The organism is Rubinisphaera italica, from assembly GCF_007859715.1.
Lineage (GTDB): Bacteria > Planctomycetota > Planctomycetia > Planctomycetales > Planctomycetaceae > Rubinisphaera > Rubinisphaera italica.
Genome location: NZ_SJPG01000001.1, coordinates 5968556 through 6025026, shown reverse-complemented (window position 1 = coordinate 6025026; position 56471 = coordinate 5968556). Strand labels below are relative to the sequence as shown.

55 protein-coding genes (1 of these 55 cut by a window edge) are annotated in these 56471 nt (G+C 49.6%); 44 read left to right on the top strand and 11 right to left on the bottom strand.

Features of this window, described 5'->3' with window-relative positions:
* Window positions 1-28 precede the first annotated feature (28 nt).
* A complete protein-coding gene (locus Pan54_RS23035; RefSeq protein ID WP_207310209.1) occupies window positions 29-424 on the top strand; it encodes a hypothetical protein in 396 nt (131 codons plus the stop codon).
* Here Pan54_RS23035 and Pan54_RS23030 read toward each other — a convergent pair.
* Window positions 415-1401: an IS30 family transposase gene (locus tag Pan54_RS23030; protein ID WP_165441826.1), complete on the bottom strand. Its 987-nt coding sequence runs from the start codon at window positions 1399-1401 to the stop codon at window positions 415-417. The two genes, Pan54_RS23035 and Pan54_RS23030, sit on opposite strands and share 10 nt — an antisense overlap.
* Before the next feature lie 354 nt (window positions 1402-1755).
* On the opposite strand from Pan54_RS23030, the gene cas1 reads away from it, so the two are divergent.
* The 12 genes from cas1 (at window position 1756) to Pan54_RS22970 (ending at window position 14888) form a co-directional block, all read left to right on the top strand.
* Window positions 1756-2658, top strand: a complete 903-nt coding sequence (gene cas1, locus Pan54_RS23025; protein ID WP_146505788.1) for a type II CRISPR-associated endonuclease Cas1 — start codon at window positions 1756-1758, stop codon at window positions 2656-2658.
* Window positions 2659-2683: 25 nt separating this feature from the next.
* On the top strand, window positions 2684-2989 hold the full coding sequence (cas2, locus tag Pan54_RS23020) for a CRISPR-associated endonuclease Cas2 (RefSeq protein WP_207310208.1): 306 nt from the start codon (window positions 2684-2686) through the stop codon (window positions 2987-2989).
* Between the two features lie 356 nt (window positions 2990-3345).
* Window positions 3346-4200, top strand: coding sequence for a DUF547 domain-containing protein (locus Pan54_RS23015; RefSeq protein ID WP_207310207.1), 855 nt, complete (start codon window positions 3346-3348; stop codon window positions 4198-4200).
* A gap of 1055 nt (window positions 4201-5255) precedes the next feature.
* Window positions 5256-6020 carry a glycosyltransferase family 2 protein gene (locus Pan54_RS23010; protein ID WP_146505786.1) on the top strand — a complete coding sequence of 255 codons (765 nt, stop codon included), beginning with the start codon at window positions 5256-5258 and terminating at the stop codon, window positions 6018-6020.
* Window positions 6021-6247: 227 nt separating this feature from the next.
* Complete coding sequence (locus Pan54_RS23005) at window positions 6248-7795, top strand: hypothetical protein (protein WP_146505785.1); 1548 nt, start codon at window positions 6248-6250, stop codon at window positions 7793-7795.
* A gap of 73 nt (window positions 7796-7868) precedes the next feature.
* Complete coding sequence (locus Pan54_RS23000; protein WP_146505784.1) at window positions 7869-9050, top strand: methyltransferase domain-containing protein; 1182 nt, start codon at window positions 7869-7871, stop codon at window positions 9048-9050.
* 38 nt (window positions 9051-9088) lie between these two features.
* A complete protein-coding gene (locus Pan54_RS22995) occupies window positions 9089-9298 on the top strand; it encodes a carbon storage regulator (protein ID WP_146505783.1) in 210 nt (69 codons plus the stop codon).
* Window positions 9299-9306: 8 nt separating this feature from the next.
* Window positions 9307-10374, top strand: coding sequence for an arsenosugar biosynthesis radical SAM (seleno)protein ArsS (gene arsS, locus Pan54_RS22990; protein WP_146505782.1), 1068 nt, complete (start codon window positions 9307-9309; stop codon window positions 10372-10374).
* Window positions 10358-11203 carry a TVP38/TMEM64 family protein gene (locus Pan54_RS22985; protein WP_207310206.1) on the top strand — a complete coding sequence of 282 codons (846 nt, stop codon included), beginning with the start codon at window positions 10358-10360 and terminating at the stop codon, window positions 11201-11203. Before arsS ends, Pan54_RS22985 begins: the two co-directional genes overlap by 17 nt.
* Window positions 11204-11262: 59 nt before the next feature.
* Complete coding sequence (locus Pan54_RS22980; protein WP_146505781.1) at window positions 11263-12783, top strand: mercuric reductase; 1521 nt, start codon at window positions 11263-11265, stop codon at window positions 12781-12783.
* A gap of 60 nt (window positions 12784-12843) precedes the next feature.
* Entirely contained in the window at window positions 12844-13485 is a 642-nt protein-coding gene (locus tag Pan54_RS22975; protein WP_165441934.1) for a peroxiredoxin-like family protein, read from the top strand.
* Complete coding sequence (locus Pan54_RS22970) at window positions 13485-14888, top strand: TIGR04283 family arsenosugar biosynthesis glycosyltransferase (protein WP_146505779.1); 1404 nt, start codon at window positions 13485-13487, stop codon at window positions 14886-14888. The genes Pan54_RS22975 and Pan54_RS22970 overlap by 1 nt, the downstream gene beginning before the upstream one ends.
* Here Pan54_RS22970 and Pan54_RS22965 read toward each other — a convergent pair.
* A complete protein-coding gene (locus Pan54_RS22965; protein WP_146505778.1) occupies window positions 14885-15940 on the bottom strand; it encodes a DUF3179 domain-containing protein in 1056 nt (351 codons plus the stop codon). The two genes, Pan54_RS22970 and Pan54_RS22965, sit on opposite strands and share 4 nt — an antisense overlap.
* Window positions 15941-16148: 208 nt before the next feature.
* On the opposite strand from Pan54_RS22965, the gene Pan54_RS22960 reads away from it, so the two are divergent.
* Together Pan54_RS22960 and Pan54_RS22955 are read left to right on the top strand one after the other, a co-directional pair.
* On the top strand, window positions 16149-16709 hold the full coding sequence (locus Pan54_RS22960; protein WP_146505777.1) for a cytochrome P460 family protein: 561 nt from the start codon (window positions 16149-16151) through the stop codon (window positions 16707-16709).
* A gap of 389 nt (window positions 16710-17098) precedes the next feature.
* Complete coding sequence (locus Pan54_RS22955) at window positions 17099-17431, top strand: hypothetical protein (protein ID WP_146505776.1); 333 nt, start codon at window positions 17099-17101, stop codon at window positions 17429-17431.
* Here the strand turns inward: Pan54_RS22955 and Pan54_RS22950 are convergent.
* The 4 genes from Pan54_RS22950 to Pan54_RS22940 all read right to left on the bottom strand — a co-directional run bounded on the left by Pan54_RS22950 (window position 17428) and on the right by Pan54_RS22940 (window position 19407).
* Window positions 17428-17919, bottom strand: coding sequence for a thioredoxin family protein (locus tag Pan54_RS22950; protein ID WP_146505775.1), 492 nt, complete (start codon window positions 17917-17919; stop codon window positions 17428-17430). The genes Pan54_RS22955 and Pan54_RS22950 overlap by 4 nt on opposite strands.
* 123 nt (window positions 17920-18042) lie before the next feature.
* Window positions 18043-18507 carry a zf-HC2 domain-containing protein gene (locus tag Pan54_RS22945; RefSeq protein ID WP_165441933.1) on the bottom strand — a complete coding sequence of 155 codons (465 nt, stop codon included), beginning with the start codon at window positions 18505-18507 and terminating at the stop codon, window positions 18043-18045.
* A complete protein-coding gene (locus Pan54_RS26625) occupies window positions 18500-18631 on the bottom strand; it encodes a hypothetical protein (RefSeq protein ID WP_261343188.1) in 132 nt (43 codons plus the stop codon). Before Pan54_RS26625 ends, Pan54_RS22945 begins: the two co-directional genes overlap by 8 nt.
* The gene (locus tag Pan54_RS22940) at window positions 18628-19407 is read right to left on the bottom strand and encodes a Crp/Fnr family transcriptional regulator (protein ID WP_146505773.1); all 780 of its coding nucleotides are present in this window, start codon (window positions 19405-19407) and stop codon (window positions 18628-18630) included. Before Pan54_RS22940 ends, Pan54_RS26625 begins: the two co-directional genes overlap by 4 nt.
* Before the next feature lie 344 nt (window positions 19408-19751).
* Here Pan54_RS22940 and Pan54_RS22935 point away from each other — a divergent pair, with 344 nt between their 5' ends.
* The 16 genes from Pan54_RS22935 to Pan54_RS22865 all read left to right on the top strand — a co-directional run bounded on the left by Pan54_RS22935 (window position 19752) and on the right by Pan54_RS22865 (window position 32686).
* Window positions 19752-20663, top strand: coding sequence for an SRPBCC family protein (locus Pan54_RS22935; RefSeq protein WP_146505772.1), 912 nt, complete (start codon window positions 19752-19754; stop codon window positions 20661-20663).
* On the top strand, window positions 20663-21262 hold the full coding sequence (locus Pan54_RS22930) for a TetR/AcrR family transcriptional regulator (protein ID WP_146505771.1): 600 nt from the start codon (window positions 20663-20665) through the stop codon (window positions 21260-21262). Before Pan54_RS22935 ends, Pan54_RS22930 begins: the two co-directional genes overlap by 1 nt.
* A gap of 77 nt (window positions 21263-21339) precedes the next feature.
* On the top strand, window positions 21340-22128 hold the full coding sequence (locus Pan54_RS22925; protein ID WP_146505770.1) for an alpha/beta hydrolase: 789 nt from the start codon (window positions 21340-21342) through the stop codon (window positions 22126-22128).
* 152 nt (window positions 22129-22280) lie between these two features.
* Complete coding sequence (locus Pan54_RS22920) at window positions 22281-22484, top strand: hypothetical protein (RefSeq protein WP_146505769.1); 204 nt, start codon at window positions 22281-22283, stop codon at window positions 22482-22484.
* Between the two features lie 871 nt (window positions 22485-23355).
* The gene (locus tag Pan54_RS22915; protein WP_146505768.1) at window positions 23356-23664 is read left to right on the top strand and encodes a hypothetical protein; all 309 of its coding nucleotides are present in this window, start codon (window positions 23356-23358) and stop codon (window positions 23662-23664) included.
* A gap of 182 nt (window positions 23665-23846) precedes the next feature.
* Window positions 23847-24152 (top strand): hypothetical protein, encoded by a 306-nt coding sequence (locus Pan54_RS22910; RefSeq protein ID WP_146505767.1) that lies wholly within the window; start codon window positions 23847-23849, stop codon window positions 24150-24152.
* Window positions 24131-24319 carry a hypothetical protein gene (locus Pan54_RS22905; protein ID WP_146505766.1) on the top strand — a complete coding sequence of 63 codons (189 nt, stop codon included), beginning with the start codon at window positions 24131-24133 and terminating at the stop codon, window positions 24317-24319. Before Pan54_RS22910 ends, Pan54_RS22905 begins: the two co-directional genes overlap by 22 nt.
* Window positions 24320-24361: 42 nt before the next feature.
* Complete coding sequence (locus Pan54_RS22900; RefSeq protein ID WP_207310205.1) at window positions 24362-24649, top strand: molybdopterin converting factor; 288 nt, start codon at window positions 24362-24364, stop codon at window positions 24647-24649.
* A 116-nt stretch (window positions 24650-24765) separates the two neighbouring features.
* Window positions 24766-25803 carry a hypothetical protein gene (locus Pan54_RS22895; protein ID WP_146505765.1) on the top strand — a complete coding sequence of 346 codons (1038 nt, stop codon included), beginning with the start codon at window positions 24766-24768 and terminating at the stop codon, window positions 25801-25803.
* Window positions 25739-26410 (top strand): hypothetical protein, encoded by a 672-nt coding sequence (locus Pan54_RS22890; protein WP_146505764.1) that lies wholly within the window; start codon window positions 25739-25741, stop codon window positions 26408-26410. The genes Pan54_RS22895 and Pan54_RS22890 overlap by 65 nt, the downstream gene beginning before the upstream one ends.
* The gene (locus Pan54_RS22885; protein ID WP_146505763.1) at window positions 26407-27081 is read left to right on the top strand and encodes a ThiF family adenylyltransferase; all 675 of its coding nucleotides are present in this window, start codon (window positions 26407-26409) and stop codon (window positions 27079-27081) included. Before Pan54_RS22890 ends, Pan54_RS22885 begins: the two co-directional genes overlap by 4 nt.
* Window positions 27082-27542: 461 nt before the next feature.
* Entirely contained in the window at window positions 27543-27704 is a 162-nt protein-coding gene (locus Pan54_RS25985; protein ID WP_165441493.1) for a hypothetical protein, read from the top strand.
* 71 nt (window positions 27705-27775) lie between these two features.
* Complete coding sequence (locus tag Pan54_RS22880) at window positions 27776-28939, top strand: hypothetical protein (protein WP_146505762.1); 1164 nt, start codon at window positions 27776-27778, stop codon at window positions 28937-28939.
* 847 nt (window positions 28940-29786) lie between these two features.
* Window positions 29787-30053: a helix-turn-helix domain-containing protein gene (locus Pan54_RS25980; protein WP_165441932.1), complete on the top strand. Its 267-nt coding sequence runs from the start codon at window positions 29787-29789 to the stop codon at window positions 30051-30053.
* A gap of 2 nt (window positions 30054-30055) precedes the next feature.
* Window positions 30056-31174 (top strand): tyrosine-type recombinase/integrase, encoded by a 1119-nt coding sequence (locus Pan54_RS22870; protein ID WP_165441931.1) that lies wholly within the window; start codon window positions 30056-30058, stop codon window positions 31172-31174.
* A gap of 1002 nt (window positions 31175-32176) precedes the next feature.
* Entirely contained in the window at window positions 32177-32686 is a 510-nt protein-coding gene (locus tag Pan54_RS22865) for a hypothetical protein (protein ID WP_146505759.1), read from the top strand.
* Window positions 32687-33365: 679 nt separating this feature from the next.
* Here Pan54_RS22865 and Pan54_RS22860 read toward each other — a convergent pair.
* Window positions 33366-33791, bottom strand: coding sequence for a hypothetical protein (locus Pan54_RS22860; RefSeq protein ID WP_146505758.1), 426 nt, complete (start codon window positions 33789-33791; stop codon window positions 33366-33368).
* Between the two features lie 547 nt (window positions 33792-34338).
* A complete protein-coding gene (locus tag Pan54_RS22855; RefSeq protein ID WP_146505757.1) occupies window positions 34339-35766 on the bottom strand; it encodes a transporter in 1428 nt (475 codons plus the stop codon).
* A gap of 671 nt (window positions 35767-36437) precedes the next feature.
* Between Pan54_RS22855 and tssK the strand changes: the two genes are divergently transcribed.
* The 3 genes from tssK to Pan54_RS22840 are packed head-to-tail and all read left to right on the top strand — an operon-like array spanning window position 36438 to window position 40167.
* Entirely contained in the window at window positions 36438-37877 is a 1440-nt protein-coding gene (gene tssK, locus Pan54_RS22850; protein ID WP_146505756.1) for a type VI secretion system baseplate subunit TssK, read from the top strand.
* Complete coding sequence (locus Pan54_RS22845) at window positions 37874-38515, top strand: DotU family type IV/VI secretion system protein (RefSeq protein WP_146505755.1); 642 nt, start codon at window positions 37874-37876, stop codon at window positions 38513-38515. Before tssK ends, Pan54_RS22845 begins: the two co-directional genes overlap by 4 nt.
* Before the next feature lie 14 nt (window positions 38516-38529).
* Window positions 38530-40167 carry a type VI secretion protein IcmF/TssM N-terminal domain-containing protein gene (locus Pan54_RS22840; protein WP_146505754.1) on the top strand — a complete coding sequence of 546 codons (1638 nt, stop codon included), beginning with the start codon at window positions 38530-38532 and terminating at the stop codon, window positions 40165-40167.
* Window positions 40168-40745: 578 nt separating this feature from the next.
* Here Pan54_RS22840 and Pan54_RS22835 read toward each other — a convergent pair.
* A complete protein-coding gene (locus Pan54_RS22835) occupies window positions 40746-42020 on the bottom strand; it encodes a PP2C family protein-serine/threonine phosphatase (protein WP_146505753.1) in 1275 nt (424 codons plus the stop codon).
* A gap of 242 nt (window positions 42021-42262) precedes the next feature.
* Window positions 42263-43009, bottom strand: coding sequence for a DUF1559 family PulG-like putative transporter (locus Pan54_RS22830; protein ID WP_146505752.1), 747 nt, complete (start codon window positions 43007-43009; stop codon window positions 42263-42265).
* A gap of 259 nt (window positions 43010-43268) precedes the next feature.
* Between Pan54_RS22830 and Pan54_RS22825 the strand changes: the two genes are divergently transcribed.
* From Pan54_RS22825 to Pan54_RS22780, 10 genes are all read left to right on the top strand, one after another.
* Window positions 43269-43688, top strand: a complete 420-nt coding sequence (locus Pan54_RS22825) for a ribonuclease E inhibitor RraB (protein ID WP_146505751.1) — start codon at window positions 43269-43271, stop codon at window positions 43686-43688.
* Between the two features lie 200 nt (window positions 43689-43888).
* On the top strand, window positions 43889-44596 hold the full coding sequence (gene metW / locus Pan54_RS22820) for a methionine biosynthesis protein MetW (protein WP_242631409.1): 708 nt from the start codon (window positions 43889-43891) through the stop codon (window positions 44594-44596).
* A 102-nt stretch (window positions 44597-44698) separates the two neighbouring features.
* Window positions 44699-45343 carry a MotA/TolQ/ExbB proton channel family protein gene (locus Pan54_RS22815; protein WP_146505750.1) on the top strand — a complete coding sequence of 215 codons (645 nt, stop codon included), beginning with the start codon at window positions 44699-44701 and terminating at the stop codon, window positions 45341-45343.
* 321 nt (window positions 45344-45664) lie between these two features.
* Window positions 45665-46522, top strand: a complete 858-nt coding sequence (locus tag Pan54_RS22810) for a hypothetical protein (RefSeq protein ID WP_146505749.1) — start codon at window positions 45665-45667, stop codon at window positions 46520-46522.
* A 24-nt stretch (window positions 46523-46546) separates the two neighbouring features.
* Window positions 46547-47062, top strand: a complete 516-nt coding sequence (locus Pan54_RS22805; protein ID WP_146505748.1) for a hypothetical protein — start codon at window positions 46547-46549, stop codon at window positions 47060-47062.
* On the top strand, window positions 47059-48516 hold the full coding sequence (gene hpnE / locus Pan54_RS22800; RefSeq protein ID WP_146505747.1) for a hydroxysqualene dehydroxylase HpnE: 1458 nt from the start codon (window positions 47059-47061) through the stop codon (window positions 48514-48516). The genes Pan54_RS22805 and hpnE overlap by 4 nt, the downstream gene beginning before the upstream one ends.
* Window positions 48517-49013: 497 nt before the next feature.
* Entirely contained in the window at window positions 49014-50561 is a 1548-nt protein-coding gene (locus Pan54_RS22795; RefSeq protein WP_242631408.1) for an AAA family ATPase, read from the top strand.
* A gap of 465 nt (window positions 50562-51026) precedes the next feature.
* Entirely contained in the window at window positions 51027-51596 is a 570-nt protein-coding gene (locus Pan54_RS22790; protein WP_146505746.1) for a hypothetical protein, read from the top strand.
* A 68-nt stretch (window positions 51597-51664) separates the two neighbouring features.
* Window positions 51665-52447 carry a hypothetical protein gene (locus Pan54_RS22785; protein ID WP_146505745.1) on the top strand — a complete coding sequence of 261 codons (783 nt, stop codon included), beginning with the start codon at window positions 51665-51667 and terminating at the stop codon, window positions 52445-52447.
* 122 nt (window positions 52448-52569) lie between these two features.
* Window positions 52570-53385 carry a hypothetical protein gene (locus Pan54_RS22780; RefSeq protein WP_146505744.1) on the top strand — a complete coding sequence of 272 codons (816 nt, stop codon included), beginning with the start codon at window positions 52570-52572 and terminating at the stop codon, window positions 53383-53385.
* 79 nt (window positions 53386-53464) lie between these two features.
* On the opposite strand, the gene Pan54_RS22775 is transcribed toward Pan54_RS22780, so the two are convergent.
* Window positions 53465-56471: the 3' portion of an ABC transporter permease gene (locus Pan54_RS22775; RefSeq protein ID WP_146505743.1), read on the bottom strand. Its footprint extends 569 nt past the window's final position; only the last 3007 of its 3576 coding nucleotides appear in the window; the start codon falls outside the window, past its right edge — the gene reads right to left on this strand; it ends in the stop codon at window positions 53465-53467.

Below are 56471 nucleotides of genomic sequence, written 5' to 3'. Positions count from 1 at the left end.
TTTGCCTTAAAAGTTGGAGTAAGTAATTATGAAGAGTGATGATTTAAAATATAGAAATCTAAAAGAGCTATTGTCACGTTACGAAGAGAAAGGACGAGGTGAGTCAATCGCTTTCCTCAATTGGTTTCTGGAAAACATATTTAGACTTGATGGCATCGAGGCAGATGACGCAATTTGTGATCGACCCAATGATCGTGGAATTGATGGTCTTTTTGTTGATCACAATCAAGAGATGATTTATGTATTGCAAGGGAAGATTAAACAAAAAGAATCAACTCTTGGGGATGCATCTCTTAGAGAACTCGCAGGTACGATAACCCAATTAGATAATGAAGAATCAGTCCAATCCTTGCTGGATGGAGGAGCCAATGAAGAACTTAAACGAGTGTTACGTAGAAACAGTGTTAGGTGGATTCAATTTTGAAATGCACGGGTTTTGGGTTCGAACAGTTCGTGTGGTGATTTGAATTGGTACTTTTTGCGAGGCCGGTTGTTCAACTCCATCACAGCCGCTTGAATATCCTCGGCTTTCAGTTTACGGAAATCGCTCCCCTTCAGGAAGTATTGCCGCAGAAGCCCGTTGGTGTTCTCATTCTGGCCGCGTTGCCACGGCTGGCGAGCCGGAGCAAAATAGATCGCACAATGCAGGGCTTGCTCCAACTCTCGATGACCCGAAAACTCACTCCCGTTGTCCGTCGTCAAAGTTCGAATCAATGACGATGGCAACCCCTCAAACGCAAACACCGAAGCCGCGTTCAACGTCGATGCTTTCTTGTCCGGCAGATAGCTCGCCACAAGATAGCCGGTCTTGCGTTCGACATGCGTGACAATGTAGCCGGTCCCCTTTTGACCCTCGATGGTATCCGATTCCCAGTGCCCGATCCGCGAACGATTGCGTGCAGAAACCGGTCGCTGATCCATTGGCTTTTTGGTCGGGTCGCATCGTCTGGAGATCCCTGTGCCGTAGCGTTTGCGGCGTTTCTTTCTCGATTGACGCAGCTGCCTGTAGATGTTGCCGCCCTGCTTTTTGTTTGCTTTGATCCAGGCGTAAATCGTCTCAATGGATATTCGCATTCTGGCCTCCCGAGGATGCAGTCGCAAGAGTTGACCTGCAATCTGTTCCGGCGACCACTTGAGAGACAACTTATCGAGCAGGAATTCTTTGAGCGGAGCGTGGTTGAGTTTCCAGGGGAGTTTGCAGAGTTGTCGACGCCGTCGCGCTTTGCGGTCGGCTTTCCCGGCGAAATACTTCCCGGTCGCATCCGAATTCCGCCGCAGTTCTCGGGAGATCGTGCTGGGGTCTCGGGATAACTCGCGCGCAATTTCTATTCGAGAGTGTCCCAGGGCGTGCATGTGCGCTATGGAATCACGTTCCTCAGCAGTAAGATGCGTGTGTGACATTCGTGATTTCTTCTTAGTAGGATTGATGGTCGTTTGGTCAAAACAAACCATCTCACGAATGTCACTCTTTTTCCATCAACCCGTGCATTTCAAAATTGAATCCACCCCGTATCAGAACAATGGAGTCTTTGAGAAAAAGAAAAAGCAGAAGATTTGAAATAACACCAATTGGGGAATTGCATGAAAATAAAGACTTCACTTGAACTGATATATTGTGAAGACTGGCGTACAATTACTGAATATCTATGGCAAGAAGTTTATTATTGCATTTGGTAGCCCCCTGAGTTCACAATTGTTGTAGGAATCAAATTAACGACACGGACGGTCGGGTTCTCCATTGAGGAATCCCGGACCATGCGAAATCGTATTCTGGAAATTTCGGAAGTACCGGCTCGTCTACGGATTGAACGGCGACAGCTGGTAATTGAATCCGAACCGAGATCCGAACGGATCCCTCTGGAAGATGTGGCTGTGCTGGTCGTCGCTCATCCTCAGGTCAGTTATACCCAGGCCGTGCTTGCGGAACTGGCGGCTTCGGGCGGAACCTTCGTCACCTGCGATCGCTCCCGCATGCCGATCGGAATTTTACTGCCACTCGATGGAAACTCGATCCAGAACGAACGCTTTCGGCATCAATTGGAACTTTCCAAACCCAGGCAGAAGCAAGCCTGGAAACAGATCATCAAAGCCAAAGTGCATATGCAGGCCACCTTACTGGAAATTCGCCTGCAAACGGATGCCGGCTTGCGACCTTTGATTTCTCAAATCCGCTCGGGCGATCCCTCCAATATCGAAGGTCGAGCCGCCCGCAAATATTGGACAGCTCTTTTCGGCAGCGATTTCCGACGGGATCGTGATGCAGCCGATCATAATCGACTCCTCAACTATGGCTACGCAATCCTGCGGGCAGCCACCGCTCGAGCCATTGTCGCAGCCGGCCTGCACCCATCTCTGGGATTGCATCACCACAATAAATACAACGCTTATTGTCTGGCCGACGATTTGATGGAGCCATACCGCCCTATTGTCGATCGTGCAGTTGCCGAACTGGTCGATGATTATGACGAGACGCCGGAAATGAATCAGGAAGTGCGGGCCTGCTTATTACGTTCTTTGTTGAGTTCGTTTCTGATCAGCCAGCAGCAACGCAGCCTGTTCAATGCTCTGAGCCGGACCGCGTCTTCGCTCGTGTCGATCATTCAGGGAAATTCTGATCAACTCGAATTGCCGGAGGACTTCGCCCATGCCCCGGCGTGAAATCACATTTTCAGGATACAAATCCATGTGGCTCTTCACCATGTTTGACCTGCCTGTGAAAACGAAAAAGGAACGTCGCAATTACACTCGTTTCCGCAATTTATTACTTGATAATGGCTTCACTCAAATGCAATACTCTGTGTATGCAAGATTTTGCGTGAGCGAAGAAATAGCCGATACGCACAAATCCCGCTTGGAGCGAGCCTTGCCGCCCAAAGGATACGTGCGTCTGCTGGCAGTGACAGATCGACAATTTGCCAAAATGCAAAGTTTTTACGGTAAAAATGCAACCGAAATCGAATCTAAACCTGATCAACTCTCCCTTTTCTGAGTTTATAAATGGCCATAAATCATTGTGGTGTCAGGTTTTGCACTTGAAGTAGTGTATCCAAGCAGTGCCTCCCTGCGAACCACAGCGTTTCGGCCAAGCGAATAGCATCGCTATCGGGCTGAGCAAGAAATTCAGAATAGTGATTTGAACACCCAAATCTTCAAAGTGTCGACTCACGAATTGTGGAATCGGCACAATTCCAATTTGCCAGATTTTAATGAGTTGTCGCTCTGTGGGCAGATTCACAGACGCCAATCGACTCTCTGTCAATACTTCGCGAAGTTGCCCACATGCTGCGAATCAGATCGGGCTAATAGTACACCATCTCACTAGAATCACACAAAGGAATGTTCAAAATGAAACGTAGTGCCATCGGAGTCATCACAATCGGAATCGCCCTTGCTGGATGGTGGGCCACGACCACACTGGCTGGTCCCACCATCACTGTGGGGCGGAATGTTCCTGCCAACCAGCAGGTGCCGGTTGACAAAATCGATCATTCAATATGGAATTCTTTGCTCTCCAAGTATGTCGATAACAATGGATATGTGGACTACTCGACCTGGAAAGCTTCATCGGCCGACCAGCAGTTGCTGGATACGTACATTCAGCAACTTTCAGCGGCTTCTTTCTCAACAAATTCGACCCGGGAAGCCAAGCTCGCATTCTGGATTAATGCTTACAATGCAGTGAGTGTCAAGGGGATACTGCGGGAGTATCCCACGACAAGTATTCGTAATCACACGGCAAAGGTCTATGGCTATAACATTTGGAAGGACTTGCAGTTACTCGTTGGGAGTCAACCGTATTCTCTAGAAGCCATCGAACACGAAGTATTGCGAAAAATGGGAGAGCCAAGAATTCACTTTGCCATCGTCTGTGCCTCCATTGGATGTCCGAGACTTTATAATGAAGCTTATACAGCCAGTAAACTCGATGAACAACTCACGCTGAACACTCAGGCATTTTTTGCCGATCCAACAAAGTTTACAGCGGATACCGCAAGCGGCACGATTCAGGTCTCTCCGATTATGAAGTGGTTTGCAGAGGATTTTGGGAGTAACACTGCGGCTCAGATGAAAACGATCGCTCCGTATGTTCCCGATCAAGCGCAAGCGTTGACTGCCAGCGGCCAGGCGCGAGTCAATTATCTGGATTATGACTGGGGTCTGAATGATCAGGCAAAGGTTCGTGGTTCAAGTCGTCGTTAATTGTGTTCACTCACAGAGCGAGTAAAAATTGTCTTTACTTAAACTCAATGTGAATCGCTTCACACACAATGACATGTGGTCTGGCCGATACAGAATTATAGCGATCGCGGTATTGGATTTCCGCGATGATAAATAGAACGAACGAAAGGATGCGTTATGAATCGTTTACGCTGGATTTCCGTGTGTGGGCTTCTCGTCAGTGCGATGATCGCAGGTTGTCATACGTCCCGTGGATGCGGAGGGAGTTGTTCTAGTGGCAACTGCCCTTTGCCGGGAGGTACCGTCACTCCTCACGGTGGCACTTCTTACGGAGCACCACAGGGGTCTGGGACATATTCTCAACCTGCGTCTCCTCCTTCTATGATTCAAGGCTCCGGGTCACGCTGATCAGTACCGCTGGGAAGCGATGTGAGGGAAAGGATATTGAACCTGTTTCGAGAATGTTCCGGTATTTGTTAACGCGATGTGGCTCTGTGAATCTAATCACAGAACCACATCGCGATTGTATTTAACATTATTGTACTTTGCTGAAGATTGCCGAAACGATTCCCTTCCGTCTTAACCATGTTTGGAGCATTCGATGTTGATTTCAGTAAGAATTGGACTTGTTCTGTTGGTCGTTGGTTGTGCGACTTCCGTTGCTTACAGCCAATGCGGAAGTGCCTATCGTAACTATGGTTATCACCAGCCATCTAATGGCTATTGGTTTCCACGTTCAGCAATGATGCCCCAATCCTATTACTATCAACCCCGCTACTTTGGGCAACCACAGTTTCCAGTTAGTAGCCCATGTCATGGCGTGAGACCGGGGAATGCACCCCAACAAGGGTCAGCCATGAGAAGTTATAATGGGCCGCAAACGATCGGACAACAGCCTGCACCCTCAATCAATCCAACCTCTCCCACACCAGAACCATCCTATTCTGCACCGCAAGGATCTGGTTCTCGCAGCACACCCTCACAGGGTTCCGGTTCAAGATAAACCTGTCGGGGAATTTCTGCTCTAACAGGAGGCATGGAAGTCTCTCCTGTGCTTTGTCGTAGAGAGAAGTATCATGATCACTACTGTTGACCATAGTTCATGTTCTCCAGAGCTTCTGGAAGACAATCTGGCAAATGTATGGGTGATCATACCGGTTTACAATGAAGAAGCCTCCCTGCCACTTGTGTTAAAGGATCTGCCCAAAGTCGGACAGATCCTGGTTGTAGACAATGGTTCGACTGATCGCTCAGCATCAATCGCCGTGCAACACGGAGCCACTGTCGTTACCGAACCCCGACGTGGATATGGCTCTGCATGTCTGGCAGGAATACAAGCAATCCGTGAACTGATAACGGAGGATTCACGTCCCGAAATCGTCGTTTTCATTGATGGCGACTATAGCGATCATTCAGATTTGCTGCCTTTACTGGTGAGACCAATTTTACAGGGGCAGGTCGACTTTGTAGCTGGTTCTCGAATGTTGGGTGAACGTGAACCAGGAGCGATGCCTCCTGCTGCGGTGTTTGGAAACTGGTTGGCTCCTTTGCTGATGTGGCTGTGCTGGGGGGCTAAATTTACGGATCTGGGCCCATTCCGCGCAATTACGTGGCAAGCACTAGAGAAACTCGGGATGTCTGATCGAAATTTTGGTTGGACGGTGGAAATGCAGATCAAAGCGACAGTCGCCCGACTCAGATGCCATGAGATTCCCGTGCCGTATCGCCGCCGCGTTGGAAAGAGCAAAATCAGTGGCACGATTAGCGGATCAGTCAAAGCGGGTTACAAGATTCTGTACACAATTGCTCGATATCGCTGGCTGACATGGTGGCAACGGTGACAGCTACAGCATCAAAAGTGCCAATTAACACTTCCAATCGGGCTGGGATCACGATGGCAATCAAGTCCATTCAATGGGGATTACTGATCGCCCTAGCTTTCATTTATTTTGTGATTGCATGTTTGAGTTCTCGCTTTGAGTTTAACTCCGAATTCTCACAACGACCGATCCTCCTGGTGTTAGGGCTACTGTCCACAGCTTTTGTTTTGCATATCGTAAGTCTGCGAATGGCTCTGCGAGGAAACAATTATCTGGCAATATCGAGATTTGTGTTTCTGGGCGGGGCAATATTTCGATTGATTCTTCTTCCTTCCTACCCAATTCAGGAAGTTGATATTTATCGTTATCTGTGGGACGGTGCCGTGGTCTCACACGGGGACAATCCCTATCGCCTGAGCCCTCAACAGGTTCTTCATTCGCAACGGGAAGAGTCAAGCAGTGCAGAGCTGACATCACTAGCGAACTTGAAGGATTCATCACGATCATTGTCCGAAACACTCAACAGGATTCATTTTGGTGAGTTGATCACTGTCTACCCACCGGTGTCGCAAGCCGTCTTTGGGACTGCGTCCCTCGTGGTTCCAGACAATGCTTCCCTCTACCAGCGAGTCATCACGATGAAGACAGTGCTGACAGCTTTCGACCTTGGTACGTTATTACTGGTTCTCCTTCTTCTAAGACGAATGAATCGACATCCTGGCTGGGCGATCCTTTATGGCTGGTGTCCGCTTGTGCTTAAAGAATTCGCGAACAGCGGTCATCTTGACTCTATTGCGGTTTTTCTAACGACTGCAGCAATATTGGCATTGATTATCGGTATTGCAGCATCGCAAATAAAATGGCAACTGCTCTGGTTGGCATGCTCGTCACTATTTCTGGGATTGGGAGTCGGTGCCAAGCTTTATCCTGTCATTCTTATCCCTGTGTTGACATTGTGGGTAAGTTGCACGTTGAGTCGGAGAATCGCTGTTGGATACTTTGCCAGTCTGCTAGTGATCGCGGGATTCAGTCTGGTACCTATGCTGGCGACCGCTCCTGCGGCGACCACCAGAATTATCGCTCCTGTTGAAGCTGATAAAATAAGTGAATTAATGCCAACAGATGAGGATTCGGCGATAATTGCTGAGAGTGGCTTAGTGACATTTCTGTCTCGCTGGGAAATCAATGATCTGTTTTTTATGGTCATTGTTGAGAATCTACGACCGGACATCGATTTTTCTACTTTGACCGACTCAACTTCCCGATCACATTGGTTTGTAATCATTCCTCAATCGCTTCGCCTGCAAATCGCAAGTCAGCTTTCCGCGATTTTACAGTGTCCGATACCGGAGGCTACGTTTCTTGCAGCGCGAGCGATCACTCTCATTATTTTCATGTCCATAGTCGCAATCTTGCTCAGACGAGCGGTGCAAAATAACAATCGCATGTATTGGTTGAGAGTTTCTTTTCTCACAATTGCATGGTTCTGGGCGTTGTCGCCGACTTTGAATCCGTGGTACTGGACATGGGCGATTCCGCTTCTCCCATTTGCAGGTCGTCGTGCCTGGACGGCAGTTTCGCTGTTGATTTTCGCCTATTACATAAGATTCTGGATACTATATCACGTTACAGAATCGAACGTTTTGGGAACGGGTTATCACGGGGAGGAATTCTTTCACTTTGTAATCGCTCCACTGGAACATTTGCTCTGGCTGGCTTTGTTGGGAGCCGAATCATTTTTTTATCGAAATGTATGTGTGGTCACAGAAGCAGACACCACTTGCGACATACATTAAGAGAAGTGAGCGAGTGCACCATTTGCATCGTAATTATTGATCAAGTTGCTATCTCAGGAAGGACCAGAACGAGATGTCAAAGGCTTTTCATCCGAATGCTAACAATACAGCGGAAGCCTCAGTTTATAATCGCTATGCGGCAGCAGCTCAGGCACGAGAAGAATTGTTATGCTGTCCAGTCGAGTATGCCGGCGACTTTCTTGCTGTGATTCCTCAGGAGATTCTTGAGCGTGACTATGGCTGCGGCGATCCGACCCGTCATGTGCATGAAGGCGAAACGGTTGTCGACCTGGGTTCTGGTGGAGGCAAATTATGCTACATCTTGTCTCAAGTTGTGGGAAAGCGAGGCCGTGTTATTGGGGTCGATTGCAATCTGGAGATGCTTGCTCTGGCACGTAAGCATCAGGGGCAGGTTGCGGAACGTCTCGGCTACGATAATGTCGATTTTCGCTACGGGATGATCCAAGATCTGCAATTGGATCTGGATCTGTTGGGACGAGAGTTGGGCCAACATCCCATTGCCGACCCATCAAGCTGGTTAAAGCTTCGAAATATTGAGGAACGTCTGCGACATGACCAGCCGATGATTGCGTCCAATACCGTCGACTGTGTTGTCTCTAACTGTGTGCTCAATCTCGTCCGGCAGCAGGATCGAAAACAACTCTTTGCAGAGATCTTCCGAGTGCTCAAAAAAGGAGGGCGAGCGGCAATCAGCGACATTGTCTCCGATGAAGACGTCCCTCAGGAATTGCAGGAAAATCCCGAACTCTGGTCCGGATGCATTTCCGGGGCTTTTCGGGAGGAGCAATTTCTCCAAGCCTTTGAAGAGGTTGGATTTCATGGCATAGAACTCGTCAAACGGCAGTCAGAGCCGTGGCGAACTGTCGATGGAATTGAATTTCGATCTGTAACAGTCGTTGCCAATAAAGGTAAACAAGGGCCATGTCTGGAACGGAATCAGGCGGTAATCTACCGCGGACCTTTCAAAAAGGTTGAGGACGATGACGGTCACGCCTACAACCGGGGCATGAGAATGGCAGTGTGCGACAAGACATTCCATCTGCTACAGCAATCGCCTTATGCAGGCTTGTTCGAAGCCGTTGAACCACTCACTCCAATCCCACTCAACGATGCAGTCCCCTTTGATTGTCGACGCAGCAAAATACGTTCAACCAGAGAATCCAAAGGTGAAGATTACGATGTGACAACAGAATCTATTGGGCCATGTTGTGAACCTGACGGCGAGTGCTGCTAATCACTTCGATGCATTAACAAACCAGGGAGGGCAATAAGATGTTAGTTTTAGCACGCAAGTCTGGAGAATCTCTCATGATTGATGAAGTGACAGAGACACGAGTTCTGGAGATCCGCGGTGACCGTGTTCGTCTGGGAATCAGGGCTCCATGGAATGTCAATATCCGCCGCACGGAATTGCAGTTTTCGATTTCTATGGAAAAAGATTCGTTACTTGGATCTTCTATGGAACCTTTGAATACGAAATAGAGGGAACGATGGTGAATTTAACATTGGTACGAGAAGGCCATCGGCTGGCCAGTCCAGAATATCAGCGAAAACTACTCGAAAGTTCAAATGAGTTGCCAAGGTTTCAGGAAACCCTGACCAGCTTGGGCACTCATGCACTTACAGCCAGCGGAATTGAAACATTGCAGGTGAATGTCGGGCGCGTCTGCAATCAGACGTGCTCACATTGTCATGTGGATGCCGGGCCGGATCGCAAGGAGAATATGTCTGCAGAAGTGGCAGAGGCTTGCCTGGAGTTTCTGTCGCGAGCGAATGTCAACACATTGGACATCACCGGAGGTGCTCCTGAGATGAATCCCAGCTTTCGCCGGCTTGTCACTCAGGCTCATAAGTTGGGCAGGAAAGTCATTGACCGCTGCAATTTGACAATTCTGCAGGCTCCTGGATATGAGGATCTGGCAGAATTCCTGGCGGAACATCAGGTCGAAGTTGTGGCCTCGCTACCGTGTTATCTTGAGGAAAATGTCAATAAGCAACGTGGAGATCGAGTGTTTCAGCGATCGATCGCAGCGTTGAAGAAACTCAATACACTGGGATATGGCGTTCCCGATTCCGGGTTATCGTTGTCATTGGTCTATAATCCCCTGGGTCCTTCTTTGCCTCCGGATCAACAGCGTCTTGAGGCTGATTATCGACGAGAGTTACGAACACGATATGGAATTGAATTCACGCAGCTTTTTACGATTACCAACATGCCGATCAGTCGGTTTCTCGCCGAGCTATTGCAGCAGGAGCAATATGAGACCTACATGCAAACGATGATCGAAGCGTTCAATCCCGCGACAATCGAAGGCTTAATGTGCCGCACAATGCTCTCGGTTGACTGGCTGGGAAATCTCTACGACTGCGACTTCAACCAGATGCTCGATCTCGAACTTTTATCAGGCCGGCTCAACATCATGAATCTGGATGATGAGTCTCTGCTGAAACTTCTGAACAGAAAAATTGTGACTGGCCGACACTGTTTCGGATGCACGGCCGGGTGTGGTTCCAGCTGTCAGGGAAGTCTTGCACACACAGATGAAAGTTCGAAATAACATGGCTGAAAAGAATCGGTCTTCTAAGAGTCTGTGGAAGAAGCTGGGGCTGATAACAGGGATCGTTATTGCCGCTGCTGTCGGCTATTCCCAGTTTGGTGAAGCTCTCACGCTGGAAAATCTGGCGGCTCAAGAAGCTGAGTTGAAGGCCTTTCAACAAAAGCATCCTCTCATGGTTTATGGAGTCGCCTTCGCGATTTACGTCGCGGTAACCGGGTTGTCGCTACCTGGTGCAACTGTGTTGACGTTGACTTGCGGTTGGTTCTTCGGACTTCCACGCGGTTTTGTGTTGGTCAGCTTTGCCTCGACAACCGGGGCTACGGTCGCCTTTCTGGTGAGCCGATATCTTCTTCGGGAGCCAATCCAGAATCGATTTGGCGAGAGGTTAAAAACCTTCAATCAATCCCTGGAACGCGAAGGAGCCTTTTATCTGTTTATGCTCCGACTGATTCCTGCAGTCCCGTTTTTTGTCATCAATGTCGTAATGGGACTGACGCCAATACGAGCCAGGACATTCTGGTGGGTGAGCCAACTGGGGATGCTCCCGGGGACGGCTGTGTATGTTTACGCCGGAGCCAGTGTCCCGGAACTGGCAACACTGGCTGAGCAAGGAGTGAGTGGAATTCTGTCTCCGCAACTGATGGTGGCGTTTGTGTTGTTAGGGGTGATGCCCCTGTTGTTGCGTAAACTCGTCAGATGGATTCGTCCCAACTCGACTCTCAGAATTGTTCAGGATGACAACGATTCCATCGAGATCGACCGCGATACGAAATGCGCTGCGTCTGAAGTCGAGAATACGGATTCCCATCAGATACAAGGAACGTCATGATCAATGATGCCAACGTAGCGGATACAGATCGAAGTTCTCTGGCAATTTCAGGAGGTGAGATGTCGAACCATTCACCGCTCACACCCTATGACGAATACAATCGTAAACTCGAATCGGATGTTCATCCTCCGGACTGGATCAATCCTCAGCCGAGTGGACGATACAACCTCGTAGTGATTGGTGCCGGAACGGCTGGTCTGGTCACAGCGGCCGGAGCGGCTGGTTTAGGAGCGAAGGTTGCTTTGATTGAGCGAAGCCTGATGGGAGGGGATTGCCTCAATGTCGGTTGTGTCCCTTCCAAGGCGCTGATCAGTGCTGCCCGCATGGCTCGAACGATTCGCAATGCGGATGAATTTGGAATAAATATTCCCGATGGGACGAAGGCTGATTTCGCACGAGTCATGGAGAGGATGCGACGCTTACGATCCCAGATCAGTCCTAATGATTCCGCAGCCAGGTTTCGAGATCTGGGAGTGGATGTTTTTCTTGGTGAGGCACGGTTCAAAGGTTCGAATACGATTGAGGTTGGTGAGCAGACGCTTTCATTTCGAAAGGCAGTCATCGCAACTGGAGCACGGGCATCGGCTCCTCCAATTCCCGGATTACAGGACGTTCCGTATCTGACAAATGAAACTCTGTTTTCCCTGACCGAGCTTCCACGTCGTTTCGGGGTGATTGGTGCAGGGCCGATCGGTTGCGAAATGGCGCAGGCTTTCTCAAATCTCGGTTCTGAAGTTCTGCTCGTTGAGGCAGAACACGGTGTTTTACCCATCGAAGATCCCGATGCGTCCGCAATCGTTGGTCGTTCTCTGCAGAACGACGGAGTCCAACTCCTTTGCTGTGGCAAGGAACTCAAGCTCCGCAGTGAATCCGGTCAAATCTGGATGTCTGTCGAATCCCATGGAACACAGTATGACGAACCGGTTGATCAATTACTGGTCTCGGTTGGACGTGCTCCCAATGTGAACGGGTTGGGCCTGGAAACTCTCGGTGTTGAATTCGATTTGAGAACCGGTGTGAAAGTTGATGATCGGTTGCGGACGACCAATCCCAATATTTTCGCAGCTGGCGATGTCTGCTCACGCTACAAATTCACACATGCGGCTGACTTTATGGCCCGTATTGTCATTCAAAATTCCCTGTTCATGGGACGTTCGAAGGCGAGTGCACTGACCATTCCCTGGTGCACTTACACATCGCCGGAAATCGCTCATGTCGGCTTGTCGGAACGGGAGGCAAGCAAACAGGGAGTCGCCATCGACACTTTTCTCCAGCATTTTGCCGATGTTGATCGAGCAATCCTTTCAGGAGATACCGAGGGTTTCGTCAAAGTTCATACCCATAAAGGAACCGATCGGATCGCCGGGGCCACGATTGTTTCGCCGCACGCCGGAGAAATGATCTCAGAAATCACGCTCGCCATGACCCACGGCCTGGGCCTGAAAAAGATCGGATCAACTATTCACCCCTATCCCACCCAGATCGAAGCCATCCGCAAACTGGGAGATCAATATAATCGAACCCGACTCACTCCGTTCGTTAAATCTCTATTTCAGAAGTGGCTCGCGTGGACCCGCTGAGGAATTAGTATGAGGTTGAGGTATTCAGATTTATCAATAATGTGCGAAAGGAAATCAACAATGTTTCGATTCATGACAACGTTATTCGCGGTAGTGGTAACAACCAGCTGTACTGTAAACATGAGCTGGGGTGGAGAACCCAAAATTGCTATCGACGCAAACGCGACTACCCCTCTGAAAGCTGGAGAGAAGATTCCAGACGTTGTCATTCACGACAACTCAGGAGAGGGTGTTTCTCTTCACTCACTGATTGAAAAAGATGCTCCCACCGTGATCGTCTTCTTCCGAGGGAGTTGGTGTCCCATTTGCACTCGGCATTTCCAGGATCTGATCAAGATCCACCCCAAAATCGTCGAACACGGTGCCAAGGTCATTGCGATCAGTCCAGACACAGCTGAAAATTCTAAGGCAAATGCGGAGAGTCTGAACATACCATTCCCATTATATTCTGATTCTGACGTTAAAGCTGCCAGTGCATTCGGACTGGCGTTTCAGGTAGGTGAGACGACCCTCATTAAGTATAATAAATTTGGAATTGATCTCGAGAAAGCCTCCGGTCGTAACCATCATGCTTTGCCAGTACCAGCAGTCTACATTGTAGATCAAGCAGGAAAGATTCAGTTCGCTCACAGCAATCCTGACTATTCCAAACGTCTGGAGGGAGCAAAGATTCTCGCAGAGTTAAAGAAGCTACCTAAGTAATGGACACAGAGCAGAAAGACCTTGCCGGAATACAGACACAAGTTGGCTCAAATGCTGAAGGGATCGCCCCGCGATCTGAATACGGCGAGCGTCGATTAATTATTATGACGCGTATTCCCGAAGCGGGGCGTGTGAAGACCCGTCTGATCCCCGCCATCGGTGCGGAGGAAGCTGCGGAACTTCATACACGTTTGTTGCAACGGACACTGATTACCGCCGAGGAACATTCCAGGACGTCCCATGTCAATGTCGAGGTACGACATGCAGGTGATGCAGGAACTCCTTCCCTGTTTGCTGATCACACGTTCGTTTCGATTCGTCGTCCTCAACAGGGGAAGGATCTGGGCAAACGTCTCTCATCAGCCGTAGCCGATGCAATTCACGAACGTGCTCAGGACATTGTCGTAATAGGAACTGATTGCCCCGATCTCTCTCCAGCCGTTCTCGATCTCGCCTGGCAGAAGCTGGTTCAGGTAGATGTTGTTTTTGGACCAGCTAAAGATGGTGGCTACTACTTGATCGGTTTGAAGCGAAAATGTAACGGGCTCTTTCACGACATCGATTGGGGAACAGAACATGTCTTAGCTCAATCGCAACAGCGTTGCCAGCAACTCGGTCTATCATACGCCCTCTTGCCAATCTTGAGTGATGTCGATCTGCCCGAGGACCTTGTTACCTGCCGACGAATCGGTGCCAGCTTGGAAAAGTGTCTTCCTCAAATCAATTTCGGAATGCTGTCTGTTGTTATTCCGACGATGAACGAAGCCCATAATCTAAAATCAGCGGTTGCCCCTTTACTGAATGAATCGAATTGTGAAGTTATCATTGTCGATGGCGGTAGCACAGATGGCACACCAGAACTGGCTCGAGAATTGGGGTGCCGTGTCGTTCAGGGAACGCGCGGAAGAGGGCGGCAGTTGAATGCAGGTGCAGCATTGGCACGCGGAGAATTTCTCCTCTTCCTACATGCTGATACCCGATTGCCAACTGGCTTTCGCCAAGAGCTCAATGAAACTCTGGCATCCGGTGCCATCGCGGGGGCATTTCGTTTTGAAATCGATAGTCCGGGGTGGCTGTATCGGTGTATCGAATGGGGAACGAATCTGCGATCCAGGTTGCTTCAGCTTCCCTATGGGGATCAGGGGCTCTTCATGCGAGCGTCCGACTTTTTCCGCCTGAATGGATACCGTAACTGGCCCTTGATGGAGGACTTCGAATTCAGCCGTCGCTTAAAAAGCGGAGGGAATGTAGCAATTACTACCTCCACAGCACCAACTTCGGCCAAGCGTTGGAAGCGTTTTGGAGTCATCAGAAATACATGGGCCAATCAGATCTGCATTATGTTGTACCTGTGCGGCTTTTCTCCCGAGTCAATCGCCGCATACTATTCCCGACGCAGTTAGCGGTCATTGCCAGCCGCAGGGATCGGATGATTATAAATTGTCGTGTCTGGGTGCAGTGCGTACCATGCGAACCAGAAGGAATACAGCCACGAAATACCCTCTTCTGCAGATAGTACTCGCATGGTTTTCGACTTTCGATCAAACAAGATTGTTAGACTTTTCCCTCCGATTTTATCTGATATTTCCTGTTGACCTTCCGTAAAAAGTGATTCCGGATAGGCTCGGTAAATGTCATCGATCCAGACTCCGAGTACTCGCTCTTTATTTGGCAGTCGGTTATCGACAGGCGTAACTGGAAACATCAATTGCTGGTTCGCGAAATAACTTTCGTACGGGTTTCGTGTATAATTTCTTTGATGTCCGGTATTTAATGAGAGTACAAGTGAGTCTGGATGTCTGGCGATCCAAGTCCCCCATCTTGTCAGTTCACAGGGAATCGCTGTCAACTGCTTATTAACGGCTGGACCAGATATCCCTTTCGTCTTCACTTGAGACCACAAACTCTCCGGCTTTCCACCGCGGTCGTACATCAGAACGTTGCTGTTGTAGAGCAATCCTGAAACGCCGAAGTTTCGTATGCCTAGTGGTGTGTGGCGATTGTGGACCGCTCCGGAATCACACAGAGGACAGTATGTCACTGCAATTGGAATATCGCCGATGGTGTCGTTAACAATCTCGTGATAATTCAGGATCGCCAGCGGATATGCTCGAGCCTGTCCTTCAATGACCACACCGATGACCCGATCCTCCGCTTTGAGATAAATGGCTTGCTTAACAGTTATCATTTCAGGATGAGTCAGAGCAGGAATGCCGTCCTTGGGCGGTCCACCTCCGCGAATCTCTCGAACATCCACGATTGCATTGGAGAGATCAAACTCGAGAACTCTGGGCTGAAACTGTGCAAGCGAAGTCGATGACGACTCCTCAGGTCCAATCCTCAGAAGAACTGCAATGATGACTATAGCGATTCCAGTCCCAATCACTATGAGTTTCACCCAGTGTTGTAGACGGGAAGAATGATCCGAAATTTTCATGGACATTTTTTCTGTCATGCTTCAGCTCCTGTGAATTGAGTAATCACTGTTCGGTAGTAGCGCCATCTCCTTCTGATCGTCTCATACAGAAATTATTGCATCTGTGAATCCAGGCACAGACGCGGCTTAATCTGGAGAACAAAATTGAATCAAACCAAGGGGAAATATTCAAGTAACACCAGCGGCACTTTCTGCCGTGCAAACTCAATTTGACTGGAGCATTCAAGTGATTCGTAATTCAAAATCGATACTGGCAGTGACTGGGCTTTTTCTCTGCTTAGGACTGGCACAATTCGTGATGGCTCAAAGTGGCACACGAAACTCTCCTCAGCAGCAACAAAATCAGAATACTCAAGGGAGTGCACCACGAAATGAAGCCCCATTTGATGATCGATTCTGGGGCTTTCTCAAACAGGCGCAGTATCAGAATTGGGCTTCTCTGCCTGGCATTCCTTCTGATGGATATCCGGGGAACAGTCCTCATGGCAAACATGTCAAGTTATATGTCAATCGCACAGCTGCAGCAGACCAGAACGCGTTTCAATCAGGTTCTATCCTCGTGAAAGAGAATTACGATGAGTCAGGAAAGACTCTCATGGCTGTCACCGTAATGTACCGCTCAAAGGGTTTTGCTCCCGATGCGGGAGACTGGTACTGGGCGAAATATGAGTCAAACGGAAGAGTTTCAACGATGAACAACATGCGAATTAGCGGTCGCGTTGGAATGTGTATTGATTGCCATCAATCCGCTCAAGGAGACGACTTCGTGTTTGCAAATGATAATTAAATCTTCACCTGTGTGTTTTGAGATCAAAAAGATTACGGTGTTAAATATTACTTCAAGAAAGGCTTCTCTATGTCTCACATGTTCAATTGGTTTTGTGTCTTCACGATGACAATTTTTCTCGCGGGTTGTTCTGATTATCAATCCACTTCACCGGCTCCAAGTCCGGAGGCAAAGGATTCTCAGGATGCGGACTCCAATTCTCAAGGGTCGGATTCAACAGAAAGTTCCGCACCTTCAGGTTCTGACAGTCGCTGAAATCAGGTTCCAATGGTATCCATTCTCGTCAGACGTTGTTTACTCGGTCTGGTATGGGGACTCGTTCTGTCAGGAACACTCTCCATTGCCAACTGGCCTGGAGAGTGGGGACATTCTGTTTGTGGAGCATGGGGATGCGGACCACCGCTGCAGGCTTTGATCGCTTGTCACCTGTCATGGCTTGTGATCCTCATCCCCCCATTTTTTTCCTGTCCAGAATTACTGATCGCAAATTATTGTTTCTTGGTACACTTGCAACATTGTCAGTCGCCTTGTCGATCGCGTTAACGATCACAGTTCACGAGCAACTGATCTGGAAACAACAAGTATCTCCCAGGCAGCAACAGTTTTACTGGCAACGCGTCGGATTCGTGATCCTCACCACAGTCGAAGTACCGATGATTGAATTAACTTCTCTCTCGATGATCGTTCTTGTGTGGATCTTTGCAGGAAGAAAGAAACATTAGCGGACAATCGCGGAATTTGCGTGACTTCTTTTCGACGCAGATGCGGATCCTGTACTGACATTATCGAGAACTGGCAATAATGCTTCTGGACGGGAATATCCGGTGATCGTTTGAATGTGTTGTCCAACACTATTGAACAAGATGGTGCTTGGCAAGCTCTTGATTCCCAGTCGCGATACAACTTGGGCATCTGTTTTCGCATCCAGCTTCAAGGGAATGAATTTGTCCTGAATCCTTCGGACGATTCCCTCATTGGACCATGTGTCACGCTCCATCTTCCGGCAATACCCGCAATAATCTGCGGTCACATAAACTAACAGTGGCCGTCCAGTCACCTGTTGAAGGTGAATTGCTGTTTGGGGTGTTGTCGTCCAGTCAACGGACGATGCATTCTGCAAGTACGACAATGATCGATGATCTTGGGCCATCGTAATTGCATTCAATGAGACAGCAGCTGTGACGAGTAGAGTGATTGTCATTCGGTACATTGTATCCTCCAGATCAAGAAAATAAGACGGCAAACCTATACCGTCTGCTTTAATTAAGATCGGAGGATTTCAGTACTCGACTCCGTGAATCGGCCAACAGATGCGACGTGCGTTAGCATTCGACTATGCAATTGGAATAGGCAACGGCGGGGCTGTTTCGCCCAACGCAATCGTGAGACTCTCGCGGCGACATGTTGAGCACTTGCAAGCGGTTCCAGATTCCACATGACTCATTTTAACTGACTTCGACTGCATAGACTCTATCAATGCTCGACACTCATCACATTGTTCAACATGAGCCATGATCTGATCTGCCTGTTTGGCTTCGAGTTTCCCCATCATCATCTGCGGTGCCAGTTCCCGAACTTGAGAACAGGCTATCCCTGAATAGACTGGATCTTCAAATGGCTCTTCTTTTTGGAGAGCCATCCAGCCAGCACCGGTAGCCAGCGCAATGGCACCTGCAGTACTGCCAGCACGCACAAGAAATTGCCTTCGCTGGCGAGAACGTTCATTCCCAGCCAAAGAAGGAAGTGTTCCGGGTGGGCACGGTATCCACTCTTCCTTTAGGTTTCGAGATTTACTCATGGACTTGATCCTCACCGGCATGTCGATTCAGAAGTTGCCGCCATAGAATGTTAGTATCGGTCATTTCTGTTTGTGGTTCTGTGAACAGCTTCACACAGCTTTTAAGTGTCCAGGAAATTTTCATGAGTCAACGCCTCCCTGACTTGGTAACGGCCGAGAAGTAAACGGTTTTGGTATTGATCTGGTTTCCGCTCCCACAGCCAGTGAAGGGACAGCTACATCGAGAATTGAAGCCAGCCGGCGTAAATTTCTGATGATAACTTTCTGTCGACTGACCTTAACGAGCCCTTCCAACTGCAGTTCCCCCAGTAGCGTGGTAACCGTTTCGCGTGTCACCCCTATGATAGACGCCATTTCCTGATGGGACAGCTTGATATTCAAGTGCACTCCATCTTCCACTACTTTTCCATACTGCTCCGTCAACTCTAACAAAAGATGACCAATTCGATCGCGATTGGAGCGAAATAGAAGATTCCTTAGCCGTCGTTCAATCCGCTTACGACGTAAACCGATCAGTTTCGTCACCCCCAAAGACAACATCGCCGATTCTTCCATAATTTGCCGGAGTTCTTCACCCGGCAACAAAATTACGGTCGAATCCATAGCTGCCTCTGCACGTTCTTCCCGTTCGCCTCCTTGCACAAGGGATAATTCACCAAAGAGTTCACCAGGATCAATAAAAGCCAGTATGGATTGTTTTCCCTCGGCGGTATTTGAGCAAATCCGGACACGACCACGTCCGAGTAGAAAGGCACCGTCTGCCTCGTCCGATGGTAAGTAAATGACACTATTGCGGGGAAACTCCCGAATCCTCGCGCGTCGCTCCAACCGAATGAGTTGTTCCTCACTCAAACGCCGAAACAGCGAACAATCTCGAACGTACCATAGCTGTTGGCTCATGAGTCCTCAGAATATCCCACAGGATATGGGTAATTTAGATTATTGTTCTTCGTCGCAAATGTAAATTTTTTAGAATTATAACAAATACCGCTAATGGGTAAACAGGTATCGCGGAAGTCATCCTCAGCGTTGCATTTTATTGAACTTCCTACTGTTTTCTAATCACACACACATGCTAATCATTATCGATGACTAAAACTGACATAAGGATCAAAACGACAAACATGAAACACTTTTTTGGGTAATATGTACTTATAATCAGAAATCTCTGCCTGACAATACAGTAACGGTAACGTTACTGTATTGTCAGGTTACTTAAGATTTCTAAATAGCGGAATTAAACTATGAACGATTGCCTGTTAAGAACGGCTTTAGGGGTAAACTGTTCGTTTTCCTCAATCACCGGCTTTCTGATGACCTTCTCGCCGGGCTTGGTGGGAGGAATGATCGGGTTCGAGAACTCGATCATTTTGCAAATTGTTGGGGGGGGACTGCTGGCGTTTGCCGGGCTGCTCTTGTATTTAGCAACGATCGCGAGGGAGCCCCAGTTATTGTCGATGCTCGCTTCTCTGGGCGATTTTTCTTGGGTAGGTGGTACTGTCGTGTTGGCTTTCATTTCACCTAGCATTTTCTCAACGATCGGCTGGTTGATTGTCAGCATGGTCGCATTGGTCGTAATGGCATGCGGCCTGGCTCAGGTGATCGGGATCGACCGAAGCTATCGAAGTAACGACCCTGCAAGAGTTGGCTGGCTGAGGCACTGTCTGGAGTATCGGTTGGATACTTCGCCACAAAAGCTATGGAACGTCACCCGAGATGTGGGCCATATCCATCATCACGCACCGTCAGTTGTGCTTGCATCGATGGTCGAAGAGGAGACGGAAGATGAGCGTCCGGTCCGAGAATGCCAGGACGAGAAAGGACAGTGCTGGAGAGAAGTGATCTCAATCGATGATGAAGAAATGCGTCTGGACCTGCACTTCCTTACGGAACGAGATGGGTTCCCGTTTCCTTTTGCTCAGATGGAAGGAGGCTGGATGGTGCAACCTGTTCCAGAAGGAACACGGCTTCGGGTCTGGTGGGAGGTGGTTCCGAAGCGTCGTTGGGCTGCGTTCGTTTTCATGCCATTGTTCTCGGTACTTCTTCGCAGGAGTTTCCGCGTGACTATCGAAAATATGCGAGACGCCGCCGACGGTGATGAAGAACGAGTGGTCCCTGCGAAGGATAAGCAACCGATCATCGCGGGAGCCTGTTGATGGGAAGTGAATCGAACAAAAGTGATCGGCCCGCTTCGTATGATGCGATTCTCGAAGCTGCCGTTGCTGAGTTTGCCGAACGTGGACGTGATGGTGTAAGGATGGAGCAGGTTGCCGTCCGGGCGGGGTTGAATAAATCGCTGGTCTACCGCCATTTCGAGAATCGGGACAAGCTCTTCGAGGCAGCGTTGCAATCTGTTTTCTCCAAACGCTTTGAGTTGCTCGAGGACTTGCCGACGGAACTGAACGGGTTATTCGATCTTTGGACCGGACGGATTGCCAGCGATCCGCAGTTTATGAAAATGCTGCTGCGTGAATCGCTGGAATCGGACATCGAGCAACCGATCCATGCGGACCTGCGGAGCAGCTACTACGCGCACCAGATCAAAGCGATGCAAAAACAGCAGGAGCAAGGGCAGCTTCCAACCGATGCTGATGCGGAATCGCTGTTCCTGATGTTAACCGCCGTGTTGGTATTTCCCTATCTATTACCTCAGATCACTAAACTCGTCACTGGTTCCAGCCCCCATTCTGTGAAGTTTAAACGGCGTTGGAAGAAGATGTTTCGTGTGCTTGTAAGGCAACTGGAAACGGAGTGAAATCGTATCAATGGAGAAAATGATCTCAACCATTTTTTGTCCTCCTGATATTCAGAGCTCTGAATATAAAGGTTTTAATGTCTGACGACCGCCCCATCTCACCAAGCCGAGTCATCCTTTTCAATGGCGATCCGCAGAGACCCACGCTCGTGTTTCTGCACGGCGTCTATCATGGGGCATGGGCTTTTGAGAAATTTCGACAGTCTTTCAACCAAGCCGGTTACCCTGTTGGACTAGTCGACCTGCGTGGCCATTACGGAGATAACCGTCTCACGCCACAGAGCGATGTCGGCTATGCGGATTTTTTGGAAGACGCCCATCAGGCACTGAACCAGATCGAGGGCGAGAAGGTCGTTATCGGTCATTCGTTGGGCGGCCTGCTCGCGATTTCCCTCAGTTCCCGAGCGGACATCACGAAAGCCGTACTGATTGCCGTCCCATTACCAAGAGCGGTGCGTAGCAAGCAATGGCGTTTGCTGTTTGAATTCCCACTGCGGACCACCCGTTACTTACTGACCGGGAATGCGGCGGCTCTCTACCATCTAACTCGGTTCACAGACCGCTACTTTTTTTCGAAGTATACGCCAACAGTGATCAAAGCAGAGGCCAATTGCCGAATCCAAACGCAGGACGAACCAGCTCGCCTGTTTCGAGACGTCACGACTCTGGAACTTCCCAAGCCCAGACGTATCCCCACTCTGATACTCGTCGGAGAACATGATCCCACGGTTACAGTCGAGGTCGGGCGAGAACTACAGGAGATGACGGGCGGCGAAGTCCTCGTCATCTCCAGATCCGGTCATGACATCATGCTGGATGCTGGTGCTGAGATCGCCAGCGACGCGATATTGAAGTGGTTACAGTGACCTCAAACTCTGCGTTCTCGGCAAAAAGTAAGCCACAGAAGACCTGAATGGCGTATTCTTCTACAGCCGAGTCTATGGTCTGTCATGTTTTAAAACTAGAGTTGCGTTGAATTAAGAAAGCGGCGCTAATTCAATCCAAGGAGGGTTCTGTGATGTGTGAAAAAAAGTATATCGTTCGTTTGACCGATGCCGAGCAGAAGGTCTGCGCTGAGGTGATTCGCAAACTCAGGGGAACCGGTCAGAAAGTTCGCCGTGCTTATATACTGCTCAAGGCTGATGCGGATGGGCTGGCATGGACGGATACTCAAATTGCAGTCCTCCCCGGAAGGGACTCGAATCTACGCCCTACTGGTTAACAGATCGACGATGATCGGGCCAGTTCGACAGGTTTGAGGCATTCGCTAAACAATTAATAAAAACGTTTCATCATATGGTGATGGAGGTCTATTAATCCTTAAGCCCTTTCATTTCGAGCACCGTTTTGCCCAGAACAGTCAATCGAGGAGAAGGAAGTCATTTGCTGAGAGCCATCACGCAGATTTCCAACTTGGTTCACACAACTGGGCTAGCAGGGCATTGAGCATCAACAGTATTTCACGACTCGCAGAATCAAGCAGTTCCTAAAAACGTTTCGGGGCCAGTTGCCGCAGGAGCTTTTCGGTTTGCAGAGACTCCGCTTCGGGAATCGGATTCGCAATGGTGCTTTGTATAGCCTTTGAGATCTGTTCGTTTCAGTCGATGCTTGGAGTCGCTATCTCGGTCTCCTTCGCTACTCATAAGTCGGCATTATCTGGGCCGACTCTCTTTGCGGCTTGCCACCCTTTTCAACAAACCTAAGTTCAAAGAAGAACATGTGGTTGTTGAGTACTGCCATTTTTTTTCTCCTGAAAACCTGTGGCGACTGGCATCAGCGAACACTGCAGATTCACTTTTTTGAGACGACAGGCTGCTATTGAAATCATTTCGGGAAAAGCTAAACAATCGCCAAAAACGTGTCACTATAAGGTGATGGAGATCGATTAATCTTCAGCAGGAAGCATTCTGTCTCTGCGAACAAGAATTCATGAACTGATCTTCCGGTCTCAGCATACCGATTTACAACCGCTGATTACTGAATCTGCTGTATGGCTTCTGCTTACGAACAACTCTGCAATTATTGTCTCCGATGCATTCCTTCGTCCTGAATGCATTTACCCAATCTCCCCCTCTATTGAACAGAAAGGTTTTATGATCGCGTTCAATGACTCTGCTGATTCCTCGTCTTCTGGCCATTTACGCTTCCCTTCCGGCCAGATCGTCATCACCCCCAACGCTCTCTCCCAGTTGCCTCCCTCCGAAGTTCTCGTTGCTCTCAAACGTCATCTGAATGGCGACTGGGGGGACTGCTGTCCGGAAGATCGGCATGCCAACGACCAGGCTCTGGAATCGGGTGGCCGTCTCTTCTCGGTGTATCACTCTGAAGATCAGCAAAAATTCTGGATCATCACGGAATCGGATCATTCCCTCACGACCGTGTTGATGCCAGAAGATTATTGAGGCGGCTCGCTGCCTCATCTACGTATTGCTCCTTGCACTCTGTCACCATTCAGCGATCTGCAGGAGCCCACAATCCGTCAGTCAATTTTTACCACCCTACGACTGCCCCGGTGGAGCCGTCAGCTCCATGACTCCCGTTTTGCGGGAGTTTTTTTATGCACTTTTCTAATTAAGGAACCCACATGACTTCTCACAATCACTACTGCTCAGAATTTGAATGTCCCATACGCCAACGCGATCTTGATCGGGCCGTCGCCCGGGCCACCGGCGAATCGGTCAGCACGATCCATTCACGGGGATTCGTCCCTCTCTACCCCGATGTCATCGATGACGACATTCCCATCCTCGACTGGGATGAACTCGATCGCCAGCACAGTGTCGGCGTCCATCGGTTGCGACATCCACTCCCCGAGGATTGCTGGATGTCTCCGGAATTCCTCAAGTCTCAAACTCCACAAGGAGGATCATGTCCGCTCGGCACAAACTGAATGCCGCCTATCTCCATGGTTCGCTGATCATTGCCGGCATCATTGGAGGGATTTCCGAGTCGTTTATCGCTTTCGGGATCACCTTTGCCGTGCTGTTGATCGGCAACATCCAAGGCGGAGACATTCGCCTGAATCGTCATCAAACTCGTCGAACTCGACGAAAATGACAGACCCTTTACACCTCATGACTTTCACACAAGGAGCCTATTTTGAAGATTCTCTACATCAACAACGACGGCGGCGGTTTCGCCGACTACATCACCATCGAACCCGAGACCACCATCTCCAAGTTCGTTGACCAACGCCTCAAGCACGGCCTCGCAGCCGACTATCTCATCCGCGTCAACCGCCAACCAGTCAGCTCAGACTACATCCTCCAGGAAGGCGACCGCGTCTCCCTCACTCCCACCAAAATCGAAGGGGCACGAGGTGCCTCTGGGCAGTCGCTTGGGCGTCGAGAGACTGAGAGAGATTGTTTTGCTCCTGCAGGGCGTTGATGAATTACTGGGGAGATTGAGTACTCCCTGAGGTTTTTTGGGCCGGGCGGTCAGGTTTTGAATCTGGCTGCCCGGCCCTTTTTTCTTCCACAAACACTTTTTGAAAAAGGCTCCCTATGAATGACTTTCAGCGACTTGCCCTGCGAGCCGCGATCTCCATGCGAGAGGCAATGCTGGTCGATCCGTCAAATCAGGAGATTGATCTCCCTGAGAAGGACTGGAATCGCCTCCAGCGATTACTGCGGCAGAAGCAGTTGGCTCAAGATCACGAGTGGCAAATGGCCGAATGGATGATCAACGCACGTCTGATCTTCACGATGGAACGTCTGGCTACCGATCTGCGACAACGGACGCGAGATCTCGAACAATCGTCAACACAACGAGTTGTGACTCCCGACTTGAGATTGATCTATGAAGAATTGATCGCTCTCCCCAGCGAGTTCACGGAAGTAAGCATCGATCTGCGACACGGCATCCTGCGAGTCGTGACGGACGAAATCACTCTCGAAGGAATCGCGCTTGGTCGCTTCGATATTGTTTACAACTGGACAAATGATGGACCTGGTCCCAGTTATGACATCCACGCTCTCGACCCCGCGCCCTCGAATGCCAATTCCGACTTCGTCCATCCGCACATTTCCGATGGCATCCTCTGCGAAGGGGAAGCGAAGTCGGGGATCGAAGCGGCACTCGCTCAGGGACGATTCTGCGATTTCTTTCTGATCGTCGCTAACACGCTTAATACCTACAACGACGACTCAGCCTACGTCACGCTCAAAGAGTGGTACGGCACCCCCTGTCTGGATTGCGGAACCAGTTGCAGCGATGACGACCTCACCCTCTGCAGTGGCTGTGAAGATCCCTACTGCCAGCAGTGCTGTGATTGCTGTCGGAATTGCCACGACTCACTCTGCGGTTCTTGCCTGCAATCCTGTGAGGAGTGCTCGACACCCCATTGTCGCGATTGCCTCAATACGTGCAACGAATGCAACCACGACTTCTGCAGCAACTGCCTGACCGATGGCTATTGCGAAGCCTGTTACGAAACCCTTTCTGAAACTGAACTCGAAGAAGACGAGGACAACCATTATGAAACGACGCACCCCCAACAAATCACCCCTCCCACGACGCCTGCAGAGACGGCCTCGCCGTAAACGCTTTCATCGACCGGCCTTGAAGTTCAGCCCGACCGCTTGGGCCAAGTTGATTTACCTGCGCGATGCCGGCCCGACTGAAGTGGGGGGCTTCGGAATCTCCTCTGCAGACGATCTCCTGTATGTCGAAGAGCTGGTGCTGCTGCCGCAGATCTGCACAGCGGTGACTGTCAGCTTTGCTGAAGACGCGATTGCCGATTACTTCGATCAGCAGATTGATCGCGGCCTGAAACCCGAGCAGTTTGCTCGTATCTGGATCCACACGCATCCGGGGGAGTCCCCGGAACCTAGCCCCACCGACCTGGACACGATGGAGACCAGTTTCGGGGAGTGCGACTGGGCCGTGATGTTCATCCTGGCCAGAGAAGGCAAACGCTACGCCGAGCTCCGCTGGAACCGCATGCAGGATTCCCGCCTGCGGATCAAAACCTCGATCGACTACCAGCAACCGTTTGCTGAGACCGATTATGCGGCCTGGCAGGACGAGTACGACGAGAACGTGGTCGACCAATCCCAGAACTGGACGGACCTCATGGAACCGGAAGAGCTCTGGGAATATGGCGACCTGTTTGACAATCCCCACTCATTTTTGGAGTTCAATGCATGAACAATCCCGATCGCTTTATAAGACAAGCCGACCTCGTTCCCCGAGAGCGGATCCAAGAGCTGCAGGCGACCGTGATCGGAGTCGGAGCGATTGGACGTCAGGTCGCCCTGCAACTGGCCGCTCTGGGTGTCCCGCGATTGCAACTGATCGATTTTGATCAGGTCGAGCCGACGAACATCACCACACAGGGCTACGACCATCAGGATCTGGAACAGCTTAAAGTCGAGGCCACGGCCCGACGCATTCAGCAACTCGATCCCACAATCGCAGTGATGTCGATCGCCGACCGCTTCCGCTCCCGTATGGAGATCGGAACGGTCGTCTTTTGCTGCGTCGACCGGATCAGCACCCGAGAATCCATCTGGCGATCCCTCCAGGACCGCTGCGAATTCTGGAGCGATGGCCGCATGCTGGGAGAATCGATGCGGATCCTGACCGCCACAGATCAGCAATCCCGAGAGCATTACAGCAGCACGCTCTTCAAGCAGTCAGATGCCCAGTCCGGTCAGTGCACGGCCCGCAGCACCATCTACACGGCCAACATCGCCGCCGGGCTGATGTTGCACCAGTTCACTCGCTGGTTACGTGGCATGCCAAACGATGCCGACCTCTGTCTGAGTCTTCTGGCGAATGATTTGATGATCGCCAATTCAAAGAATGGAGAAGATTGAGGTTTAGTTTTCAGACCACACCCTGACCAGTGTGGTCTGAATTTTTTATTTAGCCATCAGAACAAAACAGCTAATTTACTCGAAAGTGAATTGGCGATTGCTGGAGGATACCAGCAATCGCTTAACTGGTAACCCGTAAATTACAGTTTCGTGCTTAAAAACAGGCGTTTTCGAGTTTTTACTGATTCTCTGAGCCTCGCTGGCTCCCGACGATTCCGGTCAATTTGCAGTTTCAATGCAAAGTTTCGAAACTCCGGTACGCTTTGCTCGCAGCGCTAAATAATCGCGAAAAATGTGTCATCATTAGATGAGAGAGAAGTCTTAATTCTCAGGGACTCTTTCAGACACAGGCAATTGCTGTTTCTAATTGTCGGTAACACAACCGCTCAAAACTGCTTTCACGCCGAAGGCTTATCTGACAGTCTTCGCACGTTCGTCCATTTCCTCAAGAAAGGTACCGGATGCCCAGACCCGACAAAGGTTCTCCCAAATCGAAAACACCCCCACCAAATTCTGACGAAATCCGTCAAAACATCTCCCAGTTGATCGGTCAATTGATCGCCTGGGACTGGATTCAGCAAAATTCCACACAGAAAGGGACAAAATCGAAAAATCAGTATTGAACAGTGCAACCACAATTTTGGAAAATGACAGTAGAAATTATTAGAGACGAGATACGGAGGCTGTGAGCAGGATGCAAAACACGACCACGAACTTACATGCGAAAGCGGCAGAGGATGCCGATTGGAAAATGAGCCAGTCTGTACTTGCAGATTTCCAGCGGATTGCTGAAAAAAATCAAAACCGAGGCATTTCCAGTTTTCGAGTCGGATCCATCGTCGATGATCGACGATTCCATCAGCTAGTGGATGAAAATAAACAATGGTTTCGCGATCGACTGGCAGAAAACGAAGTGATTTTCTGCCTGGACTGGAACCTTTATCTCCTTTTGAACAAGTACTACCGTTTGAGTCCTGCAGAGCAGAGAATCGAAGCAGAGTTCAGCACTCTGTGTCAGTTTCATCGAACACTGGGGGTCAGTCAATTTAACGCCATCAAATTTGCTCCACTCTCTGATGGTTTGAACAACGAATTATTGAAATTGAGGCCCCGGGCTGAAAGCGAATGGACGGAACCGCTAGGTTCTGTTTGCTCAAGGCAAATTCGTCACGTGACGGGAAAGCATCAAGAAATTCTTGATCGCTTACTTGGTGCCGCGGGTTGGCTCATCAGTCATCCCTCTTTCTTAGCTGACAGAGATGGCATTCGTGATCAATGGAAGAAGTTACCAGAAGGGAGCGATCATGTATTCCCGCTCAAGAAAACAACAAAAATTCCTCGGCTCAACTCTGAATTCCATTATGAACGTATTGAACCATTGCAAATAGATAATTTCAGAATAGCCTTCGATCGATTCTGTGAAAAGTGGCAGTTGGAAGGCATGCTGAGCTGGGAACTTCCTGAACCTTCGGGGCCGCACTGGGACTACTTTGATTTTACGGATCCTGAAATGATGTCCAAACCAGCGGAACCGAAGACTCCGTTTCATACACCTGTTCTGGTTAAGGATAAAATGGCTTCAGCTGACTACGAATGCCATGTTCGGAATTCCGCCGAACACAGGTTTAATGATCAACATAAATGGCAAGCATACGCAAGCATGTTTAAGGTTCATCACTGGTCTGAGATTATTGCGAATCGCTATTCAGACAGAAAACGTCCTGTTGGTAAGTGTCGAATATCTCTGGAGCTGATGTCCATGATTATCGGATTGGACTCTGGCCGAATTAGCAAGTTACAGCGACAGTACAAAAGACTGGCAAATGGCGAGTCCCAAGACATGAGCAAATTTCGCTAACTCTTCTGCGAACGATCACGTGAATTCATAGAGAGCGGGTTGAATAGAAGCTCCTGATCATCGGTTGCGTCGCAGCCCTGACCACGAGAATGGCTTGGTCCCCCTGCACTTGTTGAGTGTCTGATGTTCCACGGTGCAGACTGCAATCCACATGGATTGACGGGATCAAATTGGCCCAACGAGCTACGGACGAAAAAACGAACGCAATCACTGCGATTATCGAGATTTTGCAGCTGTTCGACCTCAAGGACGCGATCGTTGCGATCGATGACATATAACCGAAGAGGAGGGGTTCGGCCGCATCGAGCGACGATAGTATGTGCAATTCCCCGTACTGGCCGAATTACCAGGGCAAGACAATTGTAGTGGAATGCAGACGATCGGCTCGCGACACTCATCTGCACCCGAAACGGCAATCGGATCACCGAAACGCGGTACTTCTTCAGCAGCTTACTAACAGTCGTCAAGCAGTTCGTTAATGCGGTGCGAAGTCATTGGAGCATCGAAATCGCCTACACTGGAGCTTGGATTTCACGTATCGCGAAGACGAATATTGCATTCGAGAGCGACGTTTGACCGAGATCTTAGCCTGGCTGCATCGGTTCACGCTATCGCTGCTGAAGCAACATTCGCGAAAACCAGCCCCGTTATGAAACGCAGCGGTTGCGGCTGGAACGAACACTTCTTGCTCAAAGTCCGCACAGGACAAACCACTTTGTCCCCCGCTGGCCCTGGGGCATGTGAAATGCGCCCCCCTTTTTTTTGGACTCTTCGAGATAGTGGGATGAGTCAGACATTCGGGTGCCGAGTGTCATCATTGCTCAACTATCGTCAGGAGGACGAAACGATGTCTCGCAACGGATCCAGGAATATTGCTTCAAAACCCGAAATCGAACGGGCGGTTCAAGCCTTTCGGAAATCTGATCCAAATGTCTCAAAGTTCGGTATGACAGTCGATCAATTTGCTCGTGAATTAAACGTTGCAAGGAAAACTCTCTACGAGTGGATTCAGAAAGGACGCTTTGATGGAACCTTCCGAAAACGCGGAAAACATATCTACTTCTGGCCTGAGAAAACCTTGGACCGATTCTACAACGGTCCTGAATGGAGATAATCATGATAAAAAATTATTTGATCGCAGATCGGGTGAAAATTATTCCCCGAGGTAAAAAGAAAATTTATACCGCTGAATTTTCCCATGAGGGAAAACATTGCCGGAAAAGTCTCAAAACAAGCAATCAGAAAGAAGCGATACGAAGAGCTACACAACTGGCTGCTAATCTTACCAGTGGTGAATTTCGAAAGGAGGTTGCACGAACCAGTCTTTGCGATGCTCAGGAACTCTACCTGAGCCAACTGGCATTTGAGGAAAGAGCAGAATCCACACAAGAGCGGTATCGTGGCGAACTCAACACCTTCATTCAGTTTTGTGCAGCCAGAGGGATTCGTAATTTAGCACAGATCAAACCGTTGCATTTTGATGAGTATCGAAAACATCGTGCTTCAACTCATGCTCCTGCTACGGTCTATCACGAATCAATGGTCATCAAGCAATTTTTGAATTGGTGCGTCAGTCGACATTTACTCAAAGAATCTCCGCTTAATCGAATTAAGATCCCGAGCGTGAAATCGAGTTGTCGGAGATTAGTCCCCACATTGGAGCAGGTCTACCAGATATTAGAAAGCTTATCTGCTTCACAAAGTATTATGCTGGCGATCCTGGCCTTCACGGGGATTCGCAGCGGAGAATTAAAACGTCTCCGCAAAGAAGACGTGGATCTGAAGAATAACTGGATTCATATCATGTCCAGAAAAGGAGCCGAGACGAAGACCAGAGATTCTCGCAAGATTCCGATTCACCCGAATTTGCGATGCATTCTGGAGCATCATCACCCCACACCTGGACCATGGTTCCTGACCGCTCAGGCGAGTCATCAGTATCCAGAGGGGGATCATCCCATTAATCCAAAAAACCTTAAGGTGCGTGTTCAGGCAACTGCACGCCAGTTTGGGATTCCAGTCGGACAAAAGTCCAACGGCCTGGTCTTGCATAGTTTTCGACACTTTTTTGAAACTCACGCTGTCAATTCCGGAATTCCTCAGAAAGCGATCGACAGCTGGATGGGGCACAAATCGGATCATTCCATGGGAGCGGTTTATTACCAGCTCTCAGATGCTCAATCACAAAAGTTCATGCAAGACATCAATTTTGATCCTCCGCAGGGGAATCAGTAATCCCATGAAAATACGGAAACAGAAATGAAAATCACATGCCTGTTGTAAGCCGGTCAACATCCACTACCACAATAAGTAATGCCCAACACTTCGATGGGGTTGGAATCCTCATGAAGAAACAGATTGCCGGCGTTTGGCCATCAGAACTTGATCTGGTGGCCCAATGCCATTTTAAATTTTCAAACTGAAACGACTCTTATGAGTCATCATTCAATAATTCGGAGATCATGAAAATGAATAGTTCTTGTGTCATACTGAGCACGTTGATGTTAGCAGGAATCCTGGGAAACCGTGTAGAATCCATTCCAGAAAAGGAAAATCACAACAGGGACAAAAACGGGACAAGTGGGGTGCAGCAATATGAACATAACGCTCATACGCTACAATATGAGGGGTGTGAGAGCGTAAATTCTAAGACCGCACTGAAAGAATCTTTCGGGGCCACCCGGTTACGACCTCAGCCACCCGTTGTTTGATTCTGAAATTCATCTACGAAAGAAACACTGCTGGGCAAGCCAGCAGTGGTACCCGGCGCTCAGCTATCTGGAGGCTTCACTGCGCTGCGACCCCAGCCACCCGCCGATTTTTTATCATCACCCGAGATTGTGAATAAGATGAGATCAGAAACTTGGGAAGCAAGGTGCGTCGGGACGCACCCTACGGAGCTTGTAGAATTTTTCCTCTTGTGGCTGCGCCACCCAGGTTATGCACAGGTCTTATTACCACGCCCATCACTTTGTTCTGGGCGTGCCACCCGGGGGGGCCACTCTGGGGATTAGTGAGAAAACTATGTCGAAGCATGCTTGCCCTGCTGCGCGATGCAAGCATGGCACCCGGCTTTTTTTTGGACATCAGGCTACGTTTTGTATCAACGACGGTACGGCTTACAGAGCCGTGGCACGATTATGCGACGTGTTTTCTCTATTTCCAACCGACATTTTTTATGTATGACCAACTCTAAAACGCGCATCTGTGGTGTGTTGTATGGAGGGGTGATTTTTCATGGTTGATGTTGCGGGGAGTCGATTGTTGGGGCGGGCGGCTGAGCATGTGGTGGTGGCTGAGTTTCAGTTGCGGGGTTATGAGGTGGTGGTGCCGGATTTGGATTGTGGGGTGGATTTGTATGTGCGGTCTGCGGAGATGGCGGGGTGTGGTCGGGAGATGAAGCCGGTGCAGGTGAAGGCGGGGCGGGGAGTGGGATTAAAACGGGTGCATGGGTTTCGGGCTCAGTTTCGATTGCCGTGGAAGCAGTTGCTGGGGTCGGAGGATGGGGGTTTGGTGTATGTGCTGATTGGGTTGTGTCCGGAAGAGGTGATTGAGCCGCGGTTTGGTGGAGGGGGTTGGGAATCGATTGTGATTTCGCGGAGTGAGTTATTGATGCTGATGGAGTTGGGTCTGGGGACGCAGGGGGAGGATCAGCTGGTGGTTTCGTTGACGTTTCGGCGGGATCGGGTGACGGATCATGGGATTGATTTGCAGTGGTATCGGAATTGGTATGAGCGGGTTTTTTGAGGGTTGAGGGTTTTTGAAGAATTGAGTTTCTGGGGGATATTGGATCGTTATTTGTTATTGCATGCTCGCAGAAGTGTGAGTATGGCACCCGGGGTTTCAGAGAAAAGTACGTCGATTCATGCTTGCCCTGCTGGGCGATGCATGCATGGCACCGGGCGTGAAAGGTGCGTCGGGACGCACCCTACGGAGCTACGCCTCTGTGCTTCGATTCCAGTCTCCTTTGGTCTCTTGCTCCTTGTTGTCTGAGTTTTAGGATCGTTTATTTAGCAGACTTCTTGCGGCTGCGCCGCCCCGAAAGAATCTTTCTGGGCTATCCGGATGCGACCTCAGCCACCCGTTGTTTGATTCTGAAATTCATCTACGAAAGAAACACTGCTGGGCAAGCCAGCAGTGGTACCCGGCGCTCAGCTATCTGGGGGCTTCGCTGCGCTGCGACCCCAGCCACCCGCCGATTTTTTATCATCACCCGAGATTGTGAATAAGATGAGATCAGAAACTTGGGAAGCAAGGTGCGTCGGGACGCACCCTACGGAGCTGGGGGTTAATGAGAAAACTATGTCGAAGCATGCTTGCCCTGCTGCGCGATGCAAGCATGGCACCCGGCTATCTGGGATTTCATCGACCCAGCCGAAGCGGCTGGGCTACCCGCTTTTTCAATCAACAAAAGCGGACCGAAAACCTACCGTCGAAACTTTTTGTTGAAGTACCGTTGATCAGAATTGTTGAGATAACTTCGGGTAAAATCGTAAACGGCCGTGTAAGTGATATCGCCATACATCTGGGTGACTGTAATCTTATAGTCCGCTTCGCCGGAGTCATCCAAAAAGACAAATCGCTCTTTATCACCGCCATCCCATTTGATGTTCCAGGTATCCCCATTGACACTGAGATCTCCCGAAAAGTAGCTTTTCTGAGCGGTGTTGTTTTTGGGATATGAGATCAAGTGAATCCTGTCCGCTCGATCTCGAGCCGTCTCCGTGACAATGAAGATCCGTTTGTAGACCGTCCCTTCATGTTTATATTCGTGAGAGAGTGATTGATTATTTTCCGCGACAGCTGTTGACGCGAAGGCCAAAGCACACAACAACGTAATAGATCGAAGCACAACAAACTCCTCAAGCATGAGACCAAAATCGAGCAAACTCAGTCTTTACCGTCTCAATAGCGATGTCAAGCAGATTCTACGAGACAGCATCAGACTTTCATGGTCGGAACTCATAGGATTCGCATAAACGATTTGATCCGACGAATTGCTCGATGAGGGTTTTTGACGAATTGAGTTTCTGGGGGATCTCAGATCGTTATTTGTTATTGTATGCTCGCAGAAGTGTGAGCATGGCGCCGGGCGCTCAGCTATCTGGGGGCTTCGCTGCGCTGCGACCCCAGCCACCCGCCCGAAGCGAGCCCTGTCCCCCGGGGCCCCTTGTAGAATGTTTCCTCTTGTGGCTGCGCCACCCAGAGAACTCTGTGAGATTCTCTGGTCTACCCTGGTTATGCACAGGTCTTATTACCACGCCCATCACTTTGTTCTGGGCGTGCCACCCGGGGGGGGCCACTCTGGGGGTTAATGAGAAAACTATGTCGAAGCATGCTTGTCCTGCTGTGCGATGCAGGCATGGCACCGGTTGTGGGCTACGGTTTGAATTAGCGGATCAATACACAAAGCGGAAGTCGATGGTTGTGAGTGTTTGATAGAGGGCTCGGTCGTTGAGAGACATGGCGGTGTTGATACCGGCTTCGAAGAGGCCGAGGTCTCCGGCGGGGCCGAGGACGAAGCGGAGGCCTGTGGAGAGGACGGCTGCGGTTTCGGAGTCGACGTCGACGACAAAGCCGCTGGGCAGTGTTTTGGCTCCATCGAGGGCACTCCAGCCGAGGAGTTCGAAGGTTGGCATGACTGCAAAGATGTCCGTCTGGTATTGGACGGTACTCATGCCCAAGCCGTACATCAATCGCTGACCGGAATGGACGGGATCGCCTCCAATGGGGAATTGATAGCGCAGGTCGCCGAAGAAATAGGTTTTATCGGTCCACTTCAGTTGAGCCAGAAAGCCAGGTTCCAATGAGGTATGTCCGGTTCCGAGTCCGCGGGCTTTGGAGCCGGTTGGCAGAATCGTGTTGAAGTATTGGGTCAATTTCCAGTGGTCGCCATCGATGATCAGTAATCTTGTTGCGATACTGAGGTCGCCCAGGCCGACGGTGCTGTCGTTGATATCGGGATTGATGAAGCGGATGGGGACTTTGGTTGTCGTCGAAAAGTATTTTCCGCCCGAGGCGAGTGCGAGCGTCATATCCTGATAGTTGACTTCGTTTTCATTGAGCGGAGGACCAATGCCCTGCTTGGCCCAGAAGAGTTCGGAGCGATCTGGGGTTTCCAGGCCAGTCGCGAAGTCGAAACGTAAGCCGGTGTAGTTTTGAGGTACTGGAGTTTCGATGAGAAACGGAGCAAACATGACTCGTTCTTCGCCGATGCCCCCTTCCGGTTGTGGTTGTGAACAGAAGGGCTGAAAAATCTTAAACCAGGGGGAGCAAGGATCGCAGCAGGGGCGGATTTTTTCGCAGGAGACCTGTTCGACACAGATTTCTTCGGGATAGGCCGATTCAGGATAGACGGGGAATCCCGAGAAATCCTCTCCGCCGATGACCGATTGAAACATCGGGACCGCCATGTTGGGATTGGCTGGGAAATTGTCTGGATAAATCAGTTCTCCCCCGGGGCCTTCCAGTAATGGTGGCGGGGCATATTCAGATTCAGGGAAGAATCCGGTCTCTGGGGGTAAAGCGCTGACTTGGAGTTCATCCGACGTTTCCTTTTGCTCAACAACCGTCCACTTCGGGGGCAGCCCTCCGACCAGCAGCGGTCCTCGCAAAGGTGTTTCCTCTGTAGAAATCTCAGCATGCCCAGCATTCTCAACACCAGCATTCTCAACAGAGGTATCCTCTGAATTTTGGTCTTCGTCCGCAGGTGCGGGCTTTTCCGTTGTCTTAGGCTGCGTATTCTCTAATTTCCTGGCAGGATCGTCTTTTTGATCGAATAGTCGGCGTGTTCCCTTCCCGTTGCCTGCTTGAACGGAGCAAATCATGACCAGGAAGCAGACGTAAATTCCCCACGAGGTCCATCTGCGCCAAATGATGGGACGTCTGCCTTGGGACATATTTCCAGTCAAAACTCATTGAGAACAATATGTGATTGCTCGAACACGATTAGGAAACCGCGCAATCGAATCGAGCGGGCAGAGAGACTGCCTTATCGATTTCATCGGCAATCAGGATCGCAGGGATCAGAGAATCTATTCCGATTGAAATCATTTTAACGAATAGTCAGACTGGGGGGTTTGGCGAGGGTCGTTGGGACTCGTTCGAATCTCTCTGAATTGCTCTAATCGTAGCACTGACAGTGAGATCAGATGTTTTACAGAAGTGACGGGAATCGCTAACATTAAACTCGGTGACATCTTGAGGATTCCCTGGAGGGAGTGATTTGCTCTCTCCATTGGTAGAGAGTTCGAGTCAAAAGTGCGGATTCCTGTTGTCGCTATCACTCGATGATGAGATTCTGTCTAAATTTCGTCGCGTCCTGAGTTTGTGCGTTGGCCCCTCGCTGACGCTTCGGGTTAAAATGGTTGCCTGATTTTCTGGTTCAATAATGTCCTGTTTTTCCATGTGCGTTTTGCCTGAGCAGATAGAGTATTTTCAGGTATAAAGCATCCATGTGAAGGCACAAAGCATTGAAAAATGCTCTAAGAGATGAAGCATGAAGTATGCGGGAGTTCATTGGCACGAGGGTCAATTCCTTCATCCCCACCATTTTCAGGCGGCTGACCGCTACTGGTCTGAACTGAATACGCTCAATCAGCAGTGGGATCATCCCTATGGCTATGGCATTCAGGACATCGAAATCAATACGGATGCCCTGGCCAACTCTCAATTTGAAGTCAATCGCATCCATGCCCGGTTGCCCGATGGTTCTGTCATCTCACTAAATGAAGGTCAGGTCCCCAATCGAATCCGGCTAACCGACTCGGCCAACTGGCAGGGAGAAAACGCATCTCGCGAATTGACTGTCTATCTCGGCATTCCGCGACTCAAACTGGGACGCCAGAACATTGCGGCCACTGAGGGCGGACTGAATCGATATCTGGAAGGCGAACTGAGCCTGCAGGACGAAACCCAGGGCGGGAATGATCAGCTTGTCAAAGTGAAATACAATAACGTGAGGCTGCTGCTCTCGAATGAAGATCTGGCAGGATTCGATCTGATTCCGATCTGCAAGCTCACCCATGCCGCGACAGAATCGGCAGCACTGCAACTCAATCGTGACTACATCCCTCCAGTGTTAAACATCGATTCCTGGCCTGAACTGGGACGGGGGCTGGTGCATTCCTGTGCCGATATGATTGGCCAGAAGAGCGAAATTCTCAGTAATCAGCTACAGGCCAGACGAGTCGGTTTTGAGAGCCGTCATCCGGGAGATCTGGATCGGATGTTTATGCTCTCGGCTTTGAACGAGTCGTACGCAGTGCTGACGTCGATTTGTGAATCCAAAGGCATCCATCCCAATGTTGCATTTCGGGAATTGTATCGTGCGATTGGAAGTCTCTCGATTTTCGGTCCCGGTCGAAGGGTTCCCGAATTACCGAAATACGATCACGATAACCTCGGGCCTATCTTCCGCACCCTCCGCGATGAGCTTCAAAAACTGCTTGATGCGGTTCAGGAATACGAATTCGAACAACGCTCATTCATCGGCATGGGGATGGGCATGCAAGCGACATTGGAAGCAAAATGGTTTCATTCGACCTGGGAATGGTTTATCGGCGTGAATAAGGGAGACCTCTCCAGTGAAGAATGTCTCGAACTGTTATCCTCGGGAAATCTTGACTGGAAATTCGGGAGTGCCCGTCAGGTCGAAGCGTTATTTCAACGTCGAGCAGAAGGTTTGACGCTGGAACCACTCGACAGAGCGGTTCGTGCGCTTCCTTCGGATGCGGGCTGGCTGTTTTACCGCGTTCCCCGCACCCGAACTCCAGCCTGGCAGGACGTGGAAGCGACGCAAACTCTGGCGATGAGGCTCCGTGATACACTGATTGTGAATCGGGAGGATCTTCAAGGAGAGCATCGCCTGATCGTTTCCTATCGTAACAAGAATGTCCCTCTGGAATTTTCCCTCTTTGCAGTACCACAACAATTATGACTCCCAAGTTTGCCAAAGCGATAGACCCGATTTTTCTCTTCGGCATCGATTTTGCCGAGCGGATCAATCGTGGTGAAGAGATCCCGGCCGAGACGGCTCATCTGAAATTCCGGTCCTTATTTGAAGAAGCCGAGGCCATTCTTGGCGGCAATAAGGACTGGACCCTTTCAAAATATGCCATCGTCTCCTGGATTGATGAACTGCTGGTCGAAGCCCCCTGGTCGGGACGGGACTGGTGGGGAAACAATGTGCTTGAAGTGCATTATTTCAACTCACGTTTGTGTAACGAACAGTTTTTTGCAAAGGCGAAAGAAGCGTCCATCCTCGATTTGAAGGATGCTCTGGAAGTCTATTTTGATTGTGTCATTCTCGGTTTTCGAGGCTTTTATGCCGATCAACAGACCGCCTCTCAAATAGCCAGTTCCCGAAACTTACCCGCTACCCTTGAAGAGTGGATGGACAAAACCTCCCGAGCGATTCGACTTGGGCAGGGGCGGCCTCCACTTTCCGAAGCCGTCCGGGAAATTCCGGGAGCTCCTCCGTTAATTTCCAAGAAGCGGGTCGTTTCCATCTGGACGATCGCGGTTCTGTTTGTCCTGGTGGATGTGATTTTTTTCATCGCGAATTTTGTAGCGTGACTCAGGGGAATTGAATGTCGAATCCATTGAGTAACGAAGTGGCAAGTAAAATTTCTGCCCCGCCTGACATAAGTCAGGGGCAGTCGTGGTACGAATACCTGAAGTCATCCATTCAGGATTTTTTTAATTGGATCCTCAACTGGTCGTTTGCGTCGAAAGTCGCCTGGGCTGTCTTTGGTGTTCTGATTCTTATCGTAGCTGTCTTCTGGACGTTGCTATGGAACCAGAACAATGTTCCCTGGATCGACAGCCTTTCTGTAGAACGATTTGAAACGGTTGCACTCGTGTTAATTATTCCTTTGATGGTTTATCGTTTAGTCGGCGCATGGACAACTGGCGTGGAGTCTCAACAGCCTGACATCCGAGCCGCCTGGGATCGAGGAATGAAAGATCTCAAAAATGCCGGGATTTCGGTGGAATCGGTTCCCATTTATTTAGTCGTTGGATCGAGCGGCCAGCGCCTCGAACGGCGGATTATGGAGGGTCTGGAAAGTAATTTTCTCGTCAGTCCGGATGGTCTCGATAACTATCCGATTCACTGGTATGCCGATCGAAATGCGATTTATCTTTACTGTACCGATTGCAGTTGGACCAATGAAATTGCCGACCGGATCGACAATTTGGGAGCATTACACCCCGGTATCGATTTGGAGAGACCAGCTGATCAGCGTGTTGGCAAAGCGTTTTCGAAGAATTCCTTAGAAATGCGGATGCGTCCAAAGTCACGGGCGCAAGCCAATGCGACAGTCGATCTGGATGATTACGATGACATGCAGAATTACGAAAGTGTTTCTGAAGAATCGTTTGAGGCCTCGATTGGCACACTCCGATCCGATTCCGTGCACATCGATCAGAGTGCGACCACAATTCTGACTGCTGAAGAATCGATGCATCAACTGCAGCGACTGAGTTATGTCTGCCGTTTGATCCAATCGGTTCGCGATCCCTTATGCCCGATCAATGGGATCCTCACACTTTCTCCATTTTTGATTCTCGAACGCAGCCGAGCCGAGGTCGAGCAGTATCATCGTGCGATGCGAGCCGACTTACTCACCATCCAGCAAACACTCATGCTGAAAGCTCCCGTCATTGCCATGTTCTTCGGGATGGAAAAACTCCGCGGCTTTCAGGAACTGACTCGACGCATCGGAAAAAAAGGTGCCGAAGCCCGACGTTTCGGAATGGGCTTCGAACTGCGAGCCGCGGCTACAGTGACCGAACTCCAGCAATACTCACTACATGTGACCGGAGTTTTTGAGGACTGGATCTACAAGCTGTTCTGTGATAAAGATGCGCTGACACATCCCGGCAATAATCTGCTTTACGAATTACTTTCGACAATTCGCACGCGACTCAAATCTCATTTGTCCAATTTTTTGAGCCTCGGTTTTGGACACGATTCCAAAGAGAAAAATCAGGATGATCTCATCCGCTTCGGAGGCTGCTATTTCGCATCCACCGGAACGAAGCCTGATGAACGGGCTTTCCTGCGTGCTGTCTTCGCCAAACTGGAATCGCTCCAGGAAGAAGTCGAATGGACTTCGGTGGCCATCAAACGTCAGTCAAAATTTTCCTTCTCAATCATCATCGCTGGCGCTTTGATTCTCGCTTCTGTGGTGGCGATGGGTGCGATGCTGTATTTCAATCGATGACATTATGAGCAAAGCGGGGTGCCATGATCACGCTTGCATGAGCATGCAATGTGCGATTGAACTCAACTGCACTGTAGGTCAGGCACTTCACTTGCTTTTTTTATTAGAATCTGCCTTAGATCTCTGAATGCAAAATTTGTCCTTACTGCGGGAAGGAGCATCAAATTGAATCAACAGGACCATACAACGCTTGGATTGATGAAAAGATTGGGTGTTCCAAATGTAGGGCCTGTGGCAAGAAAATATATTTTCGTAGGAAAATTGGATGAGTCAGAGGAGTTTTAGGTGCACCAATGCACCCACGTTGCTTCATTAATTTTGGATTCCCTAAATCTGTTTATGCAAATGACAAACTTGAAAAGGAATGTACTCATATTAATCGTGGCTGTGGCTGTTGGATATTAATATTTGTTGTGCTTTTTGGGCTCGGAGCGTTAGGTGTATTGTAGATAAAGTAAGGTGGGTAGCGATACACCATTCATTTCTCTCTCCAAGTTCGACGAGAATTATTCATAAACGTGTAATAAAATGTCATGAAAAGGTGCGTCAGGACGCACCCTACTTCTGATGTCACCCTTTCAATGTACTGTTGCCACCACCAAAGTCCGATCATCCGTAGCCGGGGCTCCGCGGGTGTGTTTGTCGACCGCTGCAAGAATCCCGAATCGCAAATCTTCTGCTCCGGTGCGGCAGGAGTGATTGAGGATGTAGTCGAGTCGCTCGGTCGTGAACTGATTTCCTTCGTCATCCATTGCTTCGGTAATCCCGTCTGTATACATGACGAGACGATCTCCGACATTGAGCTGTAATGTTGCTTCGTCGTACTCCGCGTCTTCGCTCACTCCGAGCGGAAAGCCTCCAGCCACATCAAGGGTTTCAATTCGCTGCTGACTGCACCGCCACAAACGGGGTGCGTTATGTCCGGCTGACGCGTAAATCAAGCTGTGATCTTTGGGATCGTAAATCGCGTAAAACGCAGTGACGAATGCTTCAATCTTGGAGGTGTAGCGTTTACTGAGCTGTTGATTGACGAACGTCAGCAGTTCACTTGGCGAGTAAAGTTCGCCAGGATAGAGATGAGCAATCGAGTGGGTGATCGCCATCACGACCGCAGCCGGGGTGCCGTGACCGCTGACGTCGGCGATGAGAAATCCCCAGCGACCATCGCACAGGGGAAAAAAATCGTAATAGTCTCCGCCAGCTCGTTGGGAGGTCTGATAATAAGCGGCCAGTTCGAGTCCGGGAATATCAGGCATAGATTTCGGCAATAACGATTGCTGAATCTCTGAAACGGCTTTCAGCTCCTGATCAATTGATACATAGGCATTGCGAACCTCTTCCTTGAGGACGAGATTGTGCGTTGCGCGACCAAAGAGATTGGCCATCCAGAAGGTATCGGGGAAACGTTCTTTATCGAATCCATGCGGTTCGGTTTGAGTGGTGATGACCATGTTGAGGGCTTCACCATTGTCGAGCATCGGAATCGCCATCAACGAGCGTTGACCTTCGAGATACTCCGCAGCTGGATCGTTGGGATCGACCTGCAGGTCATCAATGATGTGAGGCCGATTGGAATAGAGGAGTTCCGCCAGCAGACCTTCGCGTAGTAAAGGCAGCCGCTCTTTCTGCTTCCAGGGATCGACTTCGTCGGTCCATTCGCTGTAACGGGTGATCCGATATTGCGGGGCAGACAACTCTCGACGGCTCAGCGAAATTCGCCGTGAACTCGGAAACAGTTTTCCGATTCGCTGAGCATACGCCCGCACCATCGCCTGAGCCTCCGTCTGGCGGCTCATTTCATGCATCATCTCGTAAACAGCTTCGAGACGCTCTTCCCAACTCGGCTCAGTCATGATGAGATACGATTTCTTGATTGTTTTGATAGCAGTTTGTCTGGCAGTACATTACCTACTTTACTGCAACATCAATTAGCAATAAAGGGAAGTCAACCACAGATACACTGAGGGCACACAGAGCTGTTAATCTACTGCGTCTGAAACCTGCTCGGAGATATCAATAATGTTCAATTCAATTTGATAAATATATCTCTGTGTCCTCTGTGCCTCTGTGCCTCTGTGGTTTTAAAATAATATATTCAAAAATCACCAATTGTCTCGCCTCCACTTTTCGTCATCAGGGCCCGCAGCACATCGGGATCAGTCTCCTCGCTGAGATATCTTATCGATCCATCAACTAGTGCAGTATAGGCTCCTCCGTTATGGATATTTGAAAGGCCTGCCCCACTTTTATTCATGCGATTCGATATCGCATTGAACTGCAAATCTCGCGGTTCCATCCAGTGAATATCTGAGTTGGCCAGTTCAACAAACATGATTGTATTGCTGGTTCCGTCGGTTACATCTGTCAATTTCGTCGGCTGGCCTTCTGAGAATATCGTTTCCTCGCCGGTGATCGCCACGTAATCGGTCACGGTACGAAGATGGTTTTTCAATCTGCTGGAAGTATCCGGACAAAGAAAAACATCCAGTTGAAGGGAATGCATTGTGGAATTCGTTGGCCCATCCCAGGGTTCACTGAAATTGTAACGTTCAAAGATCTGGTCCTCTTCGATATAAGGGAGCAAGGCAATTCGCCAACTGTAAGGAGGTGAGTCGCCATCGTGATGATTGGGTGATGGAAATACTCCATGGAGGTCGTGGTAATTGTGCATTGACAGAGCCAGCCATTTCAGATTGTTTTTACATGCTGAACGAGGCCCAGACTCTCTGGACTGTTGGACGATTGGCAAAATAAAGAGAAATGCTAATCCCAGAATGACTGTAAACAAAACCAGTTTAAGGACCGCATCAAATCCTGATCCACTTTTACCTTCCGTTGACATGTGACGTCTCCTGCACTGAAATGAAATATGAATATCCCTTCAGCATACAGGGAGGGATTCCATCCGGCGAATTTATTCTGCTGGGAATCAGGCATAAGCCAGAGTCGATTCCAGCCGTGAAAATACTCTGAAAAAACATGCTATGAAATGTCTCGCAGTGTAGCGATCTCGTTATGGTTCTGGATAAGATTCCCAGCATGGAATCACCGCTCCTGCGAATGCGGTTCACGACACTTTCTTAAGAACTGCGGGCGTAACTATGACGAACGAATTTCCAGATGATGCCGACGGCGAAGCTCTTCGCGAACTGGTTGGTGCGGGGCATAATCTCTCGGAGCCGATGGAAGTTGATTTTCAGGTGGCAGCTTCCGATGAAGAATCAGCCACGAAAATTGCCGAGGCTGCCAGTAAACTGGGATATCGGACTGCCATCTACTTCGACGATGAGGAAGATTTCGATGAAGGGGATGACCTCTGGACGACTGAATGCACCAAAGAAATGGTCGTTACGCATGAGGATCTTTTGAAGACTCAAACTGAACTCGATGAACTTGCCAAACCTTTGGGCGGATACATCGACGGCTGGGGGACATTCGGCAACATGGAAATCCTGGATGAACTCGAAGAGGATGACCTTGATGATGACGAACTTGAGGATAATGAATCCGAGGAGGAATAAACTGTTCCCTACCCTTCAGGTCTGAGTTGCGTACAATTAGGAATCGATGAGGCGAGCCGTGCCAGTAATGGCAAAAACCGGGAGAGGCTGGGGTCGTAACGCAGCGAAGCCCCAGAGTTTTTATTCGCGACTGAAATTGTATCTGACTCGAATCACCTTTTCTGTATGTATTGTCCTTCAATAATAAAACTGTTTTTCCAATGTCGTTGAAGTCTCAGATTTCCCCGTTGAATCCGAAACGCCTGCCTCAGAGATTGATGCAGATGCGTCCGAAACGCTATTGCATGAAAGATCCCGCTGCGGCTGTGACCGATGAAATCATCCGACGGGAAATCATTCCCGGCAGTCGGGTCATCGATCTTGGTTGTGGAGATGGTCGACTTCTTCAATTGTTGCGTGATGAAATGAACTGCGTTGTGCAGGGCGTTGAACTGGACGAAGAGGGGTTTCTGGAGTCGATGCGACGGGAAATTCCTGTCATTAAGGGCGACCTTGATGACGGACTGCAGTATTTGCCGGACAACAGTTTCGACTTTGCCGTGCTGAGCCAAACCTTGCAACAGTTGCGGTATCCGGTGGAACTGCTCGAACAGATTCTGCGGGTTGCCAATCGCGTGTTGGTTGTAGTACCGAACTTTGCGTACTGGAAAATCCGACTGCAGGTCCTGGTGTTCGGTCGGGCTCCAGTAACTGAAGAACTCCCCTACGAATGGCATAACACTCCCAACCTGCATTTGATGTCGATGCAGGATTTCCGTGAACTGGAAAAAGAACGGGAATTCCGGATTGTGAAGGAATTGCCGATTATCGGGGAAAAGAGTGTTCCACGCGCGATGTGGGCGAATGTGCGGGCGAGAACGGTTTTATACATCCTCGAAAAGAAGGATTCTCAAAAATCGTCTTCTTAGTCGTTTGATGCTCGTTACAATGAAGTGACAGAGTTCTACATCAAGTGACTATCAGAAAATCAGGTCGATTGCTGTTCCTGCATCGGGCCTTGAGGGGATGGCGTGAATAGTATTCTTTCCGCAATCGCGGAACTTTCAACCTGGGCGATCAGCGTCGCGGCCTGTTTTCATCTGGCCGTGTTTGCTGTGCTTGTGCTGTGGTCGCGACGGGATATGAAAATTCTGACAGGAACCCTGCAGGATTACACTCGTGATCTACGTCAGCGAAGTGTGCTCGATCCAACCGCTCATCTGACCGAACAAATGGATGCCTTCATAGCCGATATCGAAGATGTGGTGAGCGATCCGAGCAGAAAGCAGGAGCAGCAGTTGCTGCGGAATCGAATGAATCTGCTCGATGAAAAGCGACGTTATTTACATGCGCTCAAGTTTGAAACGATCGCCAATACTGCACGGACGATGATTGAAGCGTATCCCCTGGCTGGCGTTCTGGGAACCATTGTTTCGATTGGAGCAGCCTTGAATGCCCCCGGCAGTGCTGATACCGAAACCGTTTCATTAATCGTCGCCCGCTTTGGGGATGCAATCTGGTCGACATTCGCGGGGTTATCAGCTGCCCTCGTGCTCCTGTTCGTGAATAGTCTACTTGAACCAGCATTTCAACGCCTCAGTGAAACCCGCAGTCATATTCGTAGTATGATTTCCACTATCAAAAGTCGATTGGGAGAAACGCCTGCAAGTGAATAGCTCTGCAGGTCAACACAGAAATAGTCCCCTCTCCCTCTGGGAGAGACGGCTTTGTTCCACTCTCACACTGTGAGAGTGTGTAGGTGAAAGAAAACGATGTTGATAACAATAAGAACGTCGAAGAAATCCCCTCATCCGGCCTTCGGCCACCTTCTCCCCAAGGAGAAGGAAAGAAAGCCGCTCCCCAAGGAGAAGGAGAGATTACATCTTTTATGGGGAGCGTCGACATCGAATTTCGCCAGGCAGTGCCTGACCTACAGATAAATGACAAATCCTTTTACATTCAAGTCTCAACTTTAAACCCTCAACCAACACTGTCCTATGAAATCCATCAAACGCCTATCACTGCAGTTGACTCCTCTGCTGGATCTGTTGCTGATTGTGATATTTGCTCAGTATCTGGAAATGGAGCAGACGACGCAGGCGGTGACGGAAAAACGTACGGATGATCTTGCGGTGCTGGAGTATCGACTCGATGAAGCTGAGCAGAATCTGGCATTCTCCAAAGAGGTGCTTGCAGAATCGCAGCGTCTGCGGTTTCAGGCAGAGGAAGAATTAAAAGCGGCTCAAAAAATGAGGGCGGCTGATCAACTCAAGGCCGCAGCTGATCAGGATGAAATGTCGGGACGACTCAAGGATGTGAGCGATCAGCGCGATAAAATTCTCTCTGCTCTGAAAACTGCTTACCAGAATTCTTCGATCGAGATCTCGAAAATCATCGAAGCTCTCTCGAGGGGGGGGACAACTCCTCAGCCGATCGCTCCGGAAAAAGTGGAAGAGCTTGCCAAAGATGTTGAGCAGTCTCAGCCACGCGATCTGGCGACTTTTCTGCTGGCCTATGAAGAAATCCGCAAGCGGTGTGATATCTGGGAGATTCATATCAATTCTCAGGAAGTGATTGATGTCCATGTTGGCGAAAAGACGTTTTCGATTCGAGCAGTTTCGGAAGATGATTTTCAGGAGAAGTTGTTCAACCTGTATAAATCATTGCCGCAAACGAAAGGATTGGTCATCATACTGGTCAGCTATGGAGAAGTTCGGGCAGCAATGCGTCAGCAGGTGCTTTCCTCGCTCCCGGCAGTAACCGATCGGATGAGATCCGATGCCGATGGACGGACACGGTTTGAATATGCCGTCGTCGGCTTTTTGCCGGAAATTGAATCTACAAACGCTGAGTAATTCATACTGATAAGGAATGGTTGGATGGGAAAAACTAGTCGAAAAATCGTAATCACCGGGGCGACGATCGCGACCGTCAGCCTGGCTTTATTATTCAGTCAACTTGGTATTCCCTTCGGTCTGGGGACCGGTACCGGAGATGGTAATGATGAATCCAGCCAGACGGATACTACTGATTTAGAAAACACAAAGGCAGTCGCCCCTTCTCCGACGGCTCCCATGTTTCCAGAGAATCAAACTAATGTGAAGCCTGAGAAACCTGATACCTCTGAATTGATTTCCGTTGTCGTCGTCGGCACGGGATATCGCTGGGCGACCAACGACCAGTCCCCGAAATCCGTCGAAGAGATCACGCTCGATCAAATCATCGAAAAAGTCAAACAGAGTCAAGGGAATGCTCAGGGAGTTAAGGCTCGTGTTTTTCATGCTGGATCTGCTCTCCCTTCGGCAGAAAATCAATTGATCGAAGCCCTCAAGCAAGCCGGTCTGAGTGACGAGGCAATTCTGTTTGACCAGCGAATTGTTGATCTCGATTCGTGAACAGCCAGCCGCATGTTGTGATCGTTGGTGGCGGACTGGCGGGTCTCTCTGCAGCTGTCGCATTAACGAAACAAAACTTCCGCATCACTCTGCTCGAATCACGACCAAGGCTTGGAGGTCGTGCGACGTCGATTATCGATCAGACAACTGGTGAACTGATTGATAATTGTCAGCACGTCAACATGGGCTGCTGCGTGAATTTTCAACACCTTTGCGAGTTGACCGGATCTCGCCAGCATCTGATCACCGAACATCAACTGCAATTCCTTGGCCGCGACGGTGTCGTCAATCGTTTGCGAAACGGATGGCTTCCCGCACCGGCTCATCTCGCTGCAGCCTTTGCTTGCTTCAGTTATTTGAGCCTGCGAGATAAAATCGATCTGGCGAGAGGGATGTGGTCATTGATGCGAAACCCGACCTGGCCGGGTGATTCTCTGATCGACTTTCTGAATCAATCGAGGCAGACAAGCCAAGCGATTAATCGTTTCTGGAATCTCGTGCTCGTTAGCGCTTTGAGTGAAGATCTCTCTCGAATTTCCTACCATTATGCACGGCAAGTGTTTGTCGATGGCTTTTTGAGTCATCGCGAAGGCTGGAAAGTACAGTTACTCAATATCCCACTCGGGCATTTTTACGATGGAGTCATTAAATCCTGGCTGGAATCGCAGGGTGTCAAACTCCGGTTGCAGGCCGGTGTGAAACAGTTGGAACTGAACGGTGAAGTCGATTCTCAGATCACAGGGGTGACTTTGACGAATGGTGAAACGGTCTCAGCGGATCATGTGATTCTTGCGGTATCTTTTGACCGCGTGATGTCTCTGTTGCCGGATCAATTGGCCAATACCGAACCGTATCAAAGCATTTCACAAATTGAATCGGCTCCCATTTCCAGTTTGCATTTCTGGTTTGATCGACCAATCACAGCGTTACGGCATGCGGTCCTGATCGACCGGACCAGTCAATGGATGTTCAATCGAACGGCAATCCTGAATTCCGAACAAAAGTATGGAAAACCAGAAAAGTACGCCTATCAGATCGTAATCAGTAATTCCCGGTCGACCCGTCAACAGTCTGGAGTCTCTCAGAGGACTCAACAGGAGTTGGTTAATGAAGTTCACCAGGAGCTCAAAGAGATTTGGCCGGAAACCAGAACGGCTCAATTACTGCATGCCCGTGCCATCACGGAACATCGGGCAGTCTTTTCTGTCTTACCGGAGATCGATAAACTTCGGCCCCTTCAGCAAACGGAAATTTCAAATCTGCAGATTGCAGGCGATTGGACGAGTACTGGCTGGCCAGCCACAATGGAAGGAGCGGTACGCAGTGGCTTTCTGGCAGCTGAAAATGTGATCCCTATTGGCGATCTACATGCAAAGTCTCATGTTGGGGCGACTGAATTGCTTCCCTCAGTTTTTGCCAGAGTCTTTATGAAAAACAGTAATCTGAAGTATTGAAAATTCCAATAAATCATAACCCGACGCGTCAGCGAGGGGCCCGTGTGGAATTGTTAATCTGCTGAATTGGGTCTTTGGCAACCCCATTAAACGAATCGATAATTAACCCGCGTTTATGCTTCACCGGTCAGTTTTTCACGTGAAATAACAGTAACCAACTGGTTTTAGAGTTTAACCGAATTATTAATCGGAAGCCGTCCCCTCGCTGACGCGTCGGGTTAAGATGCTCTCGATATTTCATACGCTGAAATCTCATTCTTTTGAATGAGAGCGTTTTGCAAAACTTCAGAGTGATCAAACTTTACGATCTTATCAGGCAAAACCCGAGTCATGACTCATTTGAATGTGAAGAATAGGTGGTGTCATAACGATTTTATCGACTTGTTTTTCAGATTTCGTCTGGCTTCAATGTCCATCTCTTTCTGAGGAGTCACCTGATCGCATTATGAACTAATGTTGCATAATTCCTACAGTAAATGCATCAGGTGGCAAAGGCGATGACAAAACTATCCCCCCGTGAACTCCTTGAAGAGCTAAAATCTCAACAGACAGATACGTCTGAAGAGACCACCTCACAAGTCCGTCCGTCCTATGATTCCGGAAATTCGGATTATGACGGGGAAGATGATACGGATGTCTCTCTCTTCGATTCCGTTTTCAATATGAATGGTTCCGGGAATCAGAGATCGCCAACAGTTTGCCCACCAGCAGGAAAAGAGAATGAGCGAATTTCCAGTCTATTCAATCGCGTCAATTCTCTGCTCAGTGAAACGGGTTCTGCGTCAACCAAGTTTATACCTCATTCTCCAGAAAGTCTGAATAAGGCCGGTTTGACTGAGGACGAAGTCGAACGACTCATTTTCCGATATCTACTCGCCAAGGGAGTCGCTTCAGGTCGTCAAATTGCCAGTCAGCATAAACTTCCTTTTGCGTTGATCGATCCCCTGTTGAAGAAATGGAAGCACGAGCAACTCGTCGATTTGCGAAACTCGGCTGAGATGGGGGATTACATTTATGCGATTACCACTCAAGGTCGTGAACGCGCCCAGCAGTATTCGGAATCGTGCAGCTATTACGGAGCCGCTCCTGTCAAACTGAAAGACTATCTGCGTGCCATGGAGCTGCAAAGCATTGCCAAGCAAAGTGTTAGTGAAGAGGATTTACGACGAGCATTTTCTGATTTATTAATCGCTCCGGAGATGCTCGATAAACTCGGACCAGCCATTAACTCCGGACGAGGGATGTTTCTGTTTGGTGAACCAGGAAATGGGAAAACCAGTATTGCAGAACGAGTCACGTCCTGTTTTGGTTCGACGATCTGGATTCCTCGTGCACTGGGAATTGACGGGGATATCATCCGACTGTTTGACCCGGGTGTGCACGAAGTGGTTGAGTTGGATGAGAACGACAGCTTACTGACTTCAAACAGTATCGATCACCGATGGGTGCAGATTGTCCGTCCAACTGTCATTGCTGGCGGTGAATTGACAATGAGCGAACTGGAAGTTGTTCAGCACGCCAAAACTGGGATTTGCGAATCTCCCCTGCAACTCAAAAGTAACTGTGGCACCCTTGTGATCGATGACTTTGGGCGACAGCGAATGCCGGTCGATGAATTGCTGAACCGCTGGATTGTTCCTCTGGAAAAACGCTACGACTTTCTGAATTTGCCGAGCGGGAAGAAAATTCAGGTCCCATTTGATCAGCTGATCATCTTCTCGACCAACCTCGAGCCAAAAGATCTGGTGGACGGAGCATTTTTGAGACGAATTCCTTACAAGATTGAAGTGGATGATCCATCTCGAGCTGACTTTATCAAGCTCTTTGAAATCATGGCTCCGAAATACGGCATGACGGTCGATCGAAGTGCCATCGAATATCTGATTGAAACTCACTACGAAAAAGTGAATCGCCCATTCCGAGCCTGCCAGCCGCGAGATTTACTTCTCCAAGTCCGAAATTTCTGCGTTTACAAAAACAAGGAAAAGAAAATGACCCCCCAATCTTTTGATTTTGCGGTCGAGAATTACTTCTCAGTCATGTAATTGATTGTTCAATTCTCATGCTTGTAATTCGTCTCAACAACGGATGCTGCCCCCAGTGCAGGAAGAGGTTCTGTTTCTGCATTCCCCTGTTCAATCTGGGTAAGATAACGCAAGATTTCCGATCTTGACGATTCCAGGGATTGCAACGACTATTCCGGTTGTAAGGCGATCGTATCTTCCTAAACGGCCAGTAGTTACGCAAAATTGATGAATTCGTTCCGGATCGAAAAGAATGCCTCATCGAAGGATTCGTTAGAAGCCGAACCTGATAGTGGATATGTGCGATGAATGCCGGTTAAGAGGGCAGACATTACACCCCTGACCAGGAGTCGCGTGAAGATTTCGTCAGGATATTCAAATTCAATTGATATCACAGCTATTGCGACTGGGAAGTTGACGATTCGCTGTGTAACTCACTGAACACTCAGTAAATAATTCGGCAGTATTCCGGCAGGGAGGTGGATTATGTCGCGACACTTACGTCTTGCGACCGTAGTAGGAACGATCGCCGTTGTGTTTTCGGCACAGCACTCGGTGTGGGCACAATCTCATCAAAGCACCGCAGGTGTCGTGAGAATCATCAGTCATGAGCAACCCTCACAAAGTGCTCCTGGACTGATTCGTAACGCCACCAGCGCAAAGCCAATCCATTCTGCGAATGTGATTCAGGCAACGCCGGTCTCCAAGCATCACAACAATCATCCGTCCCAACTGGGACCTGTCGCTCAGGCTTACCGACCGGGTTATCCTCAGCTGAATGCTCCGCTGTATCCTTCGCCACAGCCAAATACTCCGGTTTACTCGGGCGGGACGATGATTACCAATCAGGCATTTTCACCACACGAAATGCTGTACCCACACCAATACAAATCACTCTATGGTCCTTACTACTACAAAGTTAAGGGATCATGGTACCTGACTCCACTGGGTGTTCGTTCGCACGACCGCTGGGAGCTTCAGGGAACAGAAGTTTCTGTGAAGTACCGATCGCACTACAAGCCGTTCTCGTTCTTCATTCCCCCATCAACTCGATAGTTGAAACGGAATCGTCAGAAAATTTCTATTCCACATTCAGTATGATCCCGCTCATTCAGGACGAACTCATGATCTCCAAATTCAAAAGACTAACTTTGGTCATTGCGATGATCGCGATGTCCTGCAGTGTCGCTAATGCCGATGCTCCCGAAAATGTGAAACAGTCGGACTACAAAGCCGGTGCTAATGACTCCACCAACCTGGAGCAGGTCAAGCACGAATGTGCGACCGGAGACTGCACACCTAACGGTTGTGCATACGGCACTTACAAAAACGACTGCAACTGTGAATATTGCCGTGTCGGTCGTGCTCACAAGGTTCGATACGGTCACTCCGATGGCATTAGCCTGCGTGGCAGTGGCGGACATATTCATGGTGGACGTGGCGATAATTGTCGTAAGTCTATCTTCGGTCGTCTTTGTGGAATCCTCAACTACGGAATGGGCTTGAATCGTGAGCCTGGTGCCAGTGGCTGGGGACCGAATGGATGTGGCGGAAAAGGTTGCCCTCCAATTGGCGTTTATCAGATGACTTATCCGGTCAATCCCGACTACTTCGATGGTCGTGATGGCAACGTTCATGCTGCTCAAGGTTACGGCGTTCCCATCGCTGTGCCTTTGGCTCCTGTTGTACGACACCAGTACAACTACAGCTGGGGAGTGCCTGCCAGTCGTATTACACACATTTCTAACCATGCACCACAACAGATGCAGGGACCGAATGCCGTTTACGGTTTTCATGGTTCTCAATATGTTGGACCGGGAGCCTATCCTGGTCAGGGTGGAGCCGGTTACGGGCCAGGAACGGGAGCCTACTGCCCACAATGCCAGCAGCAAGCTGCTGGTCAATAAGATGAAGGGGTTGAGTGAATTCAGCCCGCAATACTCAACAATAAGTGCGACTCAGTGATTTTATCCCACTGCTGCACTCAACTCTCAATCTATGACAGATGGTATCCAGACAGGAAAGTCCTATGCGTTTCATAGCTTCACGTGCAATTCAATTATCTCTGGCGTGTGCCTGGGGCCTGGGATTGGCTGCCTGCCTGAGTCATGCTGCTGATCAACCTGCAAACTCACTCAAGCCAATTCCAGAACCAACCGCCATTCCCGAACATTCTGTTCATTCAGAAGATGGCCAGGTCAGCGAACACTGCCCCTACTGCGAACAGGGTGCCATGGGAGTTGATGGACATTGTCCGCACTGCCGTGGTGGTCGCGGTAATCGCGGAGTGCACGCAGGGCATGGCCATAATGGAGTTTACGGCGGCCGCAACGGTGTCGGTCGTCAATATCCAGGAGCCAACTGGTGTGCGCCAAGTAAAGTGACATTACAACGAGAGCGAATTCAATATCAGAAATGGTATCCGAACTACTGGTCAGGTTATGGCCCCGGCCCAGCTCCTGCACCACCCTACTACCCCATGGTTTACACCCCAACCGACACCGCTCAGATGGGTTACTACTACCAGCATGCACCATCCTGGACGGCTCAACCCTGGCGAACACCAGGCCCGGCTCATCCCGGTGTCTGGCACAACCGTTACTGCGGACGCTGCCAGGGATATGCCGGTGCTAATTACCCAACCGGTTATGTCAACGGAGCTTATGGCTACGGACAGGATCAGATTATCGAAGTCACACCTGCCGATCCCAATGGCGAGCAGGTAGAGGAAATGGAAGCACCTGTGATTGAACAGGATCCTAACGCCATGAATTTCCCAGGACCAAGCTTCACACCACGAACACCAGTAATTTCCGTTCTGCCAGATGCACCACCTGAAGTGTAACGGAAGTGATCGTGACAAATTAATAACGGACTCCGCCTTGAATTGCGGAGTCCGTTTTTTTGTTCGTAAACCTGCTTAACTACTCGCCTCTTAGCGTCGAGAGAATCGGCGTACGAATCGCTTCGACAATTGCAAACAACGCCGAAACGAGCCCTGTCACCAGCACCGCCGCGAGAAGTCCCAGTCCGCTCAGCCAGGGGACATCTGCACTTCGCGCCAGGATATTCGGCAGCATTGCCCAGAGGGCCGTCAAGGTTCCGATGAGCAATCCCGTGATTAGTAAAACGGAATTCTCTGCCAGGACCATCATGGCGACCATGGCTTTGGAAAAGCCAACGGCCCTCATTAATGCCAGTTCCGACCGACGTTCGAGTACATTTCTGAGCATAACGGTGCCGAGTCCAATCGTTCCCAGCAGCAGTCCCAGTCCGCCAAGTGCCTGGAATGTTGACAAATAGGTATTCTGCACTGCCAGGAAGTTTTCGAGCCGACGGCCGACTGGCTCAGCATCAAACCCTATCGAAACAAGTCGCGTTTCCAGAGTCTGCGTTAAATCTTCCATCTGATCCTGAGGGGCTTCCATCAGGAAATAGTTGTAGCCTTCGATATTCGGGAACAGCTTCAAAAAGTTTTCTTCTGACATCAGCAATACGCCCTGAAAGACACTCCCTCCCAAAGAGCCGACAACTTGCAGAGACTGACTGGCTTCCAGTTCCGGAGGAAGTTCAATCGTACTGCCAATTGCTTTGTGCAAACTGTATTGCAGTGTATTCATATCTCCCAGAACGGGAATGTTCCCGTCTTTGGTTGTGCCTCTTAGTAATTCCCACGGATTTTCGCCCGGAGTATCAGCAAATAGAAACCCGCCCCGTTCGATCATTTCTTCGGTCACTCCCAGAATTTTGGGGAGACGAGTCTGGTATAAATTCAGACAGCTGGCATCTTCACCCGGACGCACTCGGAACGGCATGATTTTCGATTGGTCGAGCAGCGCTCTAAGTTCAGTATCGTCAGCTTGAATTAAGCCAAGTCTTGTTTGACCTTCCTCGGTCGACAAATCGTAAAGTACGGGTCTTGCAGATTCGGCAACAATTGAAAAGCCGCCATTGCCAGAATTGTAATCCGGCTCCATCTGTGAAGGTTTTTGACGACCAGCGGCCACTGCAACCACAACAAAAGTTGCAAATGCAACCAGCACGACCGTAATGCTGGAACGCTGTCGCTGACGAGACGGGTTTCTCAACCCGAGTAGAATCGCAGAGGACACTCCTCTGCCCCGTAATGATCGTTGTGTACTGTTCCTGAGCAAAACCACATACAGCAGCAAACTTCCAATCAACGAGAGAAAACCTCCCGCGAAAAAACTGACGATATGCCAGTTAAAACCACCAAAGGCTTCTGTCTTCGGCGTCACTCCCAGCAGAATTCCCAGGACAAGCCCAATCGCAATCACCAGACAGACAATGCCACTCCAGAGTTTATAGCCTCCAGAGGACCGGTTCACCGCAGCCGAGGATTCACTGGAAAGCACACCCTGCAATCGATCTTTGGCAGATAGCTTCAACAATTGCCGCAACCCCAGCCACATCCCAGGTAATGCGACGAAGAAGGCAATCGATCCACCAATTGCAAGACTGGCCGGTTGAACATAGACCTGCAGAAAACTGGTCCCAATGGCACCTCGCCACCAGGTTGTTAAGCCGTAAATCATCAATTCCGCGTAGAGAACACCAAGCATCATTCCAATGACAATACCGACGATTGCGACCAGAACTCCTTCAGAAAGCAACAACCTGTGCACGGCTCCTTTTGACATTCCCACTGCGGAATATAACCCGGTTTGTTGAACACGGGTTTCTATGCCGAGGCGGAACAATAAGGAAATGAGTACGGCTGCTGCAGCAATGACGAAGAAGCTGAAGCCGATGAATAAACCTGTAAAGTCCTGTGTCCCCTGAGCCGCCTGCAACCCCTGCTGCTTGACGGGCAAAATTACCATCCCGAATTGCTGAGGCACCAGCGTCTGCACAAATCTTTGCCGGAATCGTGAAACCGTTTCTTCAAGCCCAAGTTCCGGTTTGCTGGCGATGCGGACGGATGTCGTATCGCCATAACGACTCTGCCATAAATCCCGAGCCGTCTTCAGCGGTAGAAAGACCTTCGGTGTCGATTTATAACCGTCCGGCTTCCCTTCACTTCCTTCCCAGTATTCATCATCCCGATCTGTAATACGATCCGTGTTCATTGGGAAGGGCTGCTCCCAGTCATTGAATGTTTTCGCATCGGTTATACCGGGAACAAAAGGAGTAAATCCACGATCATCAGCCAGCGTGTCGGGAATTGGTAAGATGGCAGCGACTTTAAATCGTTCTTCCAGTTCTGGCAATTTACCGCGAGAGCCAACCACATGATATTTCAACAGTATCTCATCACCCGCCTCGACTTGCAGGTCTTTGGCCAGCCAGCTGTTAATGGCAACGTTATTGCCAGACATCGATGTCACCGGATCTCCATTCGTATTGAGCAGTGGTCCAAATGGAGCTGACTGATCAAACGGAATTCCAGCAGCAATGGAATACATCGAAAATAAATCGGGATTGGATGCATTGGCGATTTCATTTGCCAGATAAACCAGCACAGGGGAAGAGGCCACTTCCATTCCCTGCGCCGTCTTAATCGCCTGATTTGATAACGCCTGCTCCAGAATCATTCGCTCCGATTCCAGTGCAAAATATCCCTGCTCAGGCAGAGTTCGAATCCGGGCATGAAAATCTTCCAGTTTTAGGGACTGCTTCAAAGCTCGATTGGCCAGAGTGTCCCAGTTATCTGGATTCAGAGTATTCCCCGTTTGCTTTCGCCCACTGATGAGCAGCGCATTCACACGAGCCGGCTTCGCGATCGGATTCCGGGGCGTAACGGGAGCCTCCAACAAATCGAGTTCCTGCTGGAGCCGACTCAGGTTGAGATAGGCGTTGAGCGGAAGTTGCTGATTCGGTTGCAAGGAAAAACGACCGAGCGTTGATGCGGGTTCAACAATAGTTGTCACCGTCATCGGAAAACTGATCACAATTTCATCGACATCCCGT

What these genes read in the sequence shown, in the direction of transcription:
- Pan54_RS23035 (WP_207310209.1), top strand. Translation starts at nt 29, where the DNA reads ATGAAGAGTGATGATTTAAAATATAGAAATCTAAAAGAGCTATTGTCA.
- Pan54_RS23030 (WP_165441826.1), bottom strand. Translation starts at nt 1,401, where the DNA reads ATGTCACACACGCATCTTACTGCTGAGGAACGTGATTCCATAGCGCAC.
- cas1 (WP_146505788.1), top strand. Translation starts at nt 1,756, where the DNA reads ATGCGAAATCGTATTCTGGAAATTTCGGAAGTACCGGCTCGTCTACGG.
- cas2 (WP_207310208.1), top strand. Translation starts at nt 2,684, where the DNA reads ATGTGGCTCTTCACCATGTTTGACCTGCCTGTGAAAACGAAAAAGGAA.
- Pan54_RS23015 (WP_207310207.1), top strand. Translation starts at nt 3,346, where the DNA reads ATGAAACGTAGTGCCATCGGAGTCATCACAATCGGAATCGCCCTTGCT.
- Pan54_RS23010 (WP_146505786.1), top strand. Translation starts at nt 5,256, where the DNA reads ATGATCACTACTGTTGACCATAGTTCATGTTCTCCAGAGCTTCTGGAA.
- Pan54_RS23005 (WP_146505785.1), top strand. Translation starts at nt 6,248, where the DNA reads ATGGCTCTGCGAGGAAACAATTATCTGGCAATATCGAGATTTGTGTTT.
- Pan54_RS23000 (WP_146505784.1), top strand. Translation starts at nt 7,869, where the DNA reads ATGTCAAAGGCTTTTCATCCGAATGCTAACAATACAGCGGAAGCCTCA.
- Pan54_RS22995 (WP_146505783.1), top strand. Translation starts at nt 9,089, where the DNA reads ATGTTAGTTTTAGCACGCAAGTCTGGAGAATCTCTCATGATTGATGAA.
- arsS (WP_146505782.1), top strand. Translation starts at nt 9,307, where the DNA reads ATGGTGAATTTAACATTGGTACGAGAAGGCCATCGGCTGGCCAGTCCA.
- Pan54_RS22985 (WP_207310206.1), top strand. Translation starts at nt 10,358, where the DNA reads ATGAAAGTTCGAAATAACATGGCTGAAAAGAATCGGTCTTCTAAGAGT.
- Pan54_RS22980 (WP_146505781.1), top strand. Translation starts at nt 11,263, where the DNA reads ATGTCGAACCATTCACCGCTCACACCCTATGACGAATACAATCGTAAA.
- Pan54_RS22975 (WP_165441934.1), top strand. Translation starts at nt 12,844, where the DNA reads ATGTTTCGATTCATGACAACGTTATTCGCGGTAGTGGTAACAACCAGC.
- Pan54_RS22970 (WP_146505779.1), top strand. Translation starts at nt 13,485, where the DNA reads ATGGACACAGAGCAGAAAGACCTTGCCGGAATACAGACACAAGTTGGC.
- Pan54_RS22965 (WP_146505778.1), bottom strand. Translation starts at nt 15,940, where the DNA reads ATGACAGAAAAAATGTCCATGAAAATTTCGGATCATTCTTCCCGTCTA.
- Pan54_RS22955 (WP_146505776.1), top strand. Translation starts at nt 17,099, where the DNA reads ATGCGGACCACCGCTGCAGGCTTTGATCGCTTGTCACCTGTCATGGCT.
- Pan54_RS22950 (WP_146505775.1), bottom strand. Translation starts at nt 17,919, where the DNA reads ATGTACCGAATGACAATCACTCTACTCGTCACAGCTGCTGTCTCATTG.
- Pan54_RS22945 (WP_165441933.1), bottom strand. Translation starts at nt 18,507, where the DNA reads ATGAGTAAATCTCGAAACCTAAAGGAAGAGTGGATACCGTGCCCACCC.
- Pan54_RS26625 (WP_261343188.1), bottom strand. Translation starts at nt 18,631, where the DNA reads ATGAAAATTTCCTGGACACTTAAAAGCTGTGTGAAGCTGTTCACAGAA.
- Pan54_RS22940 (WP_146505773.1), bottom strand. Translation starts at nt 19,407, where the DNA reads ATGAGCCAACAGCTATGGTACGTTCGAGATTGTTCGCTGTTTCGGCGT.
- Pan54_RS22935 (WP_146505772.1), top strand. Translation starts at nt 19,752, where the DNA reads ATGAACGATTGCCTGTTAAGAACGGCTTTAGGGGTAAACTGTTCGTTT.
- Pan54_RS22930 (WP_146505771.1), top strand. Translation starts at nt 20,663, where the DNA reads ATGGGAAGTGAATCGAACAAAAGTGATCGGCCCGCTTCGTATGATGCG.
- Pan54_RS22925 (WP_146505770.1), top strand. Translation starts at nt 21,340, where the DNA reads ATGTCTGACGACCGCCCCATCTCACCAAGCCGAGTCATCCTTTTCAAT.
- Pan54_RS22920 (WP_146505769.1), top strand. Translation starts at nt 22,281, where the DNA reads ATGTGTGAAAAAAAGTATATCGTTCGTTTGACCGATGCCGAGCAGAAG.
- Pan54_RS22915 (WP_146505768.1), top strand. Translation starts at nt 23,356, where the DNA reads ATGATCGCGTTCAATGACTCTGCTGATTCCTCGTCTTCTGGCCATTTA.
- Pan54_RS22910 (WP_146505767.1), top strand. Translation starts at nt 23,847, where the DNA reads ATGACTTCTCACAATCACTACTGCTCAGAATTTGAATGTCCCATACGC.
- Pan54_RS22905 (WP_146505766.1), top strand. Translation starts at nt 24,131, where the DNA reads ATGTCCGCTCGGCACAAACTGAATGCCGCCTATCTCCATGGTTCGCTG.
- Pan54_RS22895 (WP_146505765.1), top strand. Translation starts at nt 24,766, where the DNA reads ATGAATGACTTTCAGCGACTTGCCCTGCGAGCCGCGATCTCCATGCGA.
- Pan54_RS22890 (WP_146505764.1), top strand. Translation starts at nt 25,739, where the DNA reads ATGAAACGACGCACCCCCAACAAATCACCCCTCCCACGACGCCTGCAG.
- Pan54_RS22885 (WP_146505763.1), top strand. Translation starts at nt 26,407, where the DNA reads ATGAACAATCCCGATCGCTTTATAAGACAAGCCGACCTCGTTCCCCGA.
- Pan54_RS25985 (WP_165441493.1), top strand. Translation starts at nt 27,543, where the DNA reads ATGCCCAGACCCGACAAAGGTTCTCCCAAATCGAAAACACCCCCACCA.
- Pan54_RS22880 (WP_146505762.1), top strand. Translation starts at nt 27,776, where the DNA reads ATGCAAAACACGACCACGAACTTACATGCGAAAGCGGCAGAGGATGCC.
- Pan54_RS25980 (WP_165441932.1), top strand. Translation starts at nt 29,787, where the DNA reads ATGTCTCGCAACGGATCCAGGAATATTGCTTCAAAACCCGAAATCGAA.
- Pan54_RS22870 (WP_165441931.1), top strand. Translation starts at nt 30,056, where the DNA reads ATGATAAAAAATTATTTGATCGCAGATCGGGTGAAAATTATTCCCCGA.
- Pan54_RS22865 (WP_146505759.1), top strand. Translation starts at nt 32,177, where the DNA reads ATGGTTGATGTTGCGGGGAGTCGATTGTTGGGGCGGGCGGCTGAGCAT.
- Pan54_RS22855 (WP_146505757.1), bottom strand. Translation starts at nt 35,766, where the DNA reads ATGATTTGCTCCGTTCAAGCAGGCAACGGGAAGGGAACACGCCGACTA.
- tssK (WP_146505756.1), top strand. Translation starts at nt 36,438, where the DNA reads ATGAAGTATGCGGGAGTTCATTGGCACGAGGGTCAATTCCTTCATCCC.
- Pan54_RS22845 (WP_146505755.1), top strand. Translation starts at nt 37,874, where the DNA reads ATGACTCCCAAGTTTGCCAAAGCGATAGACCCGATTTTTCTCTTCGGC.
- Pan54_RS22840 (WP_146505754.1), top strand. Translation starts at nt 38,530, where the DNA reads ATGTCGAATCCATTGAGTAACGAAGTGGCAAGTAAAATTTCTGCCCCG.
- Pan54_RS22835 (WP_146505753.1), bottom strand. Translation starts at nt 42,020, where the DNA reads ATGACTGAGCCGAGTTGGGAAGAGCGTCTCGAAGCTGTTTACGAGATG.
- Pan54_RS22830 (WP_146505752.1), bottom strand. Translation starts at nt 43,009, where the DNA reads ATGTCAACGGAAGGTAAAAGTGGATCAGGATTTGATGCGGTCCTTAAA.
- Pan54_RS22825 (WP_146505751.1), top strand. Translation starts at nt 43,269, where the DNA reads ATGACGAACGAATTTCCAGATGATGCCGACGGCGAAGCTCTTCGCGAA.
- metW (WP_242631409.1), top strand. Translation starts at nt 43,889, where the DNA reads ATGTCGTTGAAGTCTCAGATTTCCCCGTTGAATCCGAAACGCCTGCCT.
- Pan54_RS22810 (WP_146505749.1), top strand. Translation starts at nt 45,665, where the DNA reads ATGAAATCCATCAAACGCCTATCACTGCAGTTGACTCCTCTGCTGGAT.
- Pan54_RS22805 (WP_146505748.1), top strand. Translation starts at nt 46,547, where the DNA reads ATGGGAAAAACTAGTCGAAAAATCGTAATCACCGGGGCGACGATCGCG.
- Pan54_RS22795 (WP_242631408.1), top strand. Translation starts at nt 49,014, where the DNA reads ATGACAAAACTATCCCCCCGTGAACTCCTTGAAGAGCTAAAATCTCAA.
- Pan54_RS22790 (WP_146505746.1), top strand. Translation starts at nt 51,027, where the DNA reads ATGTCGCGACACTTACGTCTTGCGACCGTAGTAGGAACGATCGCCGTT.
- Pan54_RS22785 (WP_146505745.1), top strand. Translation starts at nt 51,665, where the DNA reads ATGATCTCCAAATTCAAAAGACTAACTTTGGTCATTGCGATGATCGCG.
- Pan54_RS22780 (WP_146505744.1), top strand. Translation starts at nt 52,570, where the DNA reads ATGCGTTTCATAGCTTCACGTGCAATTCAATTATCTCTGGCGTGTGCC.